Origin of the sequence: Tissierella pigra, from assembly GCF_018917845.1 — a bacterium.
GTDB classification, from domain to species: Bacteria; Bacillota; Clostridia; order Tissierellales; family Tissierellaceae; genus Tissierella; species Tissierella pigra.
The window spans coordinates 3,572,946-3,630,616 of record NZ_JAHLPJ010000001.1; the positions used below are offsets into that span (position 1 = coordinate 3,572,946).

52 protein-coding genes, 1 tRNA gene and 1 other RNA gene (2 of these 54 cut by a window edge) are annotated in these 57,671 nt (G+C 29.7%); 5 read left to right on the forward strand and 49 right to left on the reverse strand.

Going from position 1 to position 57,671, the window contains the following annotated elements; genetic code table 11:
* From KQI41_RS17305 to KQI41_RS17480, 36 genes are all read right to left on the reverse strand, one after another.
* Positions 1-670: the 5' portion of an ABC transporter permease gene (locus KQI41_RS17305; RefSeq protein WP_154440599.1), read on the reverse strand. 296 nt of this gene lie to the left of the window's left edge; only the first 670 of its 966 coding nucleotides appear in the window; its start codon is at positions 668-670; its stop codon lies beyond the left edge, outside the window.
* Positions 671-951: 281 nt separating this feature from the next.
* Positions 952-1,686: a TrmH family RNA methyltransferase gene (locus KQI41_RS17310; protein ID WP_154440600.1), complete on the reverse strand. Its 735-nt coding sequence runs from the start codon at positions 1,684-1,686 to the stop codon at positions 952-954.
* A gap of 972 nt (positions 1,687-2,658) precedes the next feature.
* Positions 2,659-3,861, reverse strand: a complete 1,203-nt coding sequence (locus tag KQI41_RS17315) for an SAP domain-containing protein (protein WP_216585815.1) — start codon at positions 3,859-3,861, stop codon at positions 2,659-2,661.
* Positions 3,862-3,933: 72 nt separating this feature from the next.
* Positions 3,934-4,854: an OB-fold protein gene (locus KQI41_RS17320; RefSeq protein ID WP_216585816.1), complete on the reverse strand. Its 921-nt coding sequence runs from the start codon at positions 4,852-4,854 to the stop codon at positions 3,934-3,936.
* A gap of 81 nt (positions 4,855-4,935) precedes the next feature.
* A complete protein-coding gene (locus KQI41_RS17325) occupies positions 4,936-5,565 on the reverse strand; it encodes a hypothetical protein (protein WP_216585817.1) in 630 nt (209 codons plus the stop codon).
* A gap of 27 nt (positions 5,566-5,592) precedes the next feature.
* Positions 5,593-6,297: a DUF7255 family protein gene (locus KQI41_RS17330; protein WP_216585818.1), complete on the reverse strand. Its 705-nt coding sequence runs from the start codon at positions 6,295-6,297 to the stop codon at positions 5,593-5,595.
* A 49-nt stretch (positions 6,298-6,346) separates the two neighbouring features.
* Positions 6,347-6,979: a hypothetical protein gene (locus KQI41_RS17335; RefSeq protein ID WP_216585819.1), complete on the reverse strand. Its 633-nt coding sequence runs from the start codon at positions 6,977-6,979 to the stop codon at positions 6,347-6,349.
* A 41-nt stretch (positions 6,980-7,020) separates the two neighbouring features.
* Complete coding sequence (locus KQI41_RS17340; RefSeq protein WP_216585820.1) at positions 7,021-7,887, reverse strand: toll/interleukin-1 receptor domain-containing protein; 867 nt, start codon at positions 7,885-7,887, stop codon at positions 7,021-7,023.
* Between the two features lie 196 nt (positions 7,888-8,083).
* The gene (locus KQI41_RS17345; protein ID WP_216585821.1) at positions 8,084-9,787 is read right to left on the reverse strand and encodes a TnsD family Tn7-like transposition protein; all 1,704 of its coding nucleotides are present in this window, start codon (positions 9,785-9,787) and stop codon (positions 8,084-8,086) included.
* 4 nt (positions 9,788-9,791) lie between these two features.
* Positions 9,792-11,459, reverse strand: coding sequence for an ATP-binding protein (locus tag KQI41_RS17350; protein WP_216585822.1), 1,668 nt, complete (start codon positions 11,457-11,459; stop codon positions 9,792-9,794).
* A complete protein-coding gene (locus KQI41_RS17355; protein WP_216585823.1) occupies positions 11,449-13,602 on the reverse strand; it encodes a Mu transposase C-terminal domain-containing protein in 2,154 nt (717 codons plus the stop codon). Before KQI41_RS17355 ends, KQI41_RS17350 begins: the two co-directional genes overlap by 11 nt.
* Positions 13,580-14,437: a TnsA endonuclease C-terminal domain-containing protein gene (locus KQI41_RS17360; protein ID WP_216585824.1), complete on the reverse strand. Its 858-nt coding sequence runs from the start codon at positions 14,435-14,437 to the stop codon at positions 13,580-13,582. Before KQI41_RS17360 ends, KQI41_RS17355 begins: the two co-directional genes overlap by 23 nt.
* Before the next feature lie 398 nt (positions 14,438-14,835).
* Positions 14,836-17,907, reverse strand: coding sequence for an SIR2 family protein (locus KQI41_RS17365; RefSeq protein ID WP_216585825.1), 3,072 nt, complete (start codon positions 17,905-17,907; stop codon positions 14,836-14,838).
* 220 nt (positions 17,908-18,127) lie between these two features.
* Complete coding sequence (locus KQI41_RS17370; RefSeq protein WP_216585826.1) at positions 18,128-18,544, reverse strand: ParB/RepB/Spo0J family partition protein; 417 nt, start codon at positions 18,542-18,544, stop codon at positions 18,128-18,130.
* A gap of 59 nt (positions 18,545-18,603) precedes the next feature.
* Complete coding sequence (locus KQI41_RS17375; RefSeq protein ID WP_216585827.1) at positions 18,604-18,969, reverse strand: hypothetical protein; 366 nt, start codon at positions 18,967-18,969, stop codon at positions 18,604-18,606.
* A gap of 35 nt (positions 18,970-19,004) precedes the next feature.
* Positions 19,005-20,051 carry a 5-methylcytosine-specific restriction endonuclease system specificity protein McrC gene (mcrC, locus tag KQI41_RS17380; protein ID WP_216585828.1) on the reverse strand — a complete coding sequence of 349 codons (1,047 nt, stop codon included), beginning with the start codon at positions 20,049-20,051 and terminating at the stop codon, positions 19,005-19,007.
* Positions 20,052-20,063: 12 nt separating this feature from the next.
* Positions 20,064-22,562, reverse strand: a complete 2,499-nt coding sequence (locus KQI41_RS17385; protein ID WP_216585829.1) for an AAA family ATPase — start codon at positions 22,560-22,562, stop codon at positions 20,064-20,066.
* Between the two features lie 67 nt (positions 22,563-22,629).
* Positions 22,630-23,487 (reverse strand): tyrosine-type recombinase/integrase, encoded by an 858-nt coding sequence (locus KQI41_RS19345; RefSeq protein WP_342366202.1) that lies wholly within the window; start codon positions 23,485-23,487, stop codon positions 22,630-22,632.
* Between the two features lie 201 nt (positions 23,488-23,688).
* Positions 23,689-24,093 (reverse strand): hypothetical protein, encoded by a 405-nt coding sequence (locus KQI41_RS17395; protein WP_216544599.1) that lies wholly within the window; start codon positions 24,091-24,093, stop codon positions 23,689-23,691.
* A gap of 20 nt (positions 24,094-24,113) precedes the next feature.
* The gene (locus KQI41_RS17400; protein WP_216544598.1) at positions 24,114-24,512 is read right to left on the reverse strand and encodes a four helix bundle protein; all 399 of its coding nucleotides are present in this window, start codon (positions 24,510-24,512) and stop codon (positions 24,114-24,116) included.
* Between the two features lie 18 nt (positions 24,513-24,530).
* Positions 24,531-24,830, reverse strand: coding sequence for a hypothetical protein (locus KQI41_RS17405; RefSeq protein ID WP_216544597.1), 300 nt, complete (start codon positions 24,828-24,830; stop codon positions 24,531-24,533).
* Positions 24,831-25,844: 1,014 nt separating this feature from the next.
* Positions 25,845-27,626, reverse strand: coding sequence for an Athe_2463 domain-containing protein (locus KQI41_RS17410; protein WP_216585830.1), 1,782 nt, complete (start codon positions 27,624-27,626; stop codon positions 25,845-25,847).
* 628 nt (positions 27,627-28,254) lie between these two features.
* Positions 28,255-28,476: a hypothetical protein gene (locus KQI41_RS17415; protein ID WP_216585831.1), complete on the reverse strand. Its 222-nt coding sequence runs from the start codon at positions 28,474-28,476 to the stop codon at positions 28,255-28,257.
* A 130-nt stretch (positions 28,477-28,606) separates the two neighbouring features.
* Positions 28,607-29,011 (reverse strand): hypothetical protein, encoded by a 405-nt coding sequence (locus tag KQI41_RS17420; protein WP_216585832.1) that lies wholly within the window; start codon positions 29,009-29,011, stop codon positions 28,607-28,609.
* Positions 29,012-29,076: 65 nt separating this feature from the next.
* The gene (locus tag KQI41_RS17425) at positions 29,077-29,304 is read right to left on the reverse strand and encodes a hypothetical protein (RefSeq protein WP_216585833.1); all 228 of its coding nucleotides are present in this window, start codon (positions 29,302-29,304) and stop codon (positions 29,077-29,079) included.
* Complete coding sequence (locus KQI41_RS17430; protein ID WP_216585834.1) at positions 29,282-29,419, reverse strand: hypothetical protein; 138 nt, start codon at positions 29,417-29,419, stop codon at positions 29,282-29,284. The genes KQI41_RS17425 and KQI41_RS17430 overlap by 23 nt, the downstream gene beginning before the upstream one ends.
* Positions 29,420-29,582: 163 nt before the next feature.
* On the reverse strand, positions 29,583-30,575 hold the full coding sequence (locus KQI41_RS17435; RefSeq protein ID WP_216585835.1) for a copper amine oxidase N-terminal domain-containing protein: 993 nt from the start codon (positions 30,573-30,575) through the stop codon (positions 29,583-29,585).
* An 85-nt stretch (positions 30,576-30,660) separates the two neighbouring features.
* The gene (locus KQI41_RS17440; protein ID WP_216585836.1) at positions 30,661-30,828 is read right to left on the reverse strand and encodes a UPF0175 family protein; all 168 of its coding nucleotides are present in this window, start codon (positions 30,826-30,828) and stop codon (positions 30,661-30,663) included.
* Between the two features lie 102 nt (positions 30,829-30,930).
* The gene (locus KQI41_RS17445) at positions 30,931-31,635 is read right to left on the reverse strand and encodes a hypothetical protein (RefSeq protein WP_216585837.1); all 705 of its coding nucleotides are present in this window, start codon (positions 31,633-31,635) and stop codon (positions 30,931-30,933) included.
* Between the two features lie 402 nt (positions 31,636-32,037).
* On the reverse strand, positions 32,038-32,382 hold the full coding sequence (locus tag KQI41_RS17450) for a type 2 periplasmic-binding domain-containing protein (protein WP_216585838.1): 345 nt from the start codon (positions 32,380-32,382) through the stop codon (positions 32,038-32,040).
* A 68-nt stretch (positions 32,383-32,450) separates the two neighbouring features.
* A complete protein-coding gene (locus KQI41_RS17455) occupies positions 32,451-33,407 on the reverse strand; it encodes a hypothetical protein (RefSeq protein WP_216585839.1) in 957 nt (318 codons plus the stop codon).
* A gap of 325 nt (positions 33,408-33,732) precedes the next feature.
* Positions 33,733-33,885 carry a hypothetical protein gene (locus KQI41_RS17460; RefSeq protein WP_216585840.1) on the reverse strand — a complete coding sequence of 51 codons (153 nt, stop codon included), beginning with the start codon at positions 33,883-33,885 and terminating at the stop codon, positions 33,733-33,735.
* Positions 33,886-34,030: 145 nt separating this feature from the next.
* A complete protein-coding gene (locus tag KQI41_RS17465; RefSeq protein WP_216585841.1) occupies positions 34,031-35,026 on the reverse strand; it encodes a copper amine oxidase N-terminal domain-containing protein in 996 nt (331 codons plus the stop codon).
* A gap of 825 nt (positions 35,027-35,851) precedes the next feature.
* The gene (locus tag KQI41_RS17470; protein WP_216585842.1) at positions 35,852-37,525 is read right to left on the reverse strand and encodes a DEAD/DEAH box helicase family protein; all 1,674 of its coding nucleotides are present in this window, start codon (positions 37,523-37,525) and stop codon (positions 35,852-35,854) included.
* 191 nt (positions 37,526-37,716) lie between these two features.
* Positions 37,717-38,706: a hypothetical protein gene (locus tag KQI41_RS17475; protein ID WP_216585843.1), complete on the reverse strand. Its 990-nt coding sequence runs from the start codon at positions 38,704-38,706 to the stop codon at positions 37,717-37,719.
* A gap of 98 nt (positions 38,707-38,804) precedes the next feature.
* Entirely contained in the window at positions 38,805-39,242 is a 438-nt protein-coding gene (locus tag KQI41_RS17480; protein ID WP_216585844.1) for a helix-turn-helix domain-containing protein, read from the reverse strand.
* A gap of 258 nt (positions 39,243-39,500) precedes the next feature.
* Here KQI41_RS17480 and KQI41_RS17485 point away from each other — a divergent pair, with 258 nt between their 5' ends.
* Positions 39,501-40,472, forward strand: a complete 972-nt coding sequence (locus tag KQI41_RS17485; RefSeq protein WP_216585845.1) for a ParM/StbA family protein — start codon at positions 39,501-39,503, stop codon at positions 40,470-40,472.
* Positions 40,459-40,752, forward strand: coding sequence for a hypothetical protein (locus tag KQI41_RS17490; protein WP_216585846.1), 294 nt, complete (start codon positions 40,459-40,461; stop codon positions 40,750-40,752). Before KQI41_RS17485 ends, KQI41_RS17490 begins: the two co-directional genes overlap by 14 nt.
* A gap of 329 nt (positions 40,753-41,081) precedes the next feature.
* Here KQI41_RS17490 and KQI41_RS17495 read toward each other — a convergent pair whose 3' ends face one another.
* The 11 genes from KQI41_RS17495 to dnaX all read right to left on the reverse strand — a co-directional run bounded on the left by KQI41_RS17495 (position 41,082) and on the right by dnaX (position 53,813).
* Positions 41,082-42,302 carry an IS256 family transposase gene (locus KQI41_RS17495; protein WP_154443142.1) on the reverse strand — a complete coding sequence of 407 codons (1,221 nt, stop codon included), beginning with the start codon at positions 42,300-42,302 and terminating at the stop codon, positions 41,082-41,084.
* A 149-nt stretch (positions 42,303-42,451) separates the two neighbouring features.
* Positions 42,452-42,850, reverse strand: a complete 399-nt coding sequence (locus KQI41_RS17500) for a hypothetical protein (RefSeq protein WP_216585847.1) — start codon at positions 42,848-42,850, stop codon at positions 42,452-42,454.
* Positions 42,851-42,900: 50 nt separating this feature from the next.
* On the reverse strand, positions 42,901-44,376 hold the full coding sequence (locus tag KQI41_RS17505) for a restriction endonuclease subunit S (RefSeq protein WP_216585848.1): 1,476 nt from the start codon (positions 44,374-44,376) through the stop codon (positions 42,901-42,903).
* Positions 44,377-44,378: 2 nt separating this feature from the next.
* The gene (locus KQI41_RS17510) at positions 44,379-45,851 is read right to left on the reverse strand and encodes a type I restriction-modification system subunit M (protein ID WP_244971117.1); all 1,473 of its coding nucleotides are present in this window, start codon (positions 45,849-45,851) and stop codon (positions 44,379-44,381) included.
* A 26-nt stretch (positions 45,852-45,877) separates the two neighbouring features.
* Positions 45,878-48,214, reverse strand: a complete 2,337-nt coding sequence (gene hsdR / locus KQI41_RS17515) for an EcoAI/FtnUII family type I restriction enzme subunit R (protein WP_342366203.1) — start codon at positions 48,212-48,214, stop codon at positions 45,878-45,880.
* Between the two features lie 251 nt (positions 48,215-48,465).
* Positions 48,466-49,119, reverse strand: a complete 654-nt coding sequence (locus KQI41_RS17520; RefSeq protein ID WP_216585850.1) for a hypothetical protein — start codon at positions 49,117-49,119, stop codon at positions 48,466-48,468.
* Between the two features lie 398 nt (positions 49,120-49,517).
* Positions 49,518-49,832, reverse strand: coding sequence for a hypothetical protein (locus KQI41_RS17525; protein ID WP_216585851.1), 315 nt, complete (start codon positions 49,830-49,832; stop codon positions 49,518-49,520).
* Positions 49,833-49,900: 68 nt separating this feature from the next.
* The gene (locus tag KQI41_RS17530; RefSeq protein WP_216585852.1) at positions 49,901-50,305 is read right to left on the reverse strand and encodes a hypothetical protein; all 405 of its coding nucleotides are present in this window, start codon (positions 50,303-50,305) and stop codon (positions 49,901-49,903) included.
* A gap of 903 nt (positions 50,306-51,208) precedes the next feature.
* The gene (recR, locus tag KQI41_RS17535; protein ID WP_154440602.1) at positions 51,209-51,808 is read right to left on the reverse strand and encodes a recombination mediator RecR; all 600 of its coding nucleotides are present in this window, start codon (positions 51,806-51,808) and stop codon (positions 51,209-51,211) included.
* A gap of 18 nt (positions 51,809-51,826) precedes the next feature.
* Positions 51,827-52,165, reverse strand: a complete 339-nt coding sequence (locus tag KQI41_RS17540; RefSeq protein WP_154440604.1) for a YbaB/EbfC family nucleoid-associated protein — start codon at positions 52,163-52,165, stop codon at positions 51,827-51,829.
* 16 nt (positions 52,166-52,181) lie between these two features.
* A complete protein-coding gene (dnaX, locus tag KQI41_RS17545; RefSeq protein ID WP_154440606.1) occupies positions 52,182-53,813 on the reverse strand; it encodes a DNA polymerase III subunit gamma/tau in 1,632 nt (543 codons plus the stop codon).
* A gap of 272 nt (positions 53,814-54,085) precedes the next feature.
* On the opposite strand from dnaX, the gene KQI41_RS17550 reads away from it, so the two are divergent.
* From KQI41_RS17550 to ffs, 3 genes are all read left to right on the forward strand, one after another.
* A complete protein-coding gene (locus tag KQI41_RS17550) occupies positions 54,086-55,687 on the forward strand; it encodes a methyl-accepting chemotaxis protein (protein WP_216585853.1) in 1,602 nt (533 codons plus the stop codon).
* 253 nt (positions 55,688-55,940) lie between these two features.
* Positions 55,941-56,031: transfer RNA gene (locus tag KQI41_RS17555), tRNA-Ser, on the forward strand.
* A gap of 13 nt (positions 56,032-56,044) precedes the next feature.
* Positions 56,045-56,311: signal recognition particle sRNA large type (gene ffs / locus KQI41_RS17560), an RNA gene on the forward strand.
* A gap of 84 nt (positions 56,312-56,395) precedes the next feature.
* On the opposite strand, the gene KQI41_RS17565 is transcribed toward ffs, so the two are convergent.
* A complete protein-coding gene (locus KQI41_RS17565) occupies positions 56,396-56,833 on the reverse strand; it encodes a flagellar export chaperone FliS (RefSeq protein WP_154441376.1) in 438 nt (145 codons plus the stop codon).
* Between the two features lie 13 nt (positions 56,834-56,846).
* Positions 56,847-57,671: the 3' portion of a flagellin N-terminal helical domain-containing protein gene (locus KQI41_RS17570; RefSeq protein WP_216585854.1), read on the reverse strand. 66 nt of this gene lie beyond the right edge of the window; 825 of the gene's 891 nt are visible here — the last part of the coding sequence; its start codon lies off the right edge, out of view; its stop codon occupies positions 56,847-56,849.

A 57,671-nucleotide genomic window follows, 5' to 3' on the forward strand; every position in this document is an offset into this window, starting at 1 on the left:
TTAAAGTCAAAATAAAGTCCTCTGACATAGTTTGCAAAACTGAGGATCTAGCTATTCTGAAATACATTGGCATCTGAATTATAAATAGGGTACTGACAGGTAAAATCATATGCTTTACAACGTCTAAAACACGAGCAAACCCTTGATGTTCTGCTCTTAAATCATACATTCCTGAAGTAGGTAAAATTCCAAATTTAGATGCAAATATAAGTATCAAAATTAATCCAAGCCAAAAGCCAGGAATAGCATCAAAAACATAGCAAGCACTGCACATAAGCCTATCAAATATAGACCCTGCTTTCCTTGCTGCATATACACCTAAAAATGTTCCTACTATAACTGACAATATAACCCCTGTTAAAGTAAGTAAAATTGTGGCAAATAACTTTTCACCGATTAACTTTGACACAGGCTCATTGCTCATATAGGAATATCCAAGATCACCTTTCAATATATTTTTTATATAATTACCAAACTGGATTGGAATAGATTTGTCTAATCCGTATTTAGCTGTTAAATGTTCTATAAGCTCTGGATTAGGATTTTCTGTACCTGCTAAAACTTTTATAGGATTTCCTGGAGCATATCTAATTAAAAAAAAGGTTAAACAAAAAGAAAATAATATTGTCAAGATTCCAGTAGTAATACGCTTTCTAATATAATCTCTCATAATATTTCCTCCTAATTAATCCGTCATTTCTAAAAATTATTCTAAAATATATGATAAACTTCTAACAATTTCCTTTTTCATTGAGTAGTATAACATTTAATCTCCAGTATGTTAAATAGGATTTATCTATTCTAAAAATTTATTGATATGTTTTAATAATACTCAAATTGCTGTTAATATAATTTTTTATATCTATAACTTAAAATTTAAATTTTTCAAATAAAAAAGCAGGAGATTTCTTGGATTTTAGTCCATTCTTTCTCCTGCCTTTAAAGAATTTTTTATATAAGACCATTTTTACTTGCAAAAGTAAAAATGCCTATTCCTGCTGCAATTGATAAATTTAATGAGTCAACAAGATCTGAAGAAGGGATTTTTACACTTGTCCCTATACCTAGAAAACTTTCATCAAGCCCTGTTGCTTCGTTGCCGAATATTAAACTAAAAAGATTTCCTTCTGAACAATTATCAATATTCAAGCATATTTCTCCCTTAAGCATAAAAGGATAACACCAATGTCTTGAGTATATTTGTCTATATTCTTCAAAAGAATTGAATAACTGAAAATTAATTCTAAACAACGCCCCCATAGAAGCCCTAATGGTTTTAGGATTAAATATATCAGCTGCTGGAGTAATTATTGCAAGATTATGTATGTTAAATCCTGCCATGGTCCTTATTATAGTTCCTATATTTCCCATATCACTTGGGTTTACAAGAACTACATGAGGTTTTGATTTGTCCAAAATATATGAATGTTTTTCAAACACTCCAATAATATAGCTATTCTCTTTCTGACTTATTCGAATAAAAGTTTTATCATCATACAAAAAAGTGATTTTATTATCTCTACAAACCCTTTCCATTTCCTCTTTGTTAGAATATCTCGAATGGATATAAACTGCTTTAACAATTTCCGGCTTAATTTCTATCAACTCATAAGTTGCATATGCACCAGAAGTATAAGAATAATCAAATTCCTTCTTGTATGGTTTTAAAATTAATTTGTTTTTCATATAGACCCCGCTCCTTAAAATATTAAAGTATTTAAGGGTGCAAAGCCTAAATGATAAACAGAATCATACTATGCAGCGATATCTCTACTCCATGCAAAGCTCGCAGTCTGTTTATCAATAGACCTTGCATGGAGTACACCTAGTGTAACGCCAAAATTTATTGCCATTAAAATCACCTCCTTAACTGTTATAATATCATAATATTCCTTTATCTTTTCAAAATATATTTAAAATTCAATTTGATAACTATATTTTTTCGTTTTGTACTCTTACGATATTTTAAAAGGATAATTTTATCCATTTTTCTTGTCTATTTAACCTTCCATTTCATTGATTTTACCAGACTTAAACCTTATCCTTATTTCCTTTACTCTTGAAAACCTAATAAAAAAAACATGGCTTAACTGAGATTCCTTATCCCTTCTAAACCATGTTTACTGAAACAATTTTATTTACTCCCATCAAGAATTTGCATAATGATAGGACTTTATTTGATGTAAACATATATGTAACCTGAAAATAAAGTTCTTCAAGCTCCCATCCCTCCAACCCCTCCATTTTCCTACATTCCCATTTTACCATGAAAATAAAGTTCTTCAAGGGATTTAAGCAGGGATAAGGATTTAGGAATAAGTGAAAAGAATTAAGGGAATCAAGTAATTTCAAGGGGTTGAAGGAATATTGAAAGGAAAAGAAGAAAGAGAAAGGGAAAAGGCAAATGAAAATAAAGTTCTTCAAAGAATTGGAACAGGAATAAGGTTTAAGGGATAAGGATAAGGGAAAGAGAAGGTTGTGATTTCAAAGGTTGAAGGGTAAGAGGAAGGAAAAAGGGATATAAAAAAGCAGGAGGTTTCTTGGAATTTAATCTAAGACTCTCCTGCTTTGAAGAACTTTATTTACTTGTTGAAGAACTTTATTTTATGGGGACAAAGTATACATATAAGGATTTAAGATTAAAGAAGGTACTTAATCTTATCGAATAAAAGATAATCCATAATCTACATACTTATTAATTTGTTCATCATCAAGTCCTGTGTTAATTAATCGTTCAATTAACTTTGTAATTTCAAAAGATTTACAGCCAAACATATCACCAACTATTATGCAAGAATTAATATTTTTTTGCTTATCTCTTATATTTTCTGGCAAATTAAGATTTATATTAATTAATTTATTATATTTAAATAACTTCACATCATCTAACTCAATTATAGCTTTCTCATTTCCACTTATATTAATTTGAATTCCTAAGCCTGGAAAATCTTTTTGTGCTTTAAAGCTTGATATAATCTTATAAGCTTTATCTATTTCATTATTCAAAACCAAATGATAACTTTTATCTTCCAATTCCATATCTCTCGTTATCGAAGGATTAAGTGGGGTTGTTAATTCCATTCCTTTTTCCGTTAGTTTATATCTAATATATCTTTGATTTCTATAATCCTTTAGTTCATTTTCATCAGAGTTCTCAATCATTCTTTCAATTAAAGTAGGCTTTGTTCCTTTAACTGGAAGTTCTTTGAATTTTAAGATTCCTTTTAAATCATCCACTGTATGAATGAGATTTATTTTTTCACTTAAACTTAACTCTTCAACTTCTACTAATTTTTGACCTACAAACTGATTTAAAACATCTTGGTATTTTAGATGATAATCATGAGTCCAATCTCCAGATATACTCTTAAGAGGATTTGATTTTATAGTTGCTATATACTTTAAAAAATACAACTCTACTGATGTTAGCTCTCTTTCTTTAAAATTTGACAAATCATATCTACCATCTATAATGCATTGTGAATCATCTTTATGATAATGTCTTTTTAGATTATTATCTTTAATATCGTTAGATTCAGTATCTTTAGTATTTGATATATAATATTTTTCATTTGCATGAAGAGTAATTAATGCATCTGAATATACAGCTTCAATGAGTTCTGATTTTTCTGTTTCTGTAATATTTCCCTTTATTTTAGGATAAAAAAAACAATCTACATCATCAACAATATCAAGTTCAATGTTGTATTGTGGAAACATATTTTCCATTATCTCCTTGAAATCTTGCTTATATAAATCAACCTGAAACTCCATTGCGTCAATATTTGAAATTAAAGCCCAAGATGTATTCTTAATAGTAATACTTTTTTTACCCTTATTAAATAAATTAATTATTTTCATGTTCTTTTTCTCCTTATATTTGTGAAAGTATTAAAATATATTTTCCTAAGTTTTTAAACTTATATTTTATATTTATTCTACTTTACAATCTGTCCAGCTTCCCCAGCTTATACATTCACCTGTAAATTTAATTATATCTCCCTTCGAGTATTTTTTAAGTTTTTCTCTTTCAGATTCATCAAATTTACACCATAAATTATATGTTTTATCATTAACTTTTACAATAACAGTAACTCCTATTTCTTTAAATAAAGTATTGAAAAGTCCATCTTCTTCTACAGTTTCAAATCTTCCAATCATAGTATATCTATTGCCTTTATACTTATCATTAGCCACAAGTTCATTTGATTTAAAGGCATTATAAATTTCAAGAAATTCAGTAGTAATAGCTTCCATCTCTTCCTTCTCTCGTTTCGCTCGTTCCTTTTCTCTTTCAGTTTCTAAATTATCGTAATATGCCTTTACTGCATTAACATCTGCTTTTTCTTTTATCTCTCCTGTTTCAAAAGAATAGATATCTTCCTTTAATAAACTATCACCAACATACTTTTCTTCTTCATTTATATAGTAGTAATTGTGGCTATCATAATCCTTTATCCATTTTACACTCCATATATCACTATAATTAGACTCTACCCAAATCCATAATCTTCCTTTTGAGGTTGTTATTTTAAAAGAAACAGATGAATCTTTAACAACCTCTGTTTTAATTTCTTCTATCTCTTCTACACCAATAGAATTTAAGGCATCTACAGCGACATCTCCCCACTCATAATTATGCAAATCTGATATGTTCAATATTTCACCTCTTTCAATTTGCTTTTCTTCATTATCTACATGAGATGAATCATCATACATAGATACCGATACTATAAAGGTTACAAAACAAATGAGCATAAAAATTAAAGGTTGTTTTTTCTTCCCCTTCTTAAATAATCTGAGTAAAAACCATATAAAACCAATTATAAATCCCAAAAAACTAAGTATCCCCATTTTATAATACCCCCTAATATTTACTATATTTTAAAATTACAAAAATAAAGTTCTTATTTTATACAAATTTACTTATATACCTTAGACCATGTTATCACCGTTATATTCTTCTATCTGTTTAATTATATCTGATACATATTTTTGTGCACTTTCTTCTCTTGCATACCACATATTACTTTGTCCAAATCCAAAATTATCCGTATTTTGTCGCTTACGATAAGCTCTCCACTTATCTCTTTTCCTTTCTTCAATTGGGAGGAGTACGCAATTCCCTTTATCTGCAACTACATTATACCAATATCCAAACTCTGGTAACCCCCTATCGGTATCTTTATCATAGGGTAGCAAATTAACATTTCTATAAACTGTTGCATCTTTATACCAACCAACTATTACTGAATGTTTTGATTCTGGTAATTTTGCACACCAAACCACCAGTACATTGTCCAATTTCTCTCCTGGATTACCTGCATCCTTAATCTTTTGAATATGCATTTGTCTTTGTCTGCCTTTTTCATAACCACCTTTGGTGAATCCTGGTTCTACAAATCCATAACAAACTTCTCTTCCATCTACTATCCATGGAGCAAAGTTATGTTTCTCCCCTCCATCTCCCTTTTCTCTTACATATCGAAAATTGCCAGCCATAATATCATCTTCTTTTCCCTTATAGAAATTCATATAAGAAATGTTAAAAAAGACTATTCTCATCTCTATATCCCCCTATACTCCTTTGTTTTAAACTCTAACTCTACCTCTACTATCTTTCAATAATGCTTTCTGGAATATATCATTATCATATAGATACCTTTTTATGTTTTCCAAATCCTCTTTTGTAAAATCCTTAATCTTATTATTAGTGACTTGATAATTTATTCTAACTGTAGGGTTGTATCCTAATTTAACAGGAACTATATCTTTAAGATAATCCCTAAATGCTCTCTGTCTTATTCTATTATCTTGTTTGTCTCCTTTAAGAATTTCAGGAAATAAAATGTCCTTACCTTTTAATTTATGAAAGCCACTTTTCCCTGGGTTAACAATAGATTTACTGGATAAATCATAATAAGAATTATAATCAAAGGAAGGTTTTAAATTTTTATATCCTCTTTCTAATGTCATAAGCCTATATTGGTTAAAATGTTGTTTCTCATCAAATTCACAAATAAAATTATATGGTTCTTCAAACCAAATATCTATTCTTGCCATACCATTTTTTATAAAGTTTGATTTACGGCCTAACTTATCATCTAATGTCCATTTATCATCAACTAATACACCATATACATCAGATATATCTTCCCAGAATTCCTTATATAAGTCTTTATCTGGTATATTAAGTAACCAATCTTTTTTAGATTCCAAAGTATATTTAGCTTCTTCTTTAAATTCTAATTCTAATAATTGCTTTATCAGCTCTGCTATTGGTAAAAGCTTACTCATCTATATCAGCTTCCTTTTAAATTTTATAATTACTTTATTCCCTAATATTTTATTCCCCCTCAAGTATATAATCATATAAATAATGCTTGGCTATACTATCAAGATTCCTACCTATTTCTTCAAATCTTGTTATAAAACTTTCTAAATCTACAACTACATTATCAAATTCCTCTATATAAAAATGATTTATATATCCTTTGACAAAAGGATATCGTGAAAAATCCATATTATCTTTATTTGTTTTAACTGATGACTTTTTTATTTCTGAATACAACTCATCTATATAATTTCTTAAATCACTGGTTAAATCTTTAAATTGTTTTCTTTTTTCTTTTTCTTTTTCAAACTCATTTACTCTTGAACATACATTTGAAAAAATTTGTTGAATATCATGATTACCCTCATTCTTTTTACCATTATCTAAAAGTATGTTTAAAGACCAATTGATAGCCTTTAAATATAATTCAATAGCATGATTTGCATCAAATAAAATTGGGAAAATTAATATATCTGCCTTTTTATCATCATTATCTGCAATAGATTGTTTAGCTAATAAAATTGATGCTTTCATATATCCATCTGCAATGGTAATCATATTATTAATATTATTGTGTCTATCAATTCTCCAATTCATATATGCATTTTTATCAACATCTGAATTATAGGAAAAAATATCCTTCATATCATTATCTTCCTCCACTATAATTATTTGATTTATTATAATTACTCATCTAATATATTTTTTAATTCCTCAGCAATTTCTTTGATTGTATACATTGATGTATTTAATGCTTTTCTTCCAGCTAAAGAAGGACTGAAATCCTGTACCTCATCTTTAGTTATATCATGCCATATAGGTAATATTGTTTTTCCATATGTCATTTCTTTTTGAAATAATCCATCTAATTCATAATTGGTCCATCCCTTTTTAATAAAACTCTTAGAAATGATAACAATTCCAAATTTAGATGACTTCAATCCTTTATCTATACTTTTTCTTAAACTATCTCCCCATTTTATAGAAAACTCATCATACCATACCTTTATATTATAATCTTTCATCAATGTATCAGCTAATTCCCTTACAAAGCTTTCTTTATCCTCGGAAGCATGAGAAATAAAAACATCATACTTTTCTTCAAATAATGTTTCATCTAATGTATTTATTCCAACCTCTGATATATTTGATGAAACATTATTTTTAAGTTGAGCTGTTAATTCATCTATCCTATTTTCATAGTTTTTTTGAACTTTTTCTTGTTCTTTTTGCCTTCTTTTGCTTTCTACCTGTTCTTCCTTCTGAAGTTTTTGATTCAAGCTATTTAATTTTTCTCTTTTCTGTGCTATCTTCTTTGTTATATCCGTTTTCTTGTTTAGAGTCTTGACTAAATCATTCTCGTATCTTTCAATTTGCCCTAATTTTGAATTTACTGTAGAAACTGATGTGTTTTTAGTTATACTCTTCTTTGTACTATTTATTTTTTTAGTAATATCAGCTTCTTTCTTGGTTTCATCTAATAGAGCTTTCTCTAATCTTGTTATCTCTTTTGTAATTTGATTTATTGAACTTAATGTAGTAGAAATACTCATGAATAGTTCCCCCTTAACACTTCTATTAATATTAAATTATCTTCTATCTACCCATATACTTCAAATTATTATCCCTTTAATATGTAAATATTTTGAAAGTTTCACCCTTATAATACCATATATCTACATTTATTTCACAAAATAAAAGAAGAAATATCATTCCTTATATCCCTTCCTCTAAATCTTTACCTATATATTAACTAAGCAATTCTTCATCATATCCCTTTTCTCTTAACACCTGACTAACTCTATCTTTTATATCAGCTATATACCTTGCATTTACTCCTGATTTTTCAATCAACTTCCATTTACTAATACTTACCCCTTCACTTTCTAATTCCTCTATTGCCCACTTTATTTTTCTTATATGGAAATCCTGTAATGTTTCTTCTATTGGGTCTAAATAAGCCTTAACCTTAGGTAATTTGTCTTTCCGTTTTGAAAACCATCCATTTATGCCAAGTTTACCTCCTATGGTTGTCCATCGAATTCTTTCAGGTTTTCCGTCTTGCATTTTGCTTACAACTTCTTTAACCTGTGGTAGCAATTCTTCATCCCTCTGGTTCCAGTCAATAGGTGGATTATGATTTTTGATTGCAGGAGCATTGTTATCCAACCATTCTTTATCATGTCTTATAAGCCAAGTATAAAGACCTTCATCCAACTTTTTTAAATTATTTCTACTTAGCTTTGGATTTTTCTTCATTAAATCCAACCATCTTTCCCTCGCATTTTTCTGTCTAATTTTAAAATCATCCATATCTCTATAATCTTGATATATAAACATTCCACCACCATTATATTTCCAAAATGGTTCTATACCTAATTTATCAATATTTTTTCTAATTGTCTTTGGAGTGGAATCTAATGCTATTGCTATTTCTCTTATACTCAAATCTTGCTTACATAGTTCTATTAATTTATCCTCCCATTGCTCTTTATGGTCTTTTTCTATATTAATATATGATTGACTATCCAGAAGGTCTATTGTCTTAAGCCCTAAAGCCCTTGCCACAAGCAGATGCCTAATCGGTTGAGAAGTAATTTTATTATCCCTTACCAATGAATTTAGCCAGTGACAGTCTTTGTTACAATCTATTGGGCTTTGAAGCATTTGTAAAACTTCTTCCCCCCAGAACTCATATATAGCTTTCCTTAATTTCTTCTGATGAACCATAGTGTTCAAGTTTGCAAAACCTTTTTCAATTAACTTTTCCATATAGATATAATTATGTTTTTTAAGGGATTGAAAAGTAAATTTTTTGTTTAATATGCTCTTTATATCTTCTGCAATCCATAGTAGTTTATTAAAAGTATCCTCAGAAAAAGATTTCATTTCTTTAACTAAACAATTATCTACAGTAGCAGGTATATAGGCTTGTCTATTTGCTCCCCTCATTAAAATTCTGCTATCATATAAAACCTCTTTATGCTTAGGGCATATAAAAACTCCTGTTATCTGGTGAAGTCTATGCCAATATGCTTCTCCATAATTTTTTATATCTTCTTTCATACATTCTGGACAAAATCGAAAATACTTATTATAAGAAATACTACTTGCTGTCAATCCTAACATATTGTAAGCATTAGCTACATCACCATTTTTCATATTCTTCATTACATCTTTTGCTCTTTCTTCTGGAACAAAGGATGCAAGAAACGGAAATAAAGTATGTTTGAAAATAAAATAATCTGATGTATAAAGTGTATTTAGAGGCATATTTGCAATTAAAGCATCTAATTTCCCCGATAGTTCTATTGAAGCTATAATATTTCTTGTTCCAAACATGTCATCAAAGTTTTGTATAGCATTAGAATTTCCACTTTGAATACAATACCTTGCTAAAATACTATATAAAAGTTCATCTTTATATGGAGTAGGGAAAAAATACATTGTCATAATATCACCCTATCTTAAGAAGATTTTCTTGTGGTGCTTTGATATAACCTGCATTTTTTAAGCTTTCATATGCCGATAACTTTTCTTTCTTACCTTCTTTAATTATATATCTTAAATCATTCTCCCCATATTCATCTACTTTCTTAGTTTTCTGCTTTTTCTTAGAGCTTTCGATATCTGATTCTATAATCATTCTATATGCTAATTTTACAACCTCATTTATATCTTCATTATCTCCAATGTCTTTTAAAACTAAATCTACATATTTTTTAGCTATATTAGGCTCTATGTCTAAGTCTAATAATCTTAAAATCGCCTCCTCTTTTACCCTTTCATTCTGAGTTTGTGATTTCTTTTTTGATTGTTGTATCTCTTTTATTTTTCTATCTAAGTTTATATTGCTTATTTGTTGATTCATAAACTCATTAAAATCTATTGGAGCTATATCTTCATACTGTGCTATCTTTGCTATATTACCGTTCTTTAGTGCATCCAACATTGGCTTAACAAGCTTCAGATTTTCCTTTGCAATATATCTTATTAACTTTGGGGTTATTTCTTCTTTATTTGTAGCCATAGCTCGTACTTGGGCCATTACAAATAACTTAATTCCTATATCAAAAATCCCCTGACTCTCTTCATAAATCGTATCATTCAGTTCTTGATTTAAAATACAAGGTTTCCTTACCCACTGATATTGAAATAATCCTTCTATAAATAAGTTCCAAGATATTTCATCTTTGCTTTTTACTCTATCAAAGAGCATGTCACCTTGACCACTCCCCCTCCTTGCTTGTCGAAATTGAGACTGTAATACTGACATTGCTTTATTCGTTCCAATAAGCACTACTGGAACACCAATAGTATTAATGAGTGTCATAAAGAAATTCAGCATCTTCTCTGCCCCACCACTTTTAGCTAAGCTTAGACTTTGTATCTCATCAATAATTAACATGCCTAATCCACATCGCCTTGATATTTGACATATAACAGGTAAAAGGGTATTCGCTGATGAATTTCCCCTCATTGTTTTTTTATAATAATCAGTGCCTAATATACTATCAATAGTTATCAAAAAATTAATGCATAACTCTTTTAGTGAACCTGAGTGTGGGCAATCTATTTTCATCCAAGTCACTTGATATTGACTAAATGGAATACCTTTATAGTTTGAATGAATAATTACCTGAGGGTATAAGGACAATATCTTCCCTATAGATACAGACTTTCCCATACCAGAAGCTCCAATAATAGTAAATCCATAAGCTGTAGTAGTTACTCCTTGCGTTCCTGTTAATTCTAAACTTTTATTTTGAATCATTTCATATCCATCGTGAAGTCCTTTCTTGTATTCTACATCCAATGGATTTCGTGCTAAGTAGCCTTGTCTTATCATTCTGGATATTCGACTTTCTAAATCTATGTGAATGCTTAATGGCTGGAAATATTGAAATAGCCTCTGAACAATATGATATCTGTAATGCACATCTAAATGTCGTTCTTCTTCATTAAACGGTGGATAACTTGTTAGCTTGTGGATTACTTCCTCTTTAGTTAAAATTTCAGGTAATGCTTCTATAAAAGGATTGTCTCTATAATCTTCTACTATTTGTTCCTTATACTCTGCAACTTCTCCTATTCCCCCTAAAGGTATCTCAATCTTATTCTTCATCGAATCTCTCCTTTTGAATCTGTTTAAGTAATTTAAAATCATTCGCAAAGTCATCATCTTCCTCAGAATTTATATAAACAACTTTTCCTTCATTTGAGATTTCTTTTCTATCCAATTCTATATACTCAGATTTTCTATTTATCATTTTTTCTTTATTACGATTTTGACCTATACCTTTTAATCTACTGGTGTTACTTATCCCTATCTCTTTATCTTCCACTACTTGTTGTTCTGCCTCTTTCACTATTGCTTCAATATCGCAAATTAAATCTATTTTCGCCTGTAATTCTTTGTCCTGAGTTTTCTCATATTGCATTTTTTCATAAATCAATAGATACTCTATTTCCTCTAATGTTTTCCCCATAAATCTATCCTCATGACTTAATAAAAATCCCTTATCAAAGCTCCTTGTATCATTTAGTATATAAATATAGTCCATATTCCGAGGGTCATATACAATATCCACTTTCCAACTTCCTCTATTTCTTGCCTTTTCAAACCATCTTTCCTTAAGTGCCTTCTCTGAACCGTATAGCATACCTTTAAATCTAATTCCTTGGCTTGTCACTGTTGCTGTATCCTGTGGTAGTAAATTAAGCTTAACTATTTCTTCGTCTACATAGCGAAGTCTTCCTGCTCTGTTTGCAATCCCCCAGTTCCAAAGGTTTATTGGTATTGGGCTTATATCGTCCTCTATCATCATTTCCTCCCTACTATATGTAGGCAAGTAATGATGATTGTTATGATATAATACACACTTAATCATTAACCTTGTAAATTGATATATATCTAATTTTGCATCCAATCTATAATCCTTTCCTCCTCTTTGAGCAAAATCTCCACCTACAAAGCCAGGGACAAAAGGTTTAATTTTGGTATTTATAGTTCTAAAATATCTCTCTACTATAGCCTTCATATCTCCCCTATAAGATGCTGTATTAGATACCTTTATATTTAATCCACTTATTAATGATTCAACAATATTACCTTCAAATTCTCCCCTATCTGCAATTATACTTTCTGGAAGATTATTAATAGCCCATTCTTCAGATATTATTGAAATTCCATATTCATTACAAAACTTAACCTTATCAGTTGTTGCGTTTATAAGTGCCATCATAGCTCCTATCCAAGATGGTCCTTCTAAACCTATGTATATACCTACTATCATACGACTAAAAACATCTATTACTGCATACACAATAGGTCTTCCTATAATGTGACTTTTATTATATCTCGATACAAGATAAACATCTGCTATAGTAGCATCTATCTGATATATAGACCCAGGTCCAAGTGCTTCTTGAGTAGAGTCTCCAAGTATGGCTCTGTTTTCCAGGTGATATCTTTTAGCACTTGTTCTGGCTGAAACTTCTTTTTGTAGATTTCTCTCTTTCTGAAACCAGTATCTAAATTGCCCGAAGGTTGGAACTTCATTACTATCTAATAAAATAGGTTTCTTTACATCATCTTCATATTTATATCCTTCAGCATAATACTCTTTTCTCATAAGTTCATAAGTTGTGGTTAGAGAGTTCTCAGTTGTTGTATAATAGAATCTCTTAACTGCTAATCTAAAAATTCTTTTAGTTTCTTCATCTACATTTATTCCCTCCCCTTTATAGCTCTTTCTTGGTCTCCCTCTCTTTCTTTCACCTACATTCCTGTCTGTTCCCCTACCTCCACAATTATGATAATCAGGCAGTAATGCATTTTTTGTTAGTCCCCTTTGCCAATATCTTTTAAAATATTCATAAATACTTCTATCACTTATATTAAATCTTTCACTTGCTTTTTTAATATATTTACTTCTTATCCTTGAATCATAGATATTAGGTTCACCACAGGCATTTATTATGTATGAGATAATTTGCCAAGCTCTATTTCTCCTTTCCTTGTTTTTCTCATTTATATCTTCCTCACGAATAATTTTCAGCCAAGGGTCTTCTTCAAATAACACTGCAGCATCGTTATTTAAATCATCTATAATATCATTAATATACCTTAGATTTGGACTGTACTGATTCTTATATATATCTATCGTAAAAGTAAGCTCTCTAAAGCTATCTATCCAAAGAAGTCTTTCTGTTTGTTCCTCCTTTTTCCAACGGATAATAGAATTAACCACTATGAGCTTTTCCATGTCTCACTCCTCCTTCAAATTCCACTTCCTGAATTAGCTCGTTTGCTGGTAAATTGATGTTTATTTTTTGGTCCATATCTACTTTAATGTTCTTGATTGCAATAAGATATTTAAATAAATATAATCCTGTTCCTTTTTCAAGCTGGAATTCATCATCAAACAGTGCAGTTATTTCTCTAACTGCATTGGAACTATCCATTAACCTTAAAATTAGTTCTTGTGACAAATCCATCTTTGTTTTATTATCTATTCCTCTTTCCTCACTATTTTCTAAAGCAGAATAAACCCATTCTATATTTTTCGCTTTTATAACTGGTATATCTTTCTGTGTTACAATTCCCCAGTCAATTCCTTTGCTTTCCCAGTATCTTCTTTCCAGTTCAAACTTTTCAATAATGTGCTTCTTCTCTAATTCAATTGCAGATTTAACACTTCTTGCTACATAAAACTCTCCATTTTTTGTGTCTTTTACTGCGATTAAAAAAGTAGTGGAAAAAATATAAGGTGTTCCAGTTTGCTTGTCTACAAATTTATCTAAATCCAATCCTATTTTATCTTTTATAACTTGTCCTATATCAAGCAATGGAAAATGCTCTCTAATATCGATTACAGCATCTTCCCAATGAAGTAAATAAAACATCCGTGTTTCATTGTCTGAGAAGAAATGATGAATCCTTTCAGTTTTGGTTGAATATATCCTTGAAACTCTGCCCATGCTGGGAAAGTCTTGAATAGTGAGCCAAGGCTTATAATCTTTTCCTATTCCTTGTCCTCTCCCTTCTTCCAGATATCTTCTTAATTTATTTTCATTCCATTCTAAATTTCGTTTAGCCATATACTCACCCCTATATATTTCTTATTTGTGGCAATAAAAAAATGCCATTCCCTATATGCAATATTGCTTATTTTTTTTAAAGCAAATTGTTATAGGAAATAGCATTATTTTTGTTTTTTGTATTTCTTAATAATTTTCTTTGTAATCATAAATATTTTTGTGATAATTTACAAAGAGAAATTAATCTTTTGTTTCCTTTATATCTCTATATTGTATCTACTTAAATAACTATTTTCTTTGTATTCTTATTTGTAATATATACTTTTAAATAGAATTTACAAATAGAATTTCTGCGCAAATAGACAGTTGACCATTTAATATGCTCGTTATACTAATCCTATATTATCTTTTTATATTAGTATTTACGAACAGTATAACTACCTTCTTTTCCCTTAATATTAACTGAAATGTGTAAAATAAATTTCCTTTAATCTTTTATCTAAATTCTTCTCTATCATCTCATTTTTAAATTTATTTCTTATCCCTGTTTTAACAACATCAATATTTGATAGTTCTTCTAAAAACTCATTGCTAAACCTTAATAACCAATTAACATCAAATTTTTCAAAATCAAATATGTTAGGTTCGAAGATGAAATCAAATAAGTTATCATATCCCTTAAAATTGCTAAATTGTTCTATACTTATAAGCTTCTTATTATAAAATAAATTAACAATATTTCTAAGATTCCTTACAACGGGGTCTGGAAAAGTAGTTACTCCAGTATTACTTCTATCTTGTATCAATGAAATAGTTTCATTATATAACATCTGTTCATATTCTTTATTTGTATTAATAATATTATTAATACATGCATCAATATACAATCTTTGATTGAATTTTGTAGATAATTCATCTTTGATAAAATCCTCTATCTCTTCTTTCATTTCTTGATTAACTACTTTAAATGCAGGAATAAGCAATTCCGTAACTATAGCGTACTTATATCCTTTTAGCTCACAGTACCTAATTGAGTGAATTAATTTCTTCAATAATTCATCAGATACAAGCCTATCATTTTCATTTGTTGAGCTAAAAATTATTGTTAAATTATTTATAAGGTTAGTTTGAGAAATAGCCTCTATTTCCCAACCTCCTTGGTTATTATTATTATTTTCTATATTCAATAGTTTTTCAATAAAAATAGTTATTAGCTTATTAATAAAATCTAAATTAATTAAGTTGTTTTCATACATTTTGATGATGGAATAATTTAATGCTTTATATATTTCTGTTTTTATTTGTCCTTTTTCAATTAACAGCAAAATATAATCAAAAAATTTATCTAATTCATCATCTGTCAAAGTAAGTTTACTACCCACAGCAATCATATTACAAATTAAATTTGTCAAATGTCTTGTGTAATTAATAGATATATAACTTTGGACAACATTGTGAAAACTCCCTATAAAATATATATTCGGAACTGCAGTTGCAATTTTATCTATATTATACTCGTCAAGCAACTTTAGTAGCTCCTTATTCTCAATATATCTATATATTATAAATAAATCAAGCCTATCAAATTTATAATCAGGCATAGTATGAGTAATTTCTTTTGAAAAAATCATGCTTTCTTCATCAATTTCTTCTTTCTCTTTTGAATATGTACTCAATAATGCTGAGATATAATTGAAATAATAATTCCTTATATCAGAGTATTCGTCTACCATTAAAAAATAATTATGTGTGTATTCCCAAAATTCATGTACTTCGCGCTTAAGTTCAGTAATTCCATTAGGAGATGTTGATATGCCAACAAATAAAGTTGTAACTTCTCTTTCTACTTTTTCCTTGAGTTCTATAATCCTAACTTTCTTATCATTAAAATAACTTTCATTTATTATCACATCATTTAGAAAATTTACTGTGGCTCGTTCTTTTTTAGGTAACAAATAATATAATTCTCTTAAATCTACATTTTTATTTTCTTCCTTGACTTCTTCAGATATCCTATTAATATGCTCTTCATAAACAGTTTCACCTATTCCAAATCGATTACTTATAAACCTTGCTAATTGTTTCTTATTAAACTCACATATATAAAACACAGTATATTCTTTATCTCTATAAGCCTTTTTAGAAAGTTTCTTTAGTATTTCATAAGCACTTACATATCTGTGCATTAAATAGTTTGCATATGCTCTAATTAACTCATTAAAGTAGTTATTCTTATGGTGCTTAATTGGCTTGTATGTTTGTTCGCAGTATAATTTTATTTCTATAAAGTTATTTAACTTTAAACAATTTAAGATGTCTAATTCACTACTTCTATGCTCTTTCTGAAACTCATATGAAATATTACCATCTTCTTTATCTGATTGGTTAATTATAATCCCATAAATATCAGCATTTAAAAAAATAGACTTTACAAAATCAGCCTTATTAACTTTATCATAGAATCCTTTTTCATTATTATTTTCAGAAGAGTCTAATACTATAAACTCATTTAAAAGTGTCTCTAAACCTTTACTTTCTTCATTAGAAATGACTTCAATAAAATTATTATTTTGAATTGAATAGATAATTTTTACTCCTAAGGCTTCTATAATGTCCTTTAATCTAAGTCTATGCAAGTCTTTAAATATACTTAATCTATTAAAAAAATAATCTATAATATCCACAGGATTATTTTCAAAATTCATAATATAATTGATGCATCTAACTATATTTTTTCCTTTTTGACTTTGGAGTCCTTCAACTATCATATTTTGGTATTCTTCATCTATCATAAATTTATTAATTATATTGACTCCCAAGTTCTTAAAATAATTTATCTCAACTTGTCCCTTTTCTTCTTCATCTGCATCTAAGAAATATGCTCTTTGAAAATGTTCACCTAAAATATCTTTTACCCATTTCATGATTAGTTTTAAATCCATATCTTGTAATGAGTACCCTATAAATAAAACAACATGGTTAACAAATAAAGACTTAATAAATGTTTCTATAAGTTTAAATCTTTGAGAATAAAGCAAATAGTCATCTTCTTTTAAGACTATATTTTTTCTTTTTAAATCCCCATGCATTTTTATTAATAATCGACCATTCGGTGTATATGGCAAATCAATATCTTCACATACAACATCAAATACCAATTGACTATCCTCGATAGCTTGTTCAATTAAGTCGTCATAGTTTGTTGTTACTATATGAGCTGGATTCAAGCTTAATATATTTTCATGAATTTTATTGTATGTAACCTTTCTACTAAATTTGTTATTTATACAGTCATAATACTCCTTTAATCCCCTTTCATTATAGAAGTATTGTGCAATTCTTAGATAATCATCAACCCCCAATTCCTTTTTAACACTTAGTCCCATAGATTCAGAAAAATCTCTAATCAATCCAGACCAACTTGGCAAATCAGAATTTGAAGATACTCCACTTCCAATAAAAACAACTAACTTATCATTTTCAACTGCCTCTCTAATTCTTTTAATATTTTCATTTACAGTTTTTTTCATAGGTTTTCCCCCTTATAACGCCAAACAATATGTACTACTTTTCATAATAATAATAATTAATATTATTGATAAAGTTTTATATTTTTCACTTGAGCAAAGCCCTAACAACCCATCTTCCATTGTTTCGTCAAAATATAGTTTCGGTAACTTCAATAAAACAAAGCTATTCAGGCATATATTTAACTCTTTATGCTTGTATCTATACACTCTGTTTTCTCTTTTATAACTTACTATTCCAATATTCAACAAAAGCCTCGTATCCCTTTACTGTAGTAAGAAAAGGGATAAATTGCTCTGGTGTTAATTTATATGCCTTTATTCCATCAATACCATTTCTATAAGCTTTTTCAAGTCTATGATGACCATCTATTACATTAAAAGTATTAGGACATATTTCTGCCAATATTATTGGATTTGAGATATCAACTAAATCAACATGGCTTTCATCTATAACAGAAAAAGCATTGTTCCGATATTCTAACACATTGATATCTTCAATTATAATTTCTTCCTTAAAGTTTTCTATAGACTCAATCATTTTTGTAATATTAAACACAAATATACCATTAGGAAATAGTTCATCTCCATGATTGATATCTATAGGGGCAAAATTTTTATTAATTTCTAAAAATCTCATTTTCCTTATCCTCTTATACTATATTTTTATAATATCTATCTTTATCATTTTAGATATAATTACATCAGTTTTGCTTTTCTTGAAATAATATCAACAACATTATACTTTTCTAATTCTGATACATTATTAATAGTCTTTTGCTTATCAAAGAGTTCGTCTCCAACTACCCTAATCGACACGCTATTATTATTAAACCAAAATGTCGCAATATTTCCACCTTCTTTAAATCTAATAACAACATCGTTCCCTTTTCTCTTTTTAACATTAATTTTGCTTTTTACTTGTTGTAAACCATTATATATGTCCTTCATAATATCAAGAACATCACTCTCTATTCCAAAGTGAAGTTCAATGACATTTATAAATTCATCCAATTCCCAGATAGTCTCCCCTTTAATTTCTTTAAACTTATTTACATTACCCATTAGCTTGTACTTCCTTCTTTCAAATTTTTACATATTCAATTTTCCCTATCAATAATTATATCTATAAGTCTTTTATGAATTAGTCTCCATTCCTGATTTAAGTCAACTGTTCTAATCATAATCTTATGTCCTTGAATTAAGTAATCATAGTCTATTTGCTGATTAACCATAGGATAGAGCAAGATACCTTCAGCATTAGTATTTAAACCACCTTTTGCTTCAATATTTTTAATGTAAGCAAAAATCTGATATAAGTTACTTGAAATTAGCTTCTTAGAATCCATATAATAAGTAAAGGTATCCTTATAAAATTTTGTATCAATAATTATTTTTTTGCTATCTGTTTCTATAGAAATATCCGTCTGCATCTGAGGCAGATATTCGTTAAAAGTATTGTCATCATCAGTATCCCAATTTATATTTTCTCTATATACCTTACAACCCTTTAGCTCTCTTTTATAGAAATTACGAACAAAGTTTTCAAATAAATAAGCCATCTGCTTAGGGTCTCTTTCAAATTCTTTGAATTTTGATTGACCTGTATTTTCATCTATTAACAAATTATCATAAATAGTTTCACATACTTTTAACAAAAAATCATAATATTGATTGTTTCTATTTATTTGAACCTCTTTAAAAACCTTCTTATTAAGTTTTATAGTATCAATGTATCTAAAATATTTATATAAGTTTAACAATCCATCTTTTAGTTCATCACTTAACCCTTTATGCTTAATTAATTGCTCTATGGTGGTCTTTATTATTTGATTATGCAAGACATTATGACTTAAATCATCATATTCACAGGACATTCTCCCGTTAACCCATTGCAATGTCTTTATAGAATTATTGAAGTCTATTTTCCCTCTTATAAAACTGATATCATCATTAACACATAGGTATCTTCTATCTAATCCTCTTTTTATAAGATAGTTAAGGCCATTTACCATAACCCTTGCAAATAGGTCAAGTAAGTTATTTCCCTCAGTATTGTCTACTAAAATAATATCTTTTTCATTTAATCTATCCCAAGCATAGCATAACATATAATAGATATTTTTTATTGGTATTCGTTCCGACATAATATCTACACCCTATAACAAATTCTTTACTTCTATTTCAGCAGTATCCTCATCATCAAACCAATATTCATATAGAAGTGGTTTTATTTCAGAAATAATAACACGCTTATACCATACTTCCTGGGATTGTCCTTGCTCTGGTGTATTACAAAAATAACTATGTCCAATTCTATAGCCTTTGCCAAGATTCTTACCATCATTACTAATTTTCTCATTTAATCTTTGCATTCCAATAATGATTTTGTTTAGCAGTGATTCATTTATGCCTTTTGATTGCATATATTTACTGAAGCCCTCCGTTGAAAACCCAGGTTCAATATCTATAAAAGAAAATCTTCTCCTTAAAGCATAGTCCACCATTGCCAATGAACGGTCTGCAGTGTTCATAGTTCCAATTAAATATAAATTGTCAGGTATATAAAACTTATCTTCTTCACCTTGAGCATAGGTTAGGGGAATTTCAAATTCTTTTCCTCTTTTATCATGTTCGATGAGCATCATTAGTTCACCAAAAATCTTGCTTAAATTCCCCCTGTTAATTTCATCAATAATAAAATAATACTTTTGCTCTGGGTCTCTCTGTGCTCTTCTACAAAACTCATAAAAAACACCATTCTTTAATTTGAACTTTCCATCTTCAGTAGGTCTGAATCCTTGAATAAAATCCTCATAAGAATAATTTTGATGGAATTGAATCATTTGTATTTTACTATTATCCTTTAAACCCATATGAGAATAAGCAAGTCTTTTAGCTACAAATGTTTTTCCAACCCCGGGAGGCCCTTGCAATATGATATTCTTCTTGTGCTCTAAATCAAATATCATATCATCATATTTTTCTTCACTTATAAAAACTTCACTCAGCAAATCCTGTTTACTATATGAAGCTACAGTCTCATCTTCTATTTTATGTTCGGCTTCAATTATTTCCATAATAGATTCGAACTCACTTTGTTTTACTTTAAAGAAGCTACCGATTGGATTTTGCATTGCTTCCATTTCACTCAGTTCTTTTATATCTCTAATTGTATCCAGTGTGATTGGGGTTTCAATTTTCCTTATTTTTTCAAATTCAATAGTTTGTCCATCATGCTCTCTAACGACTTTACAAATAGCTACAATTGCTTTTGTTGGAGTAGTATCATATCCAATTACTAAATCACCTATTTTAGCTTCATCAAAATATTTATAGATTCTTCTTTTAGTTCCTTCACTTGTATGGGAGGTATACTCTATTGTTTCCCCTGTACTAATGTTATCAAAGCTCCAAATCGATGGCTTTGCATTTAGCCACCAGTAATTGACACTTGAATTTTCTACCTCTGTATTATCATTCTCATCTATATCTGTCTTATTAAGTATCTCTACAGCTTCACAGTAACCATCATAGGATATTTTATTAATAGCTTGAATTGGAAGTTTATTTGGCTCAAGTAAACCCAATGTTTTGCTAAACTCCTCAATATATAGTGGTTTATCTACAATATGCTCCCACTCTACTCCTATTCTTTGTGCCCATCCATCTGTATCATATATATATTTGCCTTTATCTTTTTCTTCATAAAATTCTTTAATAACCTTACCAACAGCAATAATCCTTTTATCCCCAGTATAAGCAACAGCATAATCTCCAAGCTTTACTTCCTTAGCAACATTAATATTTCTTGTTACTGATGAATTATCTTGCTTGTTATATTCATACTGCATGGCAAAGCAATTGTTCTGCTCACAATACTTCCAAATATTCTTATCCTTAAAATAAATATTAAATAACCAATAATTATGCTTCCCCTTATCTTGGTCCCATAAAAGCATATCAATAGCTCTATAATTTTTGAAATTGCAGTATTTATTCCTAAAATCTCTAATTATCTTTACATTATCAACAAAATTATATATTTTATCTGGCGATTTCAACTTAACTCCAAGTTTTTTATAAACTACAAGACCTGCGTCATCTGCTCTATTAAGTATAGGGAATATATCTGGTTTTAGACAATGAAGCATTTGGCTAATAGACGCTACAGCTGTTTTCATTCCTATTATTTTATTTTTAAAATAATTATCTACAATAGATAATATCTCTTCCTCATCATCTAAGTCATATATTATTGTACATAACTCTAAAAAACTTCGTGCATCTTCAATTTTCGTATTAAAAGCTCTAAAAGTATTGAACCCTGACCCGAACATTCCAATAGTAGATTCATCGTTATTACTATTTTCATATAATCCATTCTCAGCATTCTCTTTTAATTTATCTATTAAACTAATTAGATTTTCTTTATCTTCTGATTTTAAATGACTTTCTTTAATTCTCTCTTTTTTCTTTTCATAGGAATATGACCAAGTGCCTACTGTCATAAAATACAACATATCTAAATCTTCTATTCCAGTAGTATTAATATCAATATTTTTTAATGCTTTTACAACTTCTTTAACAAGTTCGTATGAACCATCGTGCTTGTCTGGTTTTAACTCTTCTAATTGAGATAACTTCTCTAATAACATGTATGGCCTCCCCCTTAGTCTATTATTATATTTACAAAATAATAATGTATCTGATACATATAATTGCTTATAACATCTCTATTCTACTCTTCATCTTCTCCCTGCTGGGGTTTGTATAGATTAAAGTAGTCTGTATACTACTATGACCAGCTAAATTGGCCACCTCATGAACAGCGAATCCACTTTCTAATGCATTGGTACAAAAAAAGTGCCTAAGTTGGTGAGGTGTTATTTTATTACTATATTTTTTGAATTGCTTATTTATAACACTCCTATCTACTCTGTCAGATTCCCTTGAAGAAAAAAGATACTCACTTTCTGAATGCCTTACTTTAAGATATTCCTTTATTGCATAAACGATTTTTGAGTTCAAATATACAACTCTTTGCTTCTTTCCTTTACCTTTTCTTATTATTAATTCTTTAGCATCTAAACTTAAATCCTCTAACTTTACATTTAAAGCTTCAGAAATTCTTAATCCTGCATAAGAAAGTAATGTGACTATAGCATAAAGCCTTTTATCCCCTGCCTCTAATATCCTTTGCCTAAAGTTTTCTACATCTGATTTGTTAATCTCTGCAGGATTAGCATAGCTTGTCTGTATTTTTATCATATCATCATCTTTAATCACAATATCTTTCTGAATCTTCTCTTCTATGAGAAACTTATTGAACAATCCAATGGAACTTAGCTTAGCATTTATAGTTTTTGCATTCAGGTTCTTCCCTTTATATTTCTTTATATTTATTAAATAACTTTTATAATCTAATATGTTTTCTCTATAAAGTTTTTCAAAACCTTTTCCATAAGTATCTTGAAACCAAATCATATATTCTTTTATATGTAGTAAGTAACTCTTTATTGTATTTTCACTTTTCTGATTTTTAATCATATAATTTTTAAAATCATCTAAAATTTGTTCCACATTTGTCCTCCTAATATAATTATGTTGCACTTGTTAATAATCTATTTTTATGTAATTATGTGGTACTCAATACCTATATTATAACTGAAGAATATATAAACTGCCACATAATTTATCTTATGTGGCAGTCATAAAAGTTTTATTTAGAAAAGTATATCAACATTATTATTCACTTAATACTAACTAAACTATATTTGAGATTTATAGCCCAGTAATCTCTTTTGCCTTCCTTATAAAGGAAACATATCCACTACTTGAACCCTTTAAAAGTAATTCTTTTGAATCATTAAAAGCTCTGTAAAGTTTAATTGAACTTGAACATACTTCTACTATATAACTTCCCTGGGAAACCAGATTTTCTTTATTAACATCTAAAAATTCTCCTAAAAATGCAAATCCATTAGTTTTATTACTATCTATGGCTGTTATTTTCTTTGCAAAATGCTTGTATTTTCTTATATGATAATCACTACTATCAAAGCAATCATGAGTATATATAGTCTTCTTGGTTGTCCTTAAGTCCTTTTCCTTTAATATATTTTGTTGAAGAATTTGTAATTCCCCTAAAGTTAAAGCCTTTAAATTTAAAATAATTTCATTTATCATACCTTATATCCTCCTTAATTTTAGTTTTTTATTTCACCTTTTAATTTCTTCATATAGCCGATAAGCATCCTTATTACTTCATCAGTATCTTCTATAAGCTTATAGTAGGTAGTATCATCTATATACTTCCTCCTGTAAGCCATTTCCAGCCAATGTTTAGTTTCTCCTGCAGAACCCAAGGCGTTATTAGCAAAGCTAAATTCCTTTTTAGAATATAACTGGGAATTTCCTTCTGCAATATTAGCTGAAATTGAGGTTGTACAGCGAATTATTTGAGATACCATAATATATTTCTCATAATCTGGGAAACCTTCTACTATTTCATAAATCTCATCTGATAAATTTACAGCCTTCTGCCAAACAATTAAATCTCGAAAATCTTGTATAAAAATATTTGTAGGTATACTATCTACACTCAAAATAACCATCCTTTCTCTCTAACAATATGAGTTAATTAGTTCTTTCATTTGATTAATCTCGAAATCAATATTTAATCCATTTATTTCCCTAATCATTATTCTGACATTTAAAATATTTTCTTGAATTCTATATCTAATTTCCTCTAATTCTACCTGTTCGTATTCCATAAAATTAACTCTTAAAAACCAATTTTTTATATTTATTAAATCAAAATATACTGAGCTTAAGTTTTGTGATGATATATTTTTTTGAAATGAATATTCAAAAATCATTTTTTCAATCTCATTTATTTTTTGCTTAATATCTTTTAATCCCATGAACTACCTCCTCTGCATTCTTATCTAATATTACAATCATAAGGTTATATCACTCCTACTACCTTACAACACTATTATAGAAAAATAGCAAGATGTTGTATGTATCAAAACGGTCGAAGCATGTCTGACCTCCCCCCTTAATACTGTTATGTAAATAACAGTATAGATATTTAATTAAATAAATTTAGGTAAGTAACATTATTAAAGTTATATGAGAGCTGGATTACAGATAGGATGCATATCAGATTTTCTTTAGTCTAATAACATATGTAAAGACTGTATTAAATAGATTATAGAATTAGTAACAAAACTTTTTTATCCTTTAAATAGAAAAAGAAGCCTAAAAGGCTTCTTTTTTAAGAAAAATTTATTTTGTCCTCTGTTTTTTTAATATAGTTTATTTATTCCTACTCATTATTCTTATGCTGCATATTGCCATTATTGTCATTATGATAATTCCAATTAATGCAGTACAAAATACAATCTTTCTAATCTCTCCTTAAAAATATTTTTCATATGTTATTTTTGAGATTCTATGTTATACTATAAGAGTAGAGAGAAGTTTTTAAGTTTTAAGTAAGAATAGCTAAATATGTTTTATAATGATAGGTTAGTTTTGGCGAACACCTATCATTTTTTCTGCTTTGAAGCATATATTTTTATACTTACTCATACTTATTATTTATCATTTTTAACTTCTGCAATGACTTCTAATTTTCTTTGGAGTCGTTTTTTAACCTCTGGTCTTCCTGGCTTAGATATGTTAAGTATTCTGGAATTTGGTGTATTTAAATTATTATCTTCAAGTTCTAATCTGATTTTCTTAGCAATAGCACATATTATTTCTATATTTGATTGGATTTTTCCATAATTTCACCTTCCTCATCGAAATCGAAAATTCATTATATATATTATACAGAAAATATACTGATATCTAATATCTAACCTCTTAAAAACTTATCTATTATCCATACTAATTAAAAAGGACTAAAGCAACCTTTTAGCCTTTGTCCTTTATATTTCTACACGAATAGCATAGTTTTTAGCTTGTGCAAATATTTGACAAATAGTATCATTTTGAGGATTACTATTTAACCCTTTTTCTTTGTGAATTTTATTTATAGTAGCACATGCTTTTATCATAGTCGTTGGAGTTGCAATATTTTTAACTTCCATTGATATTTGGCTATTCGGATTCAGTATTTCATCTGACCTAAGGGTTGCCTTTCTAATTTCATTGTTATTTCCATCTGTAATTACAACATCAATTGTTGTTTTTGGGTTATCAACTGGGTCAAGTCCAATTGGAATTTGTCCTAAGAAGTGTTTAATATTAAACTTAACTGTATGTGCTTCATTCGGATATACATAATTTACTTTACTGCCAGTAGAGTTAAATAACTCAACTGGGGCAACAAAACCAATATCATTTTTTGCTATTGTGTAAGTTATAGATAGCCAGTCGTCTTGCCTAATAAGGTTATCTCCATTCTGTAAATATTCTGGAGGGATTTTTACAGTTATATATGCTGTTTCTTGTACTGATGCTGGTACTTCATAATCCCATTCGAAATTTGCTTTTTCTCCTGGCTGTAAGACTATTGGTTTATCATAACTCACAAGTCCTTGACCATTAGCTAATGTTTGTTCTATATCAAAAATATTGTATTTCTTAGCATTTTCATCATGGGCATGGTGTCTATCAATTTGTATTGTACCTAATTGAGTTGGTCTTCCAGGACTTCCATCTTCTTTTATTGAGTTATACCAAACCTCAGCTCTTAACTTATAGGTTTTACCTTTTTGAATAGTTCTTTTGTGGTTATTATATATAATCTTTTCTTTAGTCATATTGAAGACATCATTCTCATCCAACTCTCTGACCATACTTATTAGGACATCACCTGTATCTGGGTCAACAAGTTCAAACTTAGTAAAGCCTAAGTTGTTTTCAGGAATTTTCGGAACAGCAAATGTTTGATACCACATTCCATTATTGTAATGCCATCCCTTTAATATACCAGCCCCTTCATCAATATCTGATTGAATAGCTAATCTTTCATTCCAATACTTCCACTCTTCTCCTGGTGTAGCTCCATTTTCAAGAGCCTTTTGTTTGAAAAATGCCCCTATTTCTGTAGACCTAAACCAAGTCTCAAATGTTCGCTTAGCCTTGTCTGGGTCATCATTTAATTTAGTTGGTGTGTGATGTAAGCTCGGATAGGAAGCTTTCATTTTGCTGAATGTGTACCAATTTTTTAAATCTGGTCTTACTCCTCCTGAATTATCAGAAGGGAAATAAGGGTTATCAACAACTGTACCATCTGTCATATATCCAAGATATCTATGTTCATAATATTTTGGAGGGGTCAAGTCACTTAAATAGAAAGTTCCAGTATCATCGCCATTATAAGCCCCAGGTCCCCACTTAGTAGGGTCAGAACTTCCTTTTTTTAAGTTCCAGTCACTTGAATTAACTAAGTGTTCTCCACCATTACCAAGCTTATTAACGCTATTTTCCTTCACATACCTTTTCATTGTCGCATATGGAGTTTGGTTTCCTGATTTCAATGGAGAAAAGATTCCATATTGACCTTGGTGATAGTCTTTTACAAATATATATCCATTATAGTTGTAACCCATTCTTTGTTCATAAGCTGGTGTGAATTTCATTTGTGTAGGACCTAATCGTATTGTATTTCCATTACCTCCTATTCCACTGGCAAAAGCTATAGATGTGCTAAGGAAAACCATAGCTATTGTAAAAAATAGCACAAGCATTTTTTTATTCTTCAACGAATTTCCTCCTTTCTTGTTTAGAATTAAATATTAAGGATTAAGGGATAAGGACAATCCATCTACTTAATCCATAAATCAATTCTAATTTAAAATATATTCTTTTTCACTAAGTAAGTGGTTTGACAATGTTCTATATAATATACAATACTTATGGGAAATATAAATGCAGGGATAAGAAATAAGTATGTAAGGGATAAGGATAAAGGGAAGTATGTATTTAATTCATATATCTTTCATATCTTTTTTAATTAAATAGGCTTTTAAAATTATTTTATATGAACAATATATGCACATTGTATGCATTTGAGGTGATTTTTATATATTCCTTTTATATATTTTATATGAATAAAGTGCATACATCTCGCAAACTCAATATTAAGCGATATGTATTTTATTCATACTTTCTATATATCTTTCCAATAAATTTAAGTTCCTAACTTTTTAGCTTAAATAGAAAAATAAAAAAGATGACAAAAGTCACCCTTTTATTGATTTTTAACAGTTTACTCTGCAATGGGTATGAGTTTAAAGTCTTCATCCCGACTTATATACATTTTTATTATTCTGGTGCAATAATATTATATTTCTTAGTCCTTATCTCTTAGTTCTTAAATTCCATATCTATCTATACTTCAATAATCTTCTTTCGTATTAAAAAGTTTTTAGCTATCCATGATAATCCCTTGTGCATCAGAGTCGAATCATTCCAATCTATTATTGATACAATCTCTTTTGCTAATTCCTTTGCTTTTTCTTCTAATATACTATTCTTGGTAAATCTCAATATTTGTACCTGCATTTCTTTTTCTGCGAACTCCACAAAAGATTTATTTACCATTGTATTCATTAATATTCAACTCCTTTCAATAAGTGCAGTAATCATTTACACCTAAATTATACACCACTTAAAGTTCTTTTAACACATAAAAAAGAGACTAAACGCTACTGCCCTAATCTTATTAGACCTGTCCTTTTATTTATTCCTTCTTCAAAATCACCCATATTTCTTTTTTATACTCCTTACAGCCTCTTGGTACTTCTTTAGTCCTTCTATCTTCTTCACTGTAAATTCTACGAACAGGAAAATCAAAATCAACGCCACTATCTACTACCTGGTATCTATCTCCTGTATTGGTTAGAACGCTAAATAACTCTATTCCCTTTGTAATAATTAACTTACACCATATATTCCCTAAAGCATACTTTATTTGAAAATGTTTCTCTCCAGTATGCTTATGATAGAATTTTTCATAAAAGTCTTCATTCGGTACATTGAACTCTCGACTATTAATGACTATATTAATTCTATTTTCTAATACTTGTATTTCACTATTAGGATTGTATTCTTGCAATTTTTTTATGATTTCATCAATACTTGACATAAACCACTCACCTCCTCATTATTAAACCTATTCACCTTTATAGATTTAATAACAAGGAGCTTTATCTATATTACTTTTACTTTATCCCATCTAATATCAAAGATTTGCCTCTGTCTTTTATTAATTAATATGGTAGCACTTGTTTCTATGTGCGATAAAGAATACTTTAGTTTTCTTTTCTCTAAATCCATAACTCCTATTAGATTTTCATAGTCTATGTATAGCTTTGAATATGTTTCGCCTTCCCATATGCCTTTTAGTAAGACATCTTTACCATTTATAAAAAATCTCAATATGTGAAATATCTAAGTTATTAACATTAGATATTTCCAGTTCTCTAACTAAGTCTTCATAATAGTATTTCATATGGTCATAACCTGGCTCAATATGTATATTTTTGAAATTCATAAAGTTTCACTCCTTATATCTACTTGTAAATTATATTTTACAATAAATGGAGTGGCTATGGAAACTTTAAAAACAACATATCCCTCTGTTTTTATTAAATAAAAAAGAGACTAAGAGTAATGAACTACCCTTAATCCCTTTCCTACTTAATCCTACTTTTAGTCTACTTACCAGTACCAATCTCGATACGAAGACCTCCAGTACCATCAATGATTTTAACTGGTTTGCTACTACCAATTAGATTAGAGATGTCTTTACCTACATACTTAGATGCATCATCCCATCTCCAATTATAACCATCATCAATGATTTTGTAGAGCTTTTCATATCCGTCTGGCAGATAGAAGCGAAGAATTTCTTTTGTCATTACAGGAATAGTCTTAAGTTCTTTCTCCATAGGAGTTCCTGCATCACTATCAAAGTACCAATTCTTCACTACAACTAAAGCATCATACTTTTCACCAGGTCTATCTACTACATAAAGGAAACCATTTTCTGTACTTCCTCCAATAGGATTGTAGTAAGCCATATCCTTTCCACCAATTCGAGTATCAAGACCATCTCCCATAAATTCGGAAACTTTCTTGATGTTCTCAATGTAGCCATTTGGTGAATAGTCAGCAGTACCAGGAATGCTACCTACGCTTGGAGTAGGTGTGGAAGATTCTCCCCTAACAATGTAAACATACAATGTCTTTCCTTGAATCTTCCAATCTACAGTGCCACCAAAGTTCTCAGTGATGAAACGGATAGGAACATAAGTCCTTGAATTAATCAATCGAGCCTTAGTGTCTACCTGTACGATGTTGCCATTAGCATCTTCCCTTGTGTCAATAGGAACTCTCTTACCATTAATCAAAGCAGTGCTATCACCGATTTTGAACTCAATTTTAGTGTTCGCATCAGAAATAGTTACCTTTTGAGTAGGGTTGTCCCATTTAACCTCATAACCCATGTCTTCAGAGATGATACGAACAGGTACTAATGTTCTACCATTCTCTACAATAGGATATCCAAGGTCGTTGTTGAATTGAACAGGCTTACCATCAATATGGATAGTGACCTCTCGGTCTAAGGTATTTGCATATGTATCTACTGGACTTACAAATATTGCTAATAAAGTAATAAGGGTTAAGATTTTTATTAGTTTCTTCATGTCTCGTCTCCTTTATGATTATCTATATTTTAATAAATACGAGTATTATTTTACCATGTTTTTCATATTTTTTATAGTGTTGATATTATGCATTAGCTATATCTTCTTTTTCAAATGAAAAAATAGATATTTTCTGCTCTCCAAGATATACAATAAATTCCTCTATGGTCACTTCTGCCATTTCTGCACATTTTGCTAAAGAAAATTTATTTTCCCTGTAGTATTGTAATGCCTTTTCTATTTTATTTCCCATTTTTATTTCCTCCCCTATTTTTTAGCTTTTTAGATAAAGAATGGATAAAAAGAAAGTCCCTTAATCCTTTCCCCTTATCCCTTACTACTTATCTCTTACTACTTACCCTTGAACCATCTCTATCATCTTTACTCTCCATTCTTTTTTTACTTCTAATTTATCATATATATCATCAATTTCTGTATCTTCTATGTTTCTATTAACAATATATGGAATGTCTAATCCAGATAATTTCTCACTATATATTTCTAAAGTGTCGTTATCTAAATTAATTAAACAACCAACTATACCCTCTATAGCTTTATAGTCATTTACAAAATTATATTGTAATAGCTTATATTCTCCATTAAATCTTTGAATGTGGAAGTTTTTATCTTGAAGTTCTTCTGGTAAATCAGTATCCAATTCTTCTTCCACTCCCATTTCTTCGTAAAAGCCCTTTAAGTCTCTACAAAACATTCCATTTACTTTCTTTTCTAATTCGTATATCTTATGTATATCTTGTACTTGTAGATAGTTAAAAAGTGAGTATCCCTTTCCAAATAAATATTTAAAATTATCAAGCTTTTCTTGATTTTCCTTTTCTTGACAATCATTTTCATTGACCCATTTTATATTATTGAAGATATTTGAAAATCTATCAAAATCTGCGTGTCTATATATAGTAATCATTTTTGGAGCTACTTGCTCGAAATCGGTATTTTTCAGATATGAAATATATTTATTATTTTTGCTTATAAATCCAACATAGCACTCTTGATATTCGTAAAATTCTTCATCTGGTAAATCGTGATAGTTTTTTCTCATAAATAAAACCTCCCTGGAAATTTATCGTTTATAAAGATGGAAGCCTCAAAAAGACTTCCATTTTTATCTTAGATTTTCTATTCTTAGACTACCATGTTTTATATTAATTAGCAAGAGAAAAAAATGATTAAAATCCAGTAATTTCAATAGGTTTAGGAGCATAACTCTATTGGATTTAACCTAAAAACTTACCCCTTAATCCTTATCCCTTAAATCCTAATTCCTCTATCTGCTCCTTTGACAAACCTGTCACATCTTTCAAAATTTCCTCCGAAAATTCTATATCTAACGATACTAATGCTCTATTTATTATCATCTATGCTTATTCCTCCCTTTATATCTTAAATTGGTTATATTCGATTTTAAGTGTTTCTGTAAATTTTTGGATAAAAAAAGAAGCTGTTAAGCTTCTTTCTGTATAATTTGTATAGCATCTGTAAAATCTGCAAGAAGGTCATGAACTATATCACTATTGCCTTCTTCTTTAAAAATGTCAAAAGAATCGATTTTCTTAAAATCTTCATCCGTTTTAACTAACTTAATAATTTCTTTAATTCCTTCGCATGTCTCTTCTACTAAATTCTTAAACTCTACCATTTTTTCTTTTTCCATTTTAATTTCTTCCCCCTTAGAATTATTTTGTACATCGTTTTTGTGCTGTACATATTCTGCAAAGTTAATAACCTCTGCTAACATGTCTTCTGACATATCCTTACATGTTTCCATTAACCTTTCTTGCAGTGACATACTTTGTCCTCCTTTTAGTTTATTTATAAGCACCATTATGGGGCATATAATGTCTTTCTTATTGCTTTTTATTTTTTCTTTCCTCTACATGTGCAAATTCTTTTTCTTTCCTTTACATATATAGAATTGACCAAAACTTCAAGCTCTGAATGAACTTCCTTTTTTATATTTTTTCCAGTTAAAGGGTCAGTAAAGTATCTATAATCTTTTCTATCGTCTTCATACCCCTCAGCTTCCACTTCTTCAACTCCGACATATATTGGGTTGAAGCATACAGTATACAAAATAAATACAATATATTTTCTATTGCCCTTTATTTTTATTTCATAGAATCTACGGCAGTGATGCCAACGATACATATAGTCATTATAATCATCTATAATGTCTATATAGTCTTTTTGCAATAGCCTTTTTGAGACAGCACCATAATCCTCTATTTTTACAACTTTCATCCCAAGTTCTGCCTCTATTCTTTTTTTAACTTCTTCTTCCCATGAGAAAGAATCTATTTCGGCTATAATTAATCTCTGAAAATCATCATTATTTGTTTTAAAATAACCCGTTTCTACTACAGTTTTTTTAGATTCTTGATATTTTTTTTCTTGTTTTTCTAATTCTTTTTTTATTATTTTTTTTACATCTTCTGCTCTCTTTTCTTCTCCATATGCTCTTTTATATTCTTCTGCATCTTCTTTGGAATCCAGCAAAACTCCATACTCTTTGTCTTTTTTTATCCTTTCATAGTTAATCCACCCATAAATACACTTTTCAAAATTCTCAACCCTTAAGAAAAACATAGTTTTCATCTCTGCTCCTGCTTCAATTGTTTTTTGGAAATTTTCCTCATTAATATCATTCCGAATGTCCACTATTATATTTTTCTTGGTTATAAAAAATGGTGTTTCTGATATATTCTGAACCCCATTCTCCTCTAAAAATAATTCAAGTTGCTTAGAAATAATTTCTTCATATCCTTTTACACTTGCTTGTACATCTGTTAATTTCAATACTTTTAGTTCTCTCATTGTTTTCCCTTCCTTATCTAAAATTGTTTTAAAAAACAGCCTTTATATTTAATAACTTTATATTTTAGGCGTTTCAGTCATAAATATAACTATATTAAAAATAAATCTTAATAAAGTTAGGAACATAACTTTTTACCCCTAAAATAGCAATAGAAGCCTCCAAGGGCTTCTATTTTTTAGTAAAAATTTATTTTATATTCTATTTTTATATATTAATTATACCAGATTCATTATAGAAATTCAACACCAAAACGCACTCAACCTCAGTAAAATCAATGGTGTTAGCAACATAACTCTATTGGTATGAAATTAAAAAATTTATAATTTAATCCTGTTTTTCTTTAAATCTACTGCTATAATCAGTAATCATAGTAAATCCATCACATTTAGTATATATATCATTAAGGTCTTTTACTGGGACTATTGTTACTCCTATTTTTTCAGCTATTTTATTGAGTTTATCTTTGTATTTATTCATTATTTATAAGCCCCCTATGGTAAACTGTTTTAATTTGCATTTATTTACACCTAAATTATACACCACTTAAAGCTCTTTTAACACATAAAAAAGAGATTAAAGGCTTTAACCATTAATCCCTTTCCTACTTAATCCTACTTATAGTCTACTTACCAGTACCAATCTTGATATGGAGAGCACCCGTACTGTCAACAAGCTCAACTTGTTTGCTACTACCAATTAGGTTTGAGATATCTTTGTTTACATACTTAGATGCATCATCCCATCTCCAATTATAACCATCATCAATGATTTTGTAGAGCTTTTCATATCCGTCTGGCAGATAGAAGCGAAGAATTTCTTTTGTCATTACAGGAATAGTCTTAAGTTCTTTCTCCATAGGAGTTCCTGCATCACTATCAAAGTACCAATTCTTCACTACAACCAAAACATCACAATCTTCACCTGGTCTGTCTACTACATAAAGGAAACCAGTGTCCATACCTCCACCAATAGGGTCAAAATATGCCATCGTATTGCTTGAATAATTCTTGTTAAGAGCAGTTCCAAAGAATTCAGAAACCTTCTTAACATTCTCTACATAGCCATTTGGTGAATAGTCAGCAGTACCAGGAATGCTACCTACGCTTGGAGTAGGTGTGGAAGATTCTCCCCTAACAATGTAAACATACAATGTCTTTCCTTGAATCTTCCAATCTACAGTGCCACCAAAGTTCTCAGTGATGAAACGGATAGGAACATAAGTCCTTGAGTTAATCAATCGAGCCTTAGTGTCTACCTGAACAACCTTACCATTAGCATCTTCCCTTGTGTCAATAGGAACTCTCTTACCATTAATCAAAGCAGTGCTATCACCGATTTTGAACTCAATCTTAGTGTTCGCATCAGAAATAGTTACCTTTTGAGTAGGGTTGTCCCATTTAACCTCATAACCCATGTCTTCAGAGATGATACGAACAGGTACTAATGTTCTACCATTCTCTACAATAGGATATCCAAGGTCTTTGTTGAATTGAACAGGCTTACCATCAACTAAAACAGTGGTCTGTTGACCTAAGGCACTACTTGCATATGTAGCTATTGGAATTATAAGTATTACCAACAAGGCAACAAGGGTTAAGATTTTTGCTTGTCTTTTCATTTTGGCCTCCTTATTCATTAAGTTTAAATTATAAATACAAGGATTATTTTACCATAATCTAAATATTTTTTATATATTCCATAGATGGATTTAATAATTATATTTTCCCTATGTCTGTAGCTAAGTCGCAGTAAAAAAGTATTTATTTAAAATTTAATATTGCTACTTTGCCATATAATTATAATTTATCTCTACATTGCTTTTACTTCATCTCTATTAATAGACGGATAAATTTTTATTAATGTTTATGTAAAGTATGCTATAAGTTGGTTATTATCTGTTGCTACAGGCATGAGTAAAATATTATTACAGTATAGGTAACATACACCAAAAAAGTTAGGCAACAATACTATATTCCAAAGCTTAGTAAGACTTAGCATAAACCTTCTACTCCATTAAGAAGTAGAAGTGCTCCTTTGCAAAGCTAAAGATACTATTTTGTTTACCAAAACTACTTCCTAAAGAAGTACAAAAAGAAATACAATTTATTTAAGATGCTAAGGCAAATAAAAAAAATGCTTGGGAGAAATATATAAGGTTAGTGAAAACTTCTTTTTTATTGCCTATATATAGGTTTATGTATTCCGAAAGTTGTAATAACCCTTAAAGACGGTAATTCCAACTGTTATGGCCTATAACAACTTGAAAAGTTTATTATATTTAAAAGCAAAGTTATACCCAAATTTTAATAAATTCTTATATACATATAGTATAACTTTTAAGAATAAAAGCATTTTTACTTTTTTAAAAAGCTATAGCGAAAATATAACTTTTATGTCTAAAATTTAAAATACATATATTCTAAAAAAGTGGCTTTATAGCCACTTAATCAAAGATAATTTTTCTTCCTTTTTCTATTCTTATATTATTTTTTTCTGCAAAATCTTTTACTTCTGACAACAATTTTGCTAAATTCGGAGACTTTACGCCCAACTCTTCTTTCAATGATTTTTTATTAATTTCTTTTACACCATCTCTTTTATATCTCATTAAAATTTCTTTTAACTTATTTAATTGAGTTTTAGGTCTATTAGCGGTATTATATGTTCTTTTATCGAAATCTATTTCTTTGTAAAAATATTGTACATTTCTCAGTTGCCCTTTGATTATTTCTACAGCATCCATATCATCTGAAAATAAATATATGTTAGAGCTTAATTTATTCTCCCTATTAATTCTTTTTATGGCCTGATAAAACTCTCCTGCAACTGCACTAATCCTAATTTTTTCAATCTCTGCATTTTTAAAAGTTTCAAATATCATTCCATCTGTAACATTGCAAGTTAAAAAAGTGTAATCTAAAATATAGCTGATATAATTGTAGTTAGGAGTCTTCAAAATTACTATAGTATCAAAGTCTCTGTAATGATTTCTACCAATAAGATTACCAAAATGGTCAATTGCTATTACCTTATTAAAATTCTGTTGGATTTCAATTAGATTAGTACCGTAAAACCTTAAATAGCTCAGTATCTCTTTTTCTAAACTCTGCTCTCCAGCAATATCCGTAATAAAAAGAACCTTACTTAAATTATTCCAATCTATTCTACTTACTATATTTGAATGCATTTTATCTCTGTCTTTTGCCAAATTTCCTTTAGTAGTTTTTGCATTATAGTGAAACAAATTCGTATTCTGATAATCATATCTTTTATTTTGCCTTTTTACTTCAAATTGGTTGCTTAGCTTATATCTATGGTCAAAACCCCCATTTGCGTCCAATATAATATTATTTTTTAGCTTATACAACTCTATTCCATTTTCCCATGAAACAAATCTGTTTTGACAAACAAAAAATGATTGATTCAAAAGCATATCGATTTTCCCCAATATTTCTTTTTCTTCTTTTAGTTGAATATCTCTCGAATCTTTGACCCTATTATATAACTTTCTAAACTTATCATACTTTTCTAACCTAAAATCTATATATTTTACTCCATCTCCTTTATTTTCCTTTATTTCAAGTAACAAATCTAATAATAATTGAGCTAACTCTCTACCAGCACCATCTCCATCTCTATTGAACCTGCCCCATAGACTTGCAATATCATCTCGTGTCACATAAATTTCTTGTATAAGTTGTGGAAGCTCATCAATTATTAATATATCTCTCCCCTTGATTAACTCCAAGTTATTTCCCTTACAGATTTGATAATACATCTGATGCGTTATACATAATATTTGAATATCCTTAGCCTTTTTCTTTTGCTCTCTTCTCATATCTGATGAGTAATATCCGGCAACCTCTCGCCCTGCATAATGATTTATTCTTTCCATGGTCTTTACAAGCTCATCATCTTTTTTAAACTTTTGAACATATATCACCTTATATTTCTGGGTTTTTGTCATCTGTCCAAGGCATTGTTGAGTAAATCTACTCTTTCCCGTTCCAGCCTCGTGGTCAAATATAAGAAACTTTTCTGAGTTCCATAGTTTTTCACTTATTATTTGCTCCTCTAATTCTTTAAAATAGTCTATATTAATAGTTGATTTCATCATTTGTCTTCATTCTCCTTTCATTTTGTCGGTTCTAATGAAAGGATATAAAACTTTGCAAGTCTATTATATAGCTTATGTGTTCGACCAGGTTCGACTCTTTCAACCTTGACAAAACCATAGTAAAAAGGGCTACAGTCCTTTGCAACTTTAGCCCTTTTAGCAAATATGTTTATTATTTTTAGTCAATTTCTCTATAAAGTTCCTTCTTTATGCTGATTCCACATACTATCTTCCATATTTGTTCCGTAGTAAAAGATATAATTACTAAGATAAAATACATATCGTTCAAATATTTGAGCTATATCATCTATGGTTTTATAAATATGTTGTCTACTATGAATATCTGTTCTTATAATTAAACTTGAATCATCAAAGTTAACATTGAATCTTATTTTTTCACTAAAATTTTTTCTCATTTTTTTTATTTCGTTATAAATATCCTCCGTATCTTTGCTAAATTGTATACTTACGAAGGAATCCCTATTTCTATCTTCAACAGAAATAAAGTAATTTACATCACTTTTTCCCGCACTATAGCTTAAAATTCGGTTATCTAAGCATCTTTTTTCCCTAAAAACCGTAGGAAAGTAATGTGTTCTTTTTCTTATTTCTTCAATCAAAATTTGATTCCTACGCTCAACTTTACTTATTTTTTGCTTTTCCACTTTCTCCTCAGGTTTGTGCTCTCTAATAGAAACATATTTTTCTACTATATTAAAAGGATTAGATACTTCTATGTGGCATAATTTTTCTGTTATTTTTAGAAAATGGATTTCCCTTAAGTCTTCTATCTCTTTGATTAATGTCTTATCTATCTCTATTGCATAGAAATCAATGGTCTTGTTAAATTTTCTTATCTTGCCTATAATCTTCTCAAGAATTTTATCACTAAAAGATTCTGCTTGAAAAATAATAATCGCATTATCTTCTATGTTATTTATTAGTTTCAAAATAAAATTCAAATGTCTGACATCTGCCCTATTTAGCATAGATTCTATGAATACTTCTGTTGTAGTTCCTCTTACAGTAGTATATAAATCTACTTTCTGTCCCAAATAATATTTTTCCAACAACAATTCATCTAATTCTACATCTAAGATTTCCTCTATCACTTTTTTATTAGACCTTTGGTATAAATTAAAAAAGAACTCTGTGTTATTTTTAATCTTATTTTTGCTCATATATTTCTCCCCTTTTTATTTTAAAAAAGGAAAGAGACTAATAATATCTCTCTCCCTTCCTATTTACTTCTTTACTCAATTGTTGTTCGAAGCAACAATCAACTAATCAACTTAAATTCATTTATTAGCTTACCTATTTCTGCCAAATCAGCGACAATATCATCTTCCCATTGACAGTAGATTATCTCATCTATAATAGCTACAAGCTTTTCTTTTTGCTCCTTTGTAGCTATTTCATCTGTCAGTCTACAATTACAACTCAAGATTATTTCTCCCAGAAACTTTACATCTCCATCCGTCATCGATAGCTCTGATATTTCCAGCAACTCTGTCACATCAGCATTGAGAGCCTTAGCTAATTTCTCTATTATTGGATAAGACGGGCATGCTCTGGTCCCCCTCTCAAGCCTATTGATATAACTTGGAGAAATACCTGTTATATCTTCCAAGTCCTTTAAACTATAGCCTTGTTTTTCTCTTAGATACCTTATCATACTCCCAAAATTCTCATTCACTTTTCTTCCTTTTGTTTTCAATTTTTTCTCCTCCTCATGTGTTCTTATTAGAACTCCTATTTTATTAATTCCTTACATGTTAAGCACCTTATAAAGAAATATTCCATTTTACCTAAATATTTTTCTTAGCAATAGTGTTATCAACATAACTCCATTACGATAGTACTTTTTCGCATATAATCTTACCTTATAGAACTTAATAAGTACGAATTGTAGGAATTTTTCTCACCATTGTGCTTATGATATAAAAAAATATTTATTAAGGAGGCTTTATATAAAATGAATAATCATCTGTTAATCGCAGTGGATGCTGGAAAAAGCAGTTGCAAGTCGGTTTCAAAAATTCAAGGAAAATTAGAAAGGAATCAATTTAGAACAAAAGTACAGGAAGTAGAAAATTTAGGTATAGATATCCCACCAAATAATTTCAAGGTTGAATATCAAGGAAAAACCTACCTTGTAGGTGAAGCTGTTGGAGAAGAGAGAATAAGGTATGATATATCTAAGAAAAGTATAGAACATCTGATTTGCATATACCTTAGCATTGCAAATTTTGTGGAAATAACAGGTCAAACCAACATATCTCTTGCCGTTGGTACACCACTAAATATTTATAAGAACAAGTTGCTTAAAGAAGAATATGAGCAATATATCCAAGGAAATGGAATAATTAGTATAAAAGTCAATGACAAACTTATTTTTTTTAGAATAAATAAGGTTCTCTGCCTTCCAGAAGGTACTGGTCCTATTTATACGGATATAGACAAATATAGAAATAGTAAAACCACTATAATCGATATAGGAGGGTTGAATGTAAATTATTGTGTATTCAATAATCTTATACCTCAATTCGACCAAATGATTATAAACAACTATGGAGCAAATATTCTTCGTTCAAAAATATCTGAAAAACTATCCTCAGAATATGGTGTCTATATCTCAGATTCTGATATAGACAGAATTATAAAAGACAGTTATCTTTATGTAAATGGTGAAATCCAAGTCAAAAGTAAGAACTTAATCCAAAACTTAATGAAAAATCACATACAAGATATCATAAATTACGGAAAAAGTAGGGGTCTTACCTTATTTAACGCCAATGGTGCAGTAGTATTTTCTGGAGGTGGAAGTATACTTTTAAAGCATATTATTAAAGACCTATACCCATCGGCTATTATTATAGATGATGCTCAATTTGCCAATGTTCTTAGTTTCCTAACAATATTGGAGGTAAAATGTGAAAAAGCATAAGATATCCATTAGTTTTGCAAAAAACTATGAAGATGTATATCAATTTCTCATAGAAAAACCAAACATAAGCCAATTTATTTGTGAAGTTGTTAGGGATAAGATGATTGAAGGCAAAGATAAGTCTTTAGAAGAGCAAGTAGAAAAAATTTTAAACAAACTGATTGCTGAAAGGGGAATTACTACTACCAATATCCTCACTAATTCTTTAGAAACTCCCCCATTAGGTACTATTGATATACTAAAAAACGAAGATAAAGACTTAATAGATTCATTATTTTAAAGAAAAAGGAGAATGTAAATAACTTTGTGCTTTAGAGATAACTACTCATCTCTAATCTGACAAGAAATATTAAACTGGATAAAACTTACAATTAAATATCTTGATTATATCTTTGCCAAGGTTATTTTAATTTATGCATTAAATTGAATAATCTTGGCAATAATTTTATATAAGTGATGCTATGACTTTTTGTAAATATATCTTTGAATTTATCTTTACAAAAAGCTTACTCATTTTTAATTGGATTATGGTTTGAAGCTAGCTTTATAATCTGTTTTAAAGCCTATAATCCCAAATTTAGAAGGTTTTCATATAACACCTATATAATTCTATGAAAGATGGATATTTACTCGTTCTTCAAAGAATATAGATAACTGGTTTATAACCAAATCCCAGTTTTTATACCTTTGGGTCCATTTCTTTATAGTATTTTGGCTAGCTAAGTAAAGTATCTTTTCTAGAGCTTGATCAGATGGAAACATGGTTTTAGTCTTAGTTACTTTTCTTAGTTGTCTATGGAAACCTTCTATTATATTTGTAGTATACATTATACTTCTGATTTCCTCAGGATACTTGAAAAATGGAGATAATACGTCCCAATTTGATTCCCAACTTTTAATGGCATGAGGATATTTATCTCCCCACTTACTCTCAAGTTCTTCTAGCTTATCAAGCGCCTCCTCTTCGTTTATGGCCCTATACACTGATTTGAAGTCATTAGCAAACTCTTTTAAATGTTTATAACTAACGAACTTAAAAGAATTTCTTAGTTGGTGAACTACACATCTTTGTATTTCTGCCTTAGGATATGCTGCATTTATTGCTTCTTTAAGCCCTGATAATCCATCTACGCTAAATATTAATACATCTTGTAATCCTCTATTTTTCATATCATTTAAAACTCCAAGCCAGAATTTAGCTGATTCATTTTCACCTATCCAAATTCCTAATATATCTTTAAACCCATCTAAATTTACGCCTAAAACTACATAAGCTGCTTTATTTTTGATTTGTCCATCTTCTCTTACTTTGTAGTGTATTGCATCCATAAATACAAATGGATATATGGGGTGTAAAGGTCTATTTTGCCACTCTTTAATATGTGGAAGTATTCCATCAGTCATCTTACTTACCATATCTGCTGATACTTCTATTCCGTATATATCTTTTATCTGCTCATGAATATCTCTAGTTGACATACCTCTGGCATAAAGTGCAATTACTTTCTCTTCTATACCAGATATATCCCTTTTGTTTTTAGGTATAACTATTGGGTCAAATTCACCATGTCTATCCCTTGGTACTTCTAAGGGAATCTCACCAAATTGAGTTTTTACAGTCTTTTGAGTGTAACCATTTCTTCTATTATCTGTTTCTTTATTCTTTTTATCTCCTTTAGAATAACCTAATTCGGCCTCAAGCTCTGCTTCTAACATCTCTTGGAGTATATCTTTAAACATATCCTTTAAGTACGAATGAAGATCTCCTGGTGTTGTTAAATTTCCATCATTAATCATATTTCTTAAAATTTCTTTTGGTAATGTTGACATAAAAAATTCTCCTTTCTGGTTTAAATCATATTTTGATTCTTGCCAGAAAAGAGAATTTTATTTCGCAAAAGCACAGATTATTTTACACTACCAGAAAAAGTGATTAGACATATCTAATCACTTTACATAACTTTATTTCTTCTCATAACTTATACACTTATTTTTTTGTTATAATCTAAATATTTATCTTCTTTTATCCGTATCAATGTAAATTCAAATTTATTTAGTAGCTTTATCATTCCTTCTTTATCCTGATTTACTCCCCTAATCTCTATATTTTTGATATTATTAGTTTCACAAAAACTAATAAACCACGATATCATCTTAGAGCCAATTCCTTGATTCGGTTTCTTTAAATAGAACCAAGGAATTATTAAAGTTTCATTTTCAAATCTAAAGTTTATCTGCGTAAATTTGTCTTCTGATATATTGCTACCATCTTCTAATATTACAAAAGAGTCTTTACCCTTCTCATAGATATTAATATTAGGACTTAGTGCATCTTTCATATACTTTACTAATGTATCAAAGTATGATTTATTAAACAATTTCATTCTCCTTTAAGTTCTCTTATTCGAGTTAATAAAACACTATTTTCTTAAATATTAATAACTATTTCATTTTCAAGTTCATCTAACATATTCATAATCTCATCCACTTTTTCAACTATGCGTTTCTGCTCTGCAAGAGGGGGAAGGGGAATTAAGTAATTCATGATAAAATCTTTACTTATCCTTTGCTGTCCTGCTGTTCCAGTATATGTTGATACCCCATCTTTTATAAATCTATCTGTTTTACAAATGCTAAGTATATATTCGGGAATTACTAATCTATTTATACTTCTGATTATATGTAATTCTGTAGTCCCTGCACCTATTCCATTAACCAAGTTTTGCATAATTACTGACTTTTTATTTTCAAAACAAGGAGTTATTTTGGCTACTGCAACATCATTCTCTGCAAAATGAGTAAAACCTTTCTTTATATCCTTCCACAGCTTAGTTTCTGAAGTATGGTTATTTTTAAATCCTTCCTCAATTAATGCCATTGGGACAAATGAAGCTTGTTTCTCATCTTCAAATGAATTCCTGGGATTTATAATAGCAACTTCCCCCAACCTAACCCATTCCCACCCCTCAGGCAATTTAAATGGTTTTTCTTCCTCTGTAATCTCTGGTAGAGGCTTTTGCTTTTTTATCTTTCCTTCCTTCACTAAGTTGTCTCTTTCTTCCATAATCCTCTCTAACAACACACTTGCTGGTTCATCTTCTGGATTTTGTTCTACTAATTTCCCTTGTATAGCTTCTTGCAATACTTGATTTCGTGTTAGGTTAATAACTTCAAGTAAATCTTCCTTATTAGAATCAAGTTCATCTATTAAAGCAAATAATTCGTCTACTTTTTCTACTATGCGTTTTTGTTCTGCAAGAGATGGGAGTGGAAAAATATAGTTTCTTAAAAATGTTAATGAAATAAAAGATTGTACACCTCCCGATGATTGTTTCTTCATATCTTCTTGGACAAATAATAGATAGTAATATAAATATTTAGGTGTTATTAAACCCTTCTTATAGTACTTAAATAATGCAACATTTTTTATACTAAATTCCAAGTTTTCATTTACTATAACAGGATTACCTATGCTTCCTATCATAGCAAATAATATATCTTCATTTTCTACATTCGACCTTTCTGATATCTTTTTATGGTCTTCTATAGAAATAAATTTAATATCATCAAAATTTATTTCTCCATTGACTAAGTTTTTACTTGTTATAAGTGGAATTCCAGTATCCACATATTTAGGAGTATCATGGGTCCCATCTCTAACATCTAACACCTCTTGAAACCTAACCCATTCCCACCCCTCAGGTATTTCAAAAGGCTTCTCTTCCTCTTCAATAGATTCTAACTTCTTAGGTTTTCTTATTTTCCCTTCCTTTACTAACTTATCCCTTTCCTCCTTAATCCTCTGCACTAATGCAGACGCTGGTTCATCATTTTTATCCTGCTCTACCAACTTTCCCCGTATTGCCAGTTGAAGAATTTTATCTTTTAGCCCTTGTATATCCATTCCTATTCTTCAACTCCTTTCAATACTTCTGAAAGTTGTCCTATTAATCTATTGATATTCTTTGATTTTTTATCCATTATATTTAGTAGCTCATTTAAGCTATATTCTTTTTCTTCTTTGTTTAAATTGGGGTTCTTAAAATCTAAATTATAATTTGCTTTCTTTATTTCTTCTATGGTTACTGAATAAGCATTTATATCTTCTTTATCTCTATTATTCCACCAATCTTTTACTCCTTGTAAATGCTCTGTTCTAAATGGTCTTGTTTTAGTAAATCCATTTTTAATACCTTGTGGTAGTGGTACTTGATAGTAATCTATTTTTTCCGTAGGCTTTGTCTTATCGAAGAATAATATATTAGTAGCAATAGATGTATATGGTGCAAAGCAACCATTTGGTACTCTTACAATAGTATGAAGATTAAATTCGCTAAGTAATTTTTCTTTTATCGCTATTTTTGCATTATCATTTCCAAATAAGAATCCGTCAGGAAGTATTACCCCTGCTCTTCCATTTTCTTTTAATCTATACATAATAAGTGCCATAAATAGGTCTGCTGTTTCTGATGTTCTAAATTCTGTTGGGAAATTGATTTGAATACCAACTTCTTCTACTCCACCAAAAGGAGGATTCATAGCTATTAAGTCGTATTTATCTTTTTCTGTGTAATTCCTTATATTACTGGAGAGGGAATTGTCTCTTAAAATATTTGGACTATCTAAATCATGAAGTAATAAATTAGTCATACACAGTAAATGTGGTAATGGTTTTTTCTCTATTCCAAATAAAGATGATTGGACTATCTTTCTATCTTCAATAATTTTAGTTTGTTTTTCTAAATGATTAAGAGAAGATACTAAAAATCCACCAGTTCCACAAGCAAAATCTGCTATCTTTTCTCCTATTTGAGGATTTAAAATATCAATAATGAATTCTGTTAAAACTCTTGGAGTATAATATTCTCCTGCATTTCCAGCACTTTGTAAGTCTCTTAAAATATTTTCATAAATATCATTAAAGGCATGTCTATCTTCATATTCATCAAAATCTATCTCATTTAATTTATTAATAAGTTGGCGAAGAAGAGTTCCTGATTTCATATAATTGTAGCTATCTTCAAAAACAGATTTAACAATTAAAGCTCTTTTGTCTGTAGTTTCATCTACTGTTAAGTCTTTTAACTCCTTAAACAATCTTTCATTTACAAACTCTAATAATTCGTCTCCTGTCATTCCCTCTTCATCTTCTGCCCAATTTCTCCATCTTAAATCTTCTGGAATTATAGATTCATAATTTTCTTCAAATATTTCCCACTCTGATTCTTTCGCATCATATACTTTTAAAAATAGCATCCATACAAGTTGGGATATTCTTTGTGCGTCTCCATCTACCCCTGCATCTTGTCTCATAATATCTTGAATTGATTTAATTAGTGATGTAATAGTCATTAATTTCTGTCCCCTTTCTTTATTCAAGTAAAATGCTCCTTATATAGGAGCATCTATGCATATATTTGTTCTTCTAATTCCTTTACTGTTTGAATATACTTATCTCTACCTCCAAAGGACTTAATAATTTTTGTAGGTGTCCCTATTTCTGTAAACGGGTCTAATTTCAATATTTCTATACTTTCCAACTCTGATATTCCTTCATTCATATATTTATCTAAAAGAGCTTCTAAAACTTCTTTTGCTACATCTGAGTATTTACCAAAATAGTTTCTCTTTTTAACATTATCTGCTCTTTCTTTTCTTGTAAGTGGTTTTTGGTCAAAAGCTAAATGAAGGATTAAATCAAAATCATCTAAATCTTTTCCTACTTCTTCTTTTATAGCATCAAAAAAGACTCCTTTTTCCTCCAATTCTTCAATAATCGCCGTCTTCTTTTCTTCACTATTCCATCTGTTTATAAATTGATTTAAGTCAGCATATTCTTTCCTTATGTTTTTTCTTGTATAATCCTTTAGTGACTCTGTTACAAGTTTACCATCTTTGTCATAGTATTCAACCCTTTCATTTACTACCATTACTCCTACATCATCTACTACATATTTAACTCTTCCCGACCCCTCTTCTCCTCCTTCAAATTCACCTTCTCCTGAATTTCCTGAAGGTTGCCCTCCTATTCCTCCTTCTGTGTCTGGTGGAACGATTGTCTCTCCTTCTTCTGGTTCATAAATAACTACTGGGTCACCATCAAAGTCTGGGTCTGCAAAAAGTCTTGTAACTCCTCTAAAGTCCATAATGGTAAAATATTGTTTTCCGTATTCTTCTTTAATCCTTGTTCCTCTACCTATAATTTGCTTAAATTCTGTCATGCTGTTAATGTTGCTATCAAGAACTATAAGTTTACAAGTCTGAGCATCTACTCCTGTTGTCATAAGTTTAGAAGTAGTTACTATGGTAGGATATTTACTTGCAGGGTCTATAAAATTATCAAGCTGAGCTTTACCTTCATCGTTATCTCCTGTAATTCTCATTATATATTTATTATTTTCTTTTACTAAATCTGAATTTTCATTTACCAGTGCTTGTCTCATTCTTTCTGCATGGTCGATGTCTACACAAAATACTATAGTCTTATCGAACCTATCTGTCTTTTTTAAAAACTCTGTAACCTTTTTAGCAACTATTTCTGTTCTTTTTTCAAGTATTAAGTTCTTATCAAAATCGGATATGTTATATATCCTATCTTCTATTAAGTTACCATATTTATCTAACTTCCCTTTAGTTGGTCTATATCCCTCTAAGTCTTTATCTAAGGAGACTCTAACTACTTTATATGGTGCTAAAAAACCATCTTCAATACCTTGTTTAAGTGAGTAGGTATATACTGGCTCTCCAAAATAGTTAGATGTAGAAATATCTTTTGTTTCCTTTGGAGTTGCAGTAAGTCCTATTTGTGTAGCACTATTAAAGTATTCCAAAACTTCTCTCCAAGCTGAATTGTCTTTAGCAGAACCTCTATGACACTCATCTACAATTACTAAGTCAAAGAAATCTGGGCTAAATTCCTTATATACATTTTGCCAATCTTCACTTCCTGTCATACTTTGATATAATGCTAAGTATATTTCATGGGCTTTATCTATATTTTGTCTATTCACTTTTATCATTTTGTCCCCAAAATGCTTAAAATCATTTGTCATAGTTTGGTCTACCAATATATTTCTATCTGCAAGAAATAGAATTCTCTTCTTAGTCTTTGATTTCCACAGTCTATATATTATTTGAAAAGCTGTATAGGTTTTTCCTGTACCTGTAGCCATAACCAGTAGAATTCTATCTTGCCCTTTAGCTATAGCTTCTATTGTTCTGTTAATAGCTACTCTCTGATAATACCTTGGAGATTTACCACTCATATCAAAAAAATAATCTTCTATTATAATTTCTTCTTGGTCAAATTCTATACCTTTTCCAATCTTGTATCTATACCAAAGGTCCCCTGGAGTTGGAAACTCTTCTAATCTTAATTCTCTTTCTTTTCCTGTTAATCTATTATGTTCTATAAATCCATCTCCATTGGAGCTATATATAAATGGAATATCTAATATATCACCATATTCTAAAGCTTGTTGCATTCCTGCTCCCATAGATTTATTATTATCTTTCGCTTCTATTATTGCAAGAGGTATGTTAGGTTTATAGCTTAAAATATAGTCTGCTCTTTTTCTTTTCCCTCTGGCTACAAGATTTCCTCTGACGATAATTCTTCCATCTGTAAAGCTATATTCAGCCCTTACTTGAGTTTTTATATCCCATCCTGCTTTTTCTATAGCAGGGGTAATGTATTTCATCTTTATATCTTCTTCGGATAAAGCTTTTTTATTTATAACCACTACCCTCATCCCCTCTCTTTTGCTATGTATTTATAAAGTTTTAGAATATACTGGATAATCTTGCCTATATTATACCATAATTTCTATTGGAGTTAGATAAAGAACTCTATTAAATTTAAAATATGAACAGTTTTCAATATCATTATATTATTAGAAGCCTAAAAAGGAGTACCTTCATCAACATCTTTTTAGATTTTCGTACTCCTATATATCATAAATATTATTAACCTGCTTACATTTATTTGATTTTCCTAACAAAATTTAAACACTTCTTCCTCTGTATAAAAAATGCCTTCCTTATCTACATAATACTGGCCAATTTTAATCAGTTCTATAAAATTATAGTCTGTGTTTATAAAAAGTCTTTCTTTTTGCAACGGTATCCATTCTATTGAAAATCCTCTATATGCCCTGCTAAAAAAACTTTGTTTTATTTCTATTTCCATTATCTCTTTCCTCAGACTACCATTTCTTGTTTTTTGCTCTATTATAATCTTGTATTTAATAGAATAATCTTTATGGTGTTCTGGATTACTTTTTGAATTATTGTTAATCACCATAAATATATCCTCTAAACTTCTACTCTCGAAAGACTCAGGCTCATCATCCTCTTCTTCTATATCAATATACTCGAGTGCATATACATAATATCCGGCATACATATCTTGAATTCTTTCTAATTGTCCTTTAAGTTTATAAATATCTTTAATGCATCCTATGTCTATATCTTCTTCATTCCTACGCCAATTCACATAGTAAGTTGCTGGACCTTCTGTTTCAGTCACTAATTTTTCTTTAATTAATTTTTTTGAATCAATTATTTGTTTTGCAACTATCGTTTCTAAGTTCTCAATTCTTTCCATTGCTTGTTGAAGGGTTATATTTTGCCAATATGTTTCATTCATTTACTAATGGCTCCTTTCACATATCTTTTAAAATTTATCCAATAATTATTGGTAATGATTATTCCCTATCCATCCTCACAACACTATCTATGAAATTTAGGTTTATTTTTAAATATCATAGCTTTTCTCTTCACATTATCTTGAATCATGTGAAATCTTTCAGATAACTTCTTTTTATTAACTCTTAAATCGTCTTTATACATCCTAACACTTTCTTTGAGAGGTCTTCCTTATAGCTATATTTCCCACCATCTCCATCATAATCTTATAAATGCATGTCTTGTTTAAGAATGTGCTTCTTTAACTTTTTATCTTACATCATCACTTTGTCTCTGTTTTGGTTTTATTTTTAAACCTTTGACTATAGTTGAGGTATTCTTTCTTAAATACTTTTTCCATTAATAACAATGTTTCCTCATGTATAAATATTCTCCTCCTGGAGTTATTAGCTCATAAACGACATCCTTACTACAGTCTTGCTTATATCTTAGACAAGGAAATAATCCTATAATATCTACTATTACACTCTGACCCGTTTGGATAGCCTCTTTTCTTTTTTCCTCTGCAATTTGGTTACAATATTCAATGATTGCATCTTCTGTTTTATAACCATTCTTTATTGCTTCTATCATATTTTGGGAATGTGGGACTTCCAGAATTTCTTCAATAGTTAATACCTCCATCATAGTGCCTTCTTTATTATATTTAATCATAAAACCTTTCCTCCTCATTTTTCTTTGTAATAGCTCATCATTTAAATGTCTAATTCTAATTTAAGGATTTATCTATATTTCCTCAAATCATATATATTGAAATGTGTTTCTGTTATTTCGAAAGTAATACAATCTTCTTCTATCGTTGAAGAGAACCATATAACAACCTCAGAATTTTCTCCGAAAAAAACAATTTTCTCTTTCAGTTCAAAATCACTATCTTCTTCCTCTGCCCAGATATTATCCTTCTCTATGCCTAAATACTTAAAGTATCCTAAGTATAAAGCCCCAAGAAAGGAATCATAAGCCTCCTCCCTCAAATATGCTAACATATCATAATAATTATCATCATCATAATAATCTTCTTGGTCTTCTAAAGTAATTGGAATAACAATCTTTTCTCCGAGTAATACCTCTTTTAAAAATTGACTTCTTTCTTGTGCTTTCTTCGCATTTTCTCTGCTTTTTTCCATAATATCTTTCCTCCTAATTTTTATTTTATCTTTATCTAATTCATTCCTATTAAGAAAGCTCCTAAATGCCATCATCCGTAGTCTTGGAAGTCGCAGAGCTTTCTTCTTGTTTAGTTTTCAAAGTACAATTTAGTAGAATTAAACACAAAAAAACCACTTATATAGAAACTTAATTTTTGACATACCTACCCCTTGGGGCAAGTTAATTGTCTTAATTAAATTAATATATAAATGGTTTTTTATTATTATAAAAATATTCTGTTTTAAATTCTACTAAATTTATTAAATACTAAATATACAATAAAATTATAAATATTATATGTGGCAATGTTTTTAAATAGTTGCCTATAAAAAATTATATCCTAATATTACCAACTTTATTTTTCTTTGTCAACACCTTTTATTTTTATTTTTTGTTTTTTACCTTTAACCTTAAACCCTTTTTTAATTTTACCTGTTCTAACTATGTAACCTGAAAATAAAGTTCTTCAAGCTCCCATCCCTCCAACCCCTCCATTTTCCTACATTCCCATTTTACCATGAAAATAAAGTTCTTCAAGGGATTTAAGCAGGGATAAGGATTTAGGAATAAGTGAAAAGAATTAAGGGAATCAAGTAATTTCAAGGGGTTGAAGGAATATTGAAAGGAAAAGAAGAAAGAGAAAGGGAAAAGGCAAATGAAAATAAAGTTCTTCAAAGAATTGGAACAGGAATAAGGTTTAAGGGATAAGGATAAGGGAAAGAGAAGGTTGTGATTTCAAAGGTTGAAGGGTAAGAGGAAGGAAAAAGGGATATAAAAAAGCAGGAGGTTTCTTGGAATTTAATCTAAGACTCTCCTGCTTTGAAGAACTTTATTTACTTGTTGAAGAACTTTATTTTATGGGGACAATATAATTTTATTTCCTATATCTCTCTTCTATTATCTATAGCCTTTGCTATGGTTATTTCATCAAAATATTCTAAATCTCCGCCTATTGGAATACCATGGGCTATTCTTGTTACCTTTATTCCTAAGGGTTTCACCAGTCTAGAAATATATAAAGCTGTTGCTTCACCTTCCACTGTCGGATTAGTAGCCAGAATTATTTCTTTGACTTCATCATTTGACAATCTATCTAAAAGTTCCTTAATTTTTATATCATTGGGTCCTACATTGTCCATAGGAGATATAACTCCATGAAGTACATGATATTGTCCCTTATACTCTCTAGACTTTTCCATGGCTATAATATCTTTTGCTCCCTCTACTACACAGATTATAGACTTATCCCTTATGTTATCTCTACAGATATTACATGGGTCTTCATCTGTTAGATTACAGCAGATACTACAAAGCCTTATTTTATCTTTTGCCTCTATAATGGATTTAGATAATTTTTCTGCATCTATATCTTCCATTTCCAATATATAAAAGGCTAATCTTTGAGCAGTTTTTCTACCTATACCTGGTAAATGCGATAGCTGCTCTATTAAATTGGCTATTGGTAGTGCATACTGCTCCATTATCTTACTCTCCTTCTATTAGAACAATCCTGGGATATTCATTCCACCAGTAAGCTTATTCATTTCCTTAGTCATCATATCTTCAGCTTTTCTAAGAGCTTCATTTACTGCAGCTAGAACTAGATCCTGCAGCATTTCCACATCTTCTGGGTCTACTACACTTTCATCTATGGTAATTTCAAGAACTTCTTTTTTACCATTTACTTTGCAAGAAATAGCTCCACCACCAGCAGTTGCTTCTACTTCTGTTTCTTCCAATTGTTTTTGCATTTCCTCCATTTGTTTTTGCATCTTTTGCATTTGTTTCATCATATTTCCCATATTTCCACCCATTCCTGGGAATCCACGTTTTGCCATAATTAATTCTCCTTCCTTATTTTATTTGTACTATATCTTCTCCAAAGAAGTCTATGACCTCTTTTATAGCTTTATCCTTGTTTTTTTTTTCATCTTCAACTTTTGGTTTTTCATTACCCATTATAAATCTTATGTCTATATTCTTCTTAAAATAAGCAGAAATAGTATTTTCTACAAATTCCTTATTAGCAGGTTTTTCTATGGCATCTTTATGGAAACCAAAACCTTCTTTATATCCTATGGTCAGTGTATTATTAGAATAACTAACAAGTTTCCCTTCAATAAGTAAAGCAAAAATATTCATCTTCTTAGATTTTATACTTTGAAGTACTTGTTGCCATTCCTTGACTATTGTTTCAAAGGCTAAGTCCTTTCCGTCATCTGAAAAGCTTTCTTTTTCAGGTATTTTCTCCTCATGTTCTTCTGTTTTTAGTTCTTCTTTTTTTATCTCTGGTGTATTTCCTACATGAGTACTTTCTACTTTAGGCTGTTCTTCTATAACCTTTACTTCTTTTGGTGCACCTTCTTCTAACCTTCTTATTCTTTCTTCCAACGAATAAATATCCTCTAATTTAGTTATTTGAATTACTGCCATTTCGAGAATTATTCTAGGTTGAGTCGACCATTTTGCCTTTTCATCTGCCATTGTAAGTGTATCTAGGGATTTAAGTATAAAATTTAACTCTAGGTTTTTACTTTGTTCTATATATTTTGCCAGTAAGTCTTCATCTATATCTATTAATTCTAGAGGATTTTTAGATGTCTTTATTATCATCAGATTTCTGAAGTGCATAATTAAATCCTTAATAAATTGATGAATATCCTTACCATTTTGAATGACCTCATCTATTGTTTCCAATACATTTTCTAGATTCTTGCATATTATATTATCTATAATATCAATTATTAGTCCATTGTTTACTATGCCTAATATACCTATGGCATCTTCATAAGTGATTTTACCTTTGCCAAATGATACACATTGATCAAGTAAACTCAAAGCATCTCTCATTGCTCCATCAGAATTTCTGGCTATTAAACTCAGTACCTTTCTATCTACTTCTAGATTTAAGTTGCTACAAATACTCTCCATGTTCTCAATTATATCTTTTGTAGTAATTCTTTTAAAATCAAATCTTTGACATCTAGATAGAATTGTCTGAGGTAATTTTTCAGGTTCTGTTGTTGCTAATATAAATATTAGATGTTTAGGCGGTTCTTCAAGAGTCTTTAACAGTGCATTAAAAGCTTGAATAGTCAGCATATGAACTTCATCTATTATATAAACTTTATATTTTGCCCTAGCTGGTGGATATATTACTTTATCCCTTAGTTCCCTAATATCATCTATACCTCTATTACTGGCAGCATCCATTTCTATAACATCTATTATGCTTTCATCTAATATTCCTTTGCAGATTTCACACTCATTACATGGATTACCCTCATGAGAATTAAGACAGTTTACGGCTCTAGAAAATATCTTTGCTGTAGAAGTTTTACCTGTACCTCTTGTTCCTGAGAATAAATAGGCATGACCAATATTTTCCTTTTGGATTTGATTTCTTAATGTAATTGTTATATGTTTCTGACCTAAGACATCATCAAAGGTTTTAGGTCTATATTGTCTATATAAGGCCTGGTACATAATCTCACCTACATTTTTATAATATAATATATTATATCAGATTTGACCTTAGATTACACCTATTAATCTCATACTGCTACATCCTTAAAAAGTAAATATAGCTTTTATTGGAACAAGTTTACTGAAATCCATTATTTATAAAAGATAAATTAGTATAAAAAATTATTTTTTATACTATGCGTCAATATTAAGCTACGGGGTATTTATTACTGGTATGGATTAGAGACTGATAATATATTTAAAAAATTTAATGATAACTAAGGAGGAAATATATGAAAATAAATTTTAAGCTAAAGGTTATAGTAATAGCCTTATTATTTTTTTCACTAGTCAGTACAGTATCAGTATTTTATCAACTGGAGAAAATGGAAGCTGATAGTAGGGTAATTAATGATGCAGGTTCAGTTAGAGGGGGAAGTCAGAGACTTATTAAGTTGGAATTAACTGGAGAAAATGCAGATGAGCTTATAGAGACAATAGAGAAAAAAATAAATGGATTAATTGATGGAGATTCTGGGCTAGGATTGCCAAAGGCTACAGATGAAGAATTTATTTCGTCTATGGACAAAGTAAAAAAAGACTGGGAAGATATAAAGGAAACCATATATGAAAGTAGAAAAAGTGGAGAGAAATCTAATTTAATAAGTAAAAGTGAGAATTTCTTTGAGACCACTAACGAAGCTGTTGCAGCAGCTGAGAACTATTCAAAAGGAAAGGTAATATTTCTTAAATTCATTCAAGGTACAATATTTGTTTTTAACTTGATAATCTTAATATTTATTTGGATTATGAGTAATAGAGGAATTTCTAAGCCACTTATGCACTTATTTGAGGCAATAGATAATTTAGATGTTTCTGAGAATATCCCAGAAGAATTTATGGTTAAAAGAGATGAGATTGGTTTATTATCTAATGCCTTTCAAAAGGTTATAGATAGATTAAGGAACCTTATAAACCAAATATCAGAGTTATCCATTGAAGTGGCAAGTTTTTCTGAAGATCTCAATTTAACAATTAATCAATCAGCAATTGCAACAGATGAAGTTTCCAGAGTCATAGAAGAAATTGCTAATGGAGCAACTGAACAGGCAGAAGAAACTGAAAAAGGGGCAATGAAAATAGTACATTTAGGCTCTTTAGTGGAACAGGAACAGCAGTTATTAAGTGAACTAAAAGAATCCACAGAAAAAGTAAATATATTAAAGAGTGAAGGAATGGAAATCATAAAGGATCTTGTTGAAAAAACAGCAGATAATAATGAAGCTTCTAAAAAAATAAGAGAAGTAATAATAGATACTAGTAAAAGTGCAGAAAAAATTGCAAACGCAAGCCATATGATAAAGAGTATTGCTAATCAAACTAATTTATTGGCATTAAACGCGGCCATAGAAGCTGCAAGAGCTGGAGAAGCAGGTCTTGGATTTTCAGTAGTAGCAGACGAAGTGAGAAAGCTTGCAGAAGAGTCCAATAATTTTACTGAAGAAATAGCAAAAATAGTCGATGATCTTATGGAAAAGGTTGACTCTGGTGTTGCTATTATGAAAAATGTAGAAGAAATAGCAATTTTACAAACTGATAGCGTAGAGATGACTAGCAATAAATTTGAAGGAATAGCTTATTCAATAGAAAGTATTCGGAAGTCCATAGAAGATATAAATATATCTGGACGAGAGGTGATAGTTAAAAAAGATGAGATAATAAATATTATAGAAGGTCTATCTGCTATATCAGAGGAAAATGCAGCAGGAACACAAGAAGCTTCGGCTTCAGTAGAAGAGCAGACTGCATCTATGCAAGAAATTGCAAATGCCAGTGACTCTTTGTCTAGTTTAGCAGCGAAGATGAAGGAAAGTATTGATAGATTTAAATCTTAAAAATTAAATACAGTATTCATAGATTAAAATAATATTATGAATACTGTATTTTTATGTTTTATTTACTATATAAATAATCTAATTTAATGTAGACTTTACAGCCTTAAAGAATAAATATTTTTCATACAAAATTAAAACTTTCCTATTTGATTATAAAGAGGTTTACTGTTTCTTACTGATACTGTGAATTTATAGTTGACAGTTTGGGATATATTAGTTATAATATAGTCCTGTGAACTATTAAATATTTTGTGGAGAGATGGCTGAGCTGGCTGAAGGCGCTCGCCTGGAAAGCGGGTAAACGTGAAAGCGTTTCGAGGGTTCGAATCCCTCTCTCTCCGCCATTAGAAAATTTTACCGTGCTAGATGGGGAGGTAGCGGTGCCCTATAACCTACAATCCGCTATAGTAGGATTGAATTCCCAGTCTAGGCATCTCTGTTGTGGGGTCTGCCCTAGATAAGTGGCAGTGACGATTGGGTCCTACGCAACGGAAACTCATGAACCTCGTCAGGTCCGGAAGGAAGCAGCGATAAGTGAATATTTTCGTGTGCCGTGGGGATGCCTAATCTGAGTTAACTGTCTAGGTAACGCTTGGAACAGGATTGTCAAAGCTGGGTGCACGGTTACATAGTGAAAAAACTGTGGTTTTCCACAGTTTTTTTATTTTTTGTATATGAAATTAAAAAGGTGGGTTACCCCACCTAGTATTATCCTTGAAATGTTTTATTTGACCTTGTTAAATGATCCAATAGTTCTTCTTTTCCATAAGTAAGTCCAGATACTATATTAGCCTCTTCTTTACCTTCAAGTCCTTTAAATCCTGTATAGATTGGATTTATTATATCTATGGCTTTTTTAAAACTAGATGAGTCCTTTTTTATTTCACCTTCTGTTATTAGTTTATTTGTAAATAAATAAAGTGATCTAAGATTTGTGGATAATTCGTCTTTTTCTCTGAAAGTTATTAACAATTCAGATATAATGTCCCTTGAATTGTTAATAAGTTCATTTAACATAGTATAATCTTCTTTCTCTATGGCCTTTCCTGCATCTTCAAATCTTTCCATTAGCCCTTCATGTAAAAGTGCTAATAATCCCCAATCATTAGTTGATAATATTTTTTTTTCTAAAGTCATACTTGACATCTATATGTCACTCCTATCTCTGTAATAGTTGAAGTACCATTTGCGGCAACTGATTTGCCTGACTTAGCATACTTGTACCTGCCTGTTGCAAAATATTTAGTTTTGTAAATTCACTCATTTCTTGTGCCATATCTAAATCTGCTATTCTAGATTTTGATGTTGTTAAATTTTCTGCTGTATTATCTACATTTTTTATTGTATGTTCTAATCGATTTTGGATTGCACCAAGTTTGGAACGCATTGAAGAAACTTTTTTTATAGCTTTTTCATAAGTAGAAATTGCTTTGTCGAAATCATCGTTTGTTAATCCAGTCTTTACACTAAAGTTTCCACTAGATCCTGAAATAACAGAACCATCTGCTATCTCTAATCCATCTGCTCCAGATGCTCCTACAACAATATTAATCTCCTTCATATCAATTTCCAAAGTCTGTCCTTCTTTAGAACCTATTTGAAGGTTTAAGTCAGTGGCTCCATTTCCATCTAAATCTCCCTTTAATAAAGCTATTCCATTGAAATCAGTTTCATTACCTATCTTATCAATTTGTTCTGTTAATTGTTTAATCTCATCAGCTATTGTTTCTAAATCTTCATCCTTATAAATTCCATTTGCTCCTTGTACACTTAATTCTCTCATTCTTTGAAGCATTTCATGTACTTCATTTAATGCTCCCTCTGCTGTTTGAATTAGAGAGATTCCATCTAAGGAGTTTCTTGAGGCTTGCCTCAATCCTCTTATTTGTGCTTCCATCTTTTCCGATATAGCAAGACCTGCTGCATCATCTGACGCTCTATTTATTCTCTTACCTGATGAAAGTCTTTCTAAGGATTTTTGTAA

Excerpts from the sequence above, each read along its gene's own strand:
- KQI41_RS17430 (WP_216585834.1), bottom strand. The coding sequence starts at position 29,419 with ATGAATTTCAAAAATATACATATTGAGCCAGGTTATGACCATATGAAA.
- KQI41_RS17460 (WP_216585840.1), bottom strand. The coding sequence starts at position 33,885 with ATGAATAAATACAAAGATAAACTCAATAAAATAGCTGAAAAAATAGGA.
- KQI41_RS17335 (WP_216585819.1), bottom strand. The coding sequence starts at position 6,979 with ATGAAGGATATTTTTTCCTATAATTCAGATGTTGATAAAAATGCATAT.
- KQI41_RS17495 (WP_154443142.1), bottom strand. The coding sequence starts at position 42,302 with ATGTCAACATTACCAAAAGAAATTTTAAGAAATATGATTAATGATGGA.
- KQI41_RS17345 (WP_216585821.1), bottom strand. The coding sequence starts at position 9,787 with ATGACAATGTATTTTTTCCCTACTCCATATAAAGATGAACTTTTATAT.
- KQI41_RS17355 (WP_216585823.1), bottom strand. The coding sequence starts at position 13,602 with ATGGAAAAGCTCATAGTGGTTAATTCTATTATCCGTTGGAAAAAGGAG.
- KQI41_RS17350 (WP_216585822.1), bottom strand. The coding sequence starts at position 11,459 with ATGAAGAATAAGATTGAGATACCTTTAGGGGGAATAGGAGAAGTTGCA.
- recR (WP_154440602.1), bottom strand. The coding sequence starts at position 51,808 with ATGGAGCAGTATGCACTACCAATAGCCAATTTAATAGAGCAGCTATCG.
- KQI41_RS17385 (WP_216585829.1), bottom strand. The coding sequence starts at position 22,562 with ATGTTATTAGAGAAGTTATCTCAATTAGAAGAGTTAAAACCAGACAAG.
- KQI41_RS17325 (WP_216585817.1), bottom strand. The coding sequence starts at position 5,565 with ATGAGAATAGTCTTTTTTAACATTTCTTATATGAATTTCTATAAGGGA.
- KQI41_RS17450 (WP_216585838.1), bottom strand. The coding sequence starts at position 32,382 with ATGTCACTGCAAGAAAGGTTAATGGAAACATGTAAGGATATGTCAGAA.
- KQI41_RS17440 (WP_216585836.1), bottom strand. The coding sequence starts at position 30,828 with ATGGGAAATAAAATAGAAAAGGCATTACAATACTACAGGGAAAATAAA.
- KQI41_RS17520 (WP_216585850.1), bottom strand. The coding sequence starts at position 49,119 with ATGAATGAAACATATTGGCAAAATATAACCCTTCAACAAGCAATGGAA.
- KQI41_RS17465 (WP_216585841.1), bottom strand. The coding sequence starts at position 35,026 with ATGAAAAGACAAGCAAAAATCTTAACCCTTGTTGCCTTGTTGGTAATA.
- KQI41_RS17370 (WP_216585826.1), bottom strand. The coding sequence starts at position 18,544 with ATGAGATTTTTAGAAATTAATAAAAATTTTGCCCCTATAGATATCAAT.
- KQI41_RS17445 (WP_216585837.1), bottom strand. The coding sequence starts at position 31,635 with ATGAGAAAAAACTATCACGATTTACCAGATGAAGAATTTTACGAATAT.
- mcrC (WP_216585828.1), bottom strand. The coding sequence starts at position 20,051 with ATGTCGGAACGAATACCAATAAAAAATATCTATTATATGTTATGCTAT.
- KQI41_RS17395 (WP_216544599.1), bottom strand. The coding sequence starts at position 24,093 with ATGATAAATGAAATTATTTTAAATTTAAAGGCTTTAACTTTAGGGGAA.
- KQI41_RS17415 (WP_216585831.1), bottom strand. The coding sequence starts at position 28,476 with ATGAATACAATGGTAAATAAATCTTTTGTGGAGTTCGCAGAAAAAGAA.
- KQI41_RS17405 (WP_216544597.1), bottom strand. The coding sequence starts at position 24,830 with ATGGGATTAAAAGATATTAAGCAAAAAATAAATGAGATTGAAAAAATG.
- KQI41_RS17435 (WP_216585835.1), bottom strand. The coding sequence starts at position 30,575 with ATGAAGAAACTAATAAAAATCTTAACCCTTATTACTTTATTAGCAATA.
- KQI41_RS17315 (WP_216585815.1), bottom strand. The coding sequence starts at position 3,861 with ATGAAAATAATTAATTTATTTAATAAGGGTAAAAAAAGTATTACTATT.
- KQI41_RS17455 (WP_216585839.1), bottom strand. The coding sequence starts at position 33,407 with ATGAGAGAACTAAAAGTATTGAAATTAACAGATGTACAAGCAAGTGTA.
- KQI41_RS17525 (WP_216585851.1), bottom strand. The coding sequence starts at position 49,832 with ATGATTAAATATAATAAAGAAGGCACTATGATGGAGGTATTAACTATT.
- dnaX (WP_154440606.1), bottom strand. The coding sequence starts at position 53,813 with ATGTACCAGGCCTTATATAGACAATATAGACCTAAAACCTTTGATGAT.
- KQI41_RS17565 (WP_154441376.1), bottom strand. The coding sequence starts at position 56,833 with ATGTCAAGTATGACTTTAGAAAAAAAAATATTATCAACTAATGATTGG.
- KQI41_RS17365 (WP_216585825.1), bottom strand. The coding sequence starts at position 17,907 with ATGAAAAAAACTGTAAATGAAAATATTAAAAGAATTAGAGAGGCAGTT.
- KQI41_RS17530 (WP_216585852.1), bottom strand. The coding sequence starts at position 50,305 with ATGGAAAAAAGCAGAGAAAATGCGAAGAAAGCACAAGAAAGAAGTCAA.
- KQI41_RS17330 (WP_216585818.1), bottom strand. The coding sequence starts at position 6,297 with ATGAGTAAGCTTTTACCAATAGCAGAGCTGATAAAGCAATTATTAGAA.
- KQI41_RS17470 (WP_216585842.1), bottom strand. The coding sequence starts at position 37,525 with ATGATGAAATCAACTATTAATATAGACTATTTTAAAGAATTAGAGGAG.
- KQI41_RS17540 (WP_154440604.1), bottom strand. The coding sequence starts at position 52,165 with ATGGCAAAACGTGGATTCCCAGGAATGGGTGGAAATATGGGAAATATG.
- KQI41_RS17420 (WP_216585832.1), bottom strand. The coding sequence starts at position 29,011 with ATGTCAAGTATTGATGAAATCATAAAAAAATTGCAAGAATACAATCCT.
- KQI41_RS17340 (WP_216585820.1), bottom strand. The coding sequence starts at position 7,887 with ATGAGTATTTCTACTACATTAAGTTCAATAAATCAAATTACAAAAGAG.
- KQI41_RS17375 (WP_216585827.1), bottom strand. The coding sequence starts at position 18,969 with ATGGGTAATGTAAATAAGTTTAAAGAAATTAAAGGGGAGACTATCTGG.
- KQI41_RS17505 (WP_216585848.1), bottom strand. The coding sequence starts at position 44,376 with ATGGATATACAAGGGCTAAAAGATAAAATTCTTCAACTGGCAATACGG.
- KQI41_RS17320 (WP_216585816.1), bottom strand. The coding sequence starts at position 4,854 with ATGGGGATACTTAGTTTTTTGGGATTTATAATTGGTTTTATATGGTTT.
- KQI41_RS17360 (WP_216585824.1), bottom strand. The coding sequence starts at position 14,437 with ATGGCTAAACGAAATTTAGAATGGAATGAAAATAAATTAAGAAGATAT.
- KQI41_RS17550 (WP_216585853.1), top strand. The coding sequence starts at position 54,086 with ATGAAAATAAATTTTAAGCTAAAGGTTATAGTAATAGCCTTATTATTT.
- KQI41_RS17475 (WP_216585843.1), bottom strand. The coding sequence starts at position 38,706 with ATGAGCAAAAATAAGATTAAAAATAACACAGAGTTCTTTTTTAATTTA.
- KQI41_RS17310 (WP_154440600.1), bottom strand. The coding sequence starts at position 1,686 with ATGAAAAACAAATTAATTTTAAAACCATACAAGAAGGAATTTGATTAT.
- KQI41_RS17485 (WP_216585845.1), top strand. The coding sequence starts at position 39,501 with ATGAATAATCATCTGTTAATCGCAGTGGATGCTGGAAAAAGCAGTTGC.